Source organism: Citreicoccus inhibens (genome assembly GCF_019039035.1).
GTDB lineage: Bacteria > Myxococcota > Myxococcia > Myxococcales > Myxococcaceae > Citreicoccus > Citreicoccus inhibens.
Genome location: NZ_JAHNZT010000026.1, coordinates 1 through 56368, shown reverse-complemented (window position 1 = coordinate 56368; position 56368 = coordinate 1). Strand labels below are relative to the sequence as shown.

General features: G+C 69.6%; 48 protein-coding genes and 1 pseudogene (1 of these 49 cut by a window edge). 29 read left to right on the top strand and 20 right to left on the bottom strand.

Going from position 1 to position 56368, the window contains the following annotated elements; all coding sequences use genetic code 11:
• The 12 genes from modC to KRR26_RS25335 all read left to right on the top strand — a co-directional run.
• A protein-coding gene (modC, locus tag KRR26_RS25390) for a molybdenum ABC transporter ATP-binding protein (RefSeq protein ID WP_120209166.1) crosses the window boundary here: on the top strand, positions 1–582 show its 3' portion. The gene continues 486 nt to the left of window position 1, outside the view; the window shows 582 of its 1068 coding nt (coding positions 487–1068); its start codon lies off the left edge, out of view; the stop codon is at positions 580–582.
• Positions 583–641: 59 nt separating this feature from the next.
• Positions 642–1262: a hypothetical protein gene (locus KRR26_RS25385; RefSeq protein WP_217081086.1), complete on the top strand. Its 621-nt coding sequence runs from the start codon at positions 642–644 to the stop codon at positions 1260–1262.
• 96 nt (positions 1263–1358) lie between these two features.
• The gene (gene glgC, locus KRR26_RS25380; RefSeq protein ID WP_321202792.1) at positions 1359–2600 is read left to right on the top strand and encodes a glucose-1-phosphate adenylyltransferase; all 1242 of its coding nucleotides are present in this window, start codon (positions 1359–1361) and stop codon (positions 2598–2600) included.
• Positions 2601–2747: 147 nt separating this feature from the next.
• On the top strand, positions 2748–4223 hold the full coding sequence (locus tag KRR26_RS25375) for an ELWxxDGT repeat protein (RefSeq protein WP_120209169.1): 1476 nt from the start codon (positions 2748–2750) through the stop codon (positions 4221–4223).
• A 183-nt stretch (positions 4224–4406) separates the two neighbouring features.
• A complete protein-coding gene (locus KRR26_RS25370; protein WP_120209170.1) occupies positions 4407–5486 on the top strand; it encodes a type III polyketide synthase in 1080 nt (359 codons plus the stop codon).
• The gene (locus KRR26_RS25365; RefSeq protein WP_120209171.1) at positions 5480–6055 is read left to right on the top strand and encodes an isoprenylcysteine carboxyl methyltransferase family protein; all 576 of its coding nucleotides are present in this window, start codon (positions 5480–5482) and stop codon (positions 6053–6055) included. Before KRR26_RS25370 ends, KRR26_RS25365 begins: the two co-directional genes overlap by 7 nt.
• Positions 6048–6317, top strand: coding sequence for a phosphopantetheine-binding protein (locus tag KRR26_RS25360; protein ID WP_233577358.1), 270 nt, complete (start codon positions 6048–6050; stop codon positions 6315–6317). Before KRR26_RS25365 ends, KRR26_RS25360 begins: the two co-directional genes overlap by 8 nt.
• Complete coding sequence (locus KRR26_RS25355) at positions 6314–8068, top strand: fatty acyl-AMP ligase (RefSeq protein ID WP_120209173.1); 1755 nt, start codon at positions 6314–6316, stop codon at positions 8066–8068. Before KRR26_RS25360 ends, KRR26_RS25355 begins: the two co-directional genes overlap by 4 nt.
• On the top strand, positions 8065–9162 hold the full coding sequence (locus KRR26_RS25350) for an NAD(P)/FAD-dependent oxidoreductase (protein WP_217081085.1): 1098 nt from the start codon (positions 8065–8067) through the stop codon (positions 9160–9162). The genes KRR26_RS25355 and KRR26_RS25350 overlap by 4 nt, the downstream gene beginning before the upstream one ends.
• 819 nt (positions 9163–9981) lie before the next feature.
• The gene (locus KRR26_RS25345) at positions 9982–10431 is read left to right on the top strand and encodes an SMI1/KNR4 family protein (protein ID WP_217081084.1); all 450 of its coding nucleotides are present in this window, start codon (positions 9982–9984) and stop codon (positions 10429–10431) included.
• A 94-nt stretch (positions 10432–10525) separates the two neighbouring features.
• Entirely contained in the window at positions 10526–11119 is a 594-nt protein-coding gene (locus KRR26_RS25340; protein WP_120209175.1) for a hypothetical protein, read from the top strand.
• On the top strand, positions 11092–12153 hold the full coding sequence (locus KRR26_RS25335) for an MBL fold metallo-hydrolase (protein WP_120209176.1): 1062 nt from the start codon (positions 11092–11094) through the stop codon (positions 12151–12153). Before KRR26_RS25340 ends, KRR26_RS25335 begins: the two co-directional genes overlap by 28 nt.
• A 7-nt stretch (positions 12154–12160) precedes the next feature.
• On the opposite strand, the gene KRR26_RS25330 is transcribed toward KRR26_RS25335, so the two are convergent.
• The 5 genes from KRR26_RS25330 to KRR26_RS25310 all read right to left on the bottom strand — a co-directional run bounded on the left by KRR26_RS25330 (position 12161) and on the right by KRR26_RS25310 (position 17268).
• The gene (locus KRR26_RS25330; protein ID WP_120209177.1) at positions 12161–12898 is read right to left on the bottom strand and encodes an SDR family oxidoreductase; all 738 of its coding nucleotides are present in this window, start codon (positions 12896–12898) and stop codon (positions 12161–12163) included.
• A gap of 22 nt (positions 12899–12920) precedes the next feature.
• The gene (locus KRR26_RS25325; protein WP_120209178.1) at positions 12921–14312 is read right to left on the bottom strand and encodes an FAD-binding oxidoreductase; all 1392 of its coding nucleotides are present in this window, start codon (positions 14310–14312) and stop codon (positions 12921–12923) included.
• Positions 14313–14325: 13 nt separating this feature from the next.
• On the bottom strand, positions 14326–15771 hold the full coding sequence (locus KRR26_RS25320) for a UbiA family prenyltransferase (protein WP_217081083.1): 1446 nt from the start codon (positions 15769–15771) through the stop codon (positions 14326–14328).
• Positions 15772–15858: 87 nt separating this feature from the next.
• Positions 15859–16899 (bottom strand): methyltransferase, encoded by a 1041-nt coding sequence (locus tag KRR26_RS25315; protein WP_120209180.1) that lies wholly within the window; start codon positions 16897–16899, stop codon positions 15859–15861.
• Between the two features lie 12 nt (positions 16900–16911).
• Positions 16912–17268, bottom strand: a complete 357-nt coding sequence (locus KRR26_RS25310; protein WP_120209181.1) for an MXAN_6627.5 family MYXO-CTERM protein — start codon at positions 17266–17268, stop codon at positions 16912–16914.
• A gap of 109 nt (positions 17269–17377) precedes the next feature.
• Between KRR26_RS25310 and KRR26_RS25305 the strand changes: the two genes are divergently transcribed.
• The 4 genes from KRR26_RS25305 to KRR26_RS25290 all read left to right on the top strand — a co-directional run bounded on the left by KRR26_RS25305 (position 17378) and on the right by KRR26_RS25290 (position 20650).
• Entirely contained in the window at positions 17378–18703 is a 1326-nt protein-coding gene (locus tag KRR26_RS25305) for a response regulator (RefSeq protein ID WP_120209182.1), read from the top strand.
• A gap of 79 nt (positions 18704–18782) precedes the next feature.
• Positions 18783–19268, top strand: a complete 486-nt coding sequence (locus KRR26_RS25300) for a hypothetical protein (protein ID WP_199723884.1) — start codon at positions 18783–18785, stop codon at positions 19266–19268.
• A 44-nt stretch (positions 19269–19312) separates the two neighbouring features.
• Positions 19313–19915, top strand: coding sequence for a thioredoxin-dependent thiol peroxidase (gene bcp, locus KRR26_RS25295; protein ID WP_217081082.1), 603 nt, complete (start codon positions 19313–19315; stop codon positions 19913–19915).
• A 204-nt stretch (positions 19916–20119) separates the two neighbouring features.
• Positions 20120–20650 (top strand): hypothetical protein, encoded by a 531-nt coding sequence (locus KRR26_RS25290; RefSeq protein ID WP_120209184.1) that lies wholly within the window; start codon positions 20120–20122, stop codon positions 20648–20650.
• Positions 20651–20696: 46 nt separating this feature from the next.
• On the opposite strand, the gene nagZ is transcribed toward KRR26_RS25290, so the two are convergent.
• The 6 genes from nagZ to KRR26_RS25260 all read right to left on the bottom strand — a co-directional run bounded on the left by nagZ (position 20697) and on the right by KRR26_RS25260 (position 28526).
• Entirely contained in the window at positions 20697–21761 is a 1065-nt protein-coding gene (gene nagZ / locus KRR26_RS25285) for a beta-N-acetylhexosaminidase (protein ID WP_120209226.1), read from the bottom strand.
• Between the two features lie 139 nt (positions 21762–21900).
• Positions 21901–24000 carry a BatA domain-containing protein gene (locus tag KRR26_RS25280; protein ID WP_217081081.1) on the bottom strand — a complete coding sequence of 700 codons (2100 nt, stop codon included), beginning with the start codon at positions 23998–24000 and terminating at the stop codon, positions 21901–21903.
• Complete coding sequence (locus tag KRR26_RS25275) at positions 23997–24878, bottom strand: DUF58 domain-containing protein (RefSeq protein ID WP_120209186.1); 882 nt, start codon at positions 24876–24878, stop codon at positions 23997–23999. Before KRR26_RS25275 ends, KRR26_RS25280 begins: the two co-directional genes overlap by 4 nt.
• A 12-nt stretch (positions 24879–24890) precedes the next feature.
• Entirely contained in the window at positions 24891–25919 is a 1029-nt protein-coding gene (locus KRR26_RS25270) for an AAA family ATPase (protein ID WP_120209187.1), read from the bottom strand.
• A 236-nt stretch (positions 25920–26155) separates the two neighbouring features.
• The gene (locus tag KRR26_RS25265) at positions 26156–27304 is read right to left on the bottom strand and encodes a tetratricopeptide repeat protein (RefSeq protein WP_217081080.1); all 1149 of its coding nucleotides are present in this window, start codon (positions 27302–27304) and stop codon (positions 26156–26158) included.
• Between the two features lie 82 nt (positions 27305–27386).
• Positions 27387–28526, bottom strand: coding sequence for a hypothetical protein (locus KRR26_RS25260; protein ID WP_217081079.1), 1140 nt, complete (start codon positions 28524–28526; stop codon positions 27387–27389).
• Positions 28527–28679: 153 nt separating this feature from the next.
• On the opposite strand from KRR26_RS25260, the gene KRR26_RS25255 reads away from it, so the two are divergent.
• Together KRR26_RS25255 and fliB are read left to right on the top strand one after the other, a co-directional pair.
• Positions 28680–32051: a TIGR02266 family protein gene (locus KRR26_RS25255; RefSeq protein ID WP_217081078.1), complete on the top strand. Its 3372-nt coding sequence runs from the start codon at positions 28680–28682 to the stop codon at positions 32049–32051.
• Positions 32052–32081: 30 nt separating this feature from the next.
• Entirely contained in the window at positions 32082–33326 is a 1245-nt protein-coding gene (fliB, locus tag KRR26_RS25250) for a flagellin lysine-N-methylase (protein ID WP_217081077.1), read from the top strand.
• 1 nt (position 33327) lies between these two features.
• On the opposite strand, the gene KRR26_RS25245 is transcribed toward fliB, so the two are convergent.
• Positions 33328–33951, bottom strand: a complete 624-nt coding sequence (locus tag KRR26_RS25245; protein ID WP_120209192.1) for a DsbA family oxidoreductase — start codon at positions 33949–33951, stop codon at positions 33328–33330.
• A gap of 183 nt (positions 33952–34134) precedes the next feature.
• Between KRR26_RS25245 and KRR26_RS25240 the strand changes: the two genes are divergently transcribed.
• On the top strand, positions 34135–36165 hold the full coding sequence (locus KRR26_RS25240) for a S9 family peptidase (protein ID WP_120209193.1): 2031 nt from the start codon (positions 34135–34137) through the stop codon (positions 36163–36165).
• Positions 36166–36216: 51 nt separating this feature from the next.
• Here KRR26_RS25240 and KRR26_RS25235 read toward each other — a convergent pair whose 3' ends face one another.
• From KRR26_RS25235 to KRR26_RS25215, 5 genes are all read right to left on the bottom strand, one after another.
• Positions 36217–36486: a hypothetical protein gene (locus KRR26_RS25235; RefSeq protein WP_120209194.1), complete on the bottom strand. Its 270-nt coding sequence runs from the start codon at positions 36484–36486 to the stop codon at positions 36217–36219.
• Between the two features lie 42 nt (positions 36487–36528).
• Entirely contained in the window at positions 36529–37254 is a 726-nt protein-coding gene (locus tag KRR26_RS25230) for a DUF4142 domain-containing protein (protein WP_217081076.1), read from the bottom strand.
• Between the two features lie 142 nt (positions 37255–37396).
• The gene (locus tag KRR26_RS25225) at positions 37397–39133 is read right to left on the bottom strand and encodes a peptidase MA family metallohydrolase (RefSeq protein ID WP_217081075.1); all 1737 of its coding nucleotides are present in this window, start codon (positions 39131–39133) and stop codon (positions 37397–37399) included.
• A gap of 8 nt (positions 39134–39141) precedes the next feature.
• Positions 39142–42279, bottom strand: coding sequence for a DUF4175 family protein (locus KRR26_RS25220; RefSeq protein WP_120209197.1), 3138 nt, complete (start codon positions 42277–42279; stop codon positions 39142–39144).
• A 228-nt stretch (positions 42280–42507) separates the two neighbouring features.
• Positions 42508–43050 (bottom strand): MarR family winged helix-turn-helix transcriptional regulator, encoded by a 543-nt coding sequence (locus KRR26_RS25215; RefSeq protein WP_120209227.1) that lies wholly within the window; start codon positions 43048–43050, stop codon positions 42508–42510.
• A 347-nt stretch (positions 43051–43397) separates the two neighbouring features.
• On the opposite strand from KRR26_RS25215, the gene KRR26_RS25210 reads away from it, so the two are divergent.
• Together KRR26_RS25210 and KRR26_RS25205 are read left to right on the top strand one after the other, a co-directional pair.
• On the top strand, positions 43398–44330 hold the full coding sequence (locus tag KRR26_RS25210; RefSeq protein WP_217081074.1) for a hypothetical protein: 933 nt from the start codon (positions 43398–43400) through the stop codon (positions 44328–44330).
• A gap of 128 nt (positions 44331–44458) precedes the next feature.
• Entirely contained in the window at positions 44459–45451 is a 993-nt protein-coding gene (locus KRR26_RS25205; RefSeq protein WP_217081073.1) for a tetratricopeptide repeat protein, read from the top strand.
• Between the two features lie 236 nt (positions 45452–45687).
• On the opposite strand, the gene KRR26_RS25200 is transcribed toward KRR26_RS25205, so the two are convergent.
• Positions 45688–46143: an IS5 family transposase gene (locus tag KRR26_RS25200; RefSeq protein WP_217081072.1), complete on the bottom strand. Its 456-nt coding sequence runs from the start codon at positions 46141–46143 to the stop codon at positions 45688–45690.
• A gap of 430 nt (positions 46144–46573) precedes the next feature.
• Between KRR26_RS25200 and KRR26_RS25195 the strand changes: the two genes are divergently transcribed.
• From KRR26_RS25195 to KRR26_RS25160, 8 genes and pseudogenes are all read left to right on the top strand, one after another.
• Positions 46574–47860, top strand: a complete 1287-nt coding sequence (locus tag KRR26_RS25195; RefSeq protein WP_217081071.1) for a TIGR02270 family protein — start codon at positions 46574–46576, stop codon at positions 47858–47860.
• Between the two features lie 6 nt (positions 47861–47866).
• Positions 47867–48889, top strand: a complete 1023-nt coding sequence (locus KRR26_RS25190) for a DUF2169 family type VI secretion system accessory protein (RefSeq protein ID WP_217081070.1) — start codon at positions 47867–47869, stop codon at positions 48887–48889.
• Positions 48886–49935: a 3-oxoacyl-ACP synthase gene (locus KRR26_RS25185; RefSeq protein ID WP_217081069.1), complete on the top strand. Its 1050-nt coding sequence runs from the start codon at positions 48886–48888 to the stop codon at positions 49933–49935. Before KRR26_RS25190 ends, KRR26_RS25185 begins: the two co-directional genes overlap by 4 nt.
• On the top strand, positions 49932–51293 hold the full coding sequence (locus KRR26_RS25180; RefSeq protein ID WP_120211236.1) for a DUF4150 domain-containing protein: 1362 nt from the start codon (positions 49932–49934) through the stop codon (positions 51291–51293). The genes KRR26_RS25185 and KRR26_RS25180 overlap by 4 nt, the downstream gene beginning before the upstream one ends.
• Complete coding sequence (locus tag KRR26_RS25175; RefSeq protein ID WP_199724000.1) at positions 51290–52090, top strand: hypothetical protein; 801 nt, start codon at positions 51290–51292, stop codon at positions 52088–52090. Before KRR26_RS25180 ends, KRR26_RS25175 begins: the two co-directional genes overlap by 4 nt.
• Before the next feature lie 444 nt (positions 52091–52534).
• A pseudogene (locus tag KRR26_RS25170) lies at positions 52535–53318 on the top strand (IS5 family transposase).
• 89 nt (positions 53319–53407) lie between these two features.
• The gene (locus tag KRR26_RS25165; RefSeq protein WP_217081068.1) at positions 53408–54487 is read left to right on the top strand and encodes a DNA topoisomerase subunit B; all 1080 of its coding nucleotides are present in this window, start codon (positions 53408–53410) and stop codon (positions 54485–54487) included.
• Positions 54488–54571: 84 nt separating this feature from the next.
• A complete protein-coding gene (locus tag KRR26_RS25160) occupies positions 54572–55330 on the top strand; it encodes a hypothetical protein (protein ID WP_217081067.1) in 759 nt (252 codons plus the stop codon).
• A gap of 43 nt (positions 55331–55373) precedes the next feature.
• Here the strand turns inward: KRR26_RS25160 and KRR26_RS25155 are convergent, their stop codons facing one another.
• Together KRR26_RS25155 and KRR26_RS25150 are read right to left on the bottom strand one after the other, a co-directional pair.
• The gene (locus KRR26_RS25155) at positions 55374–55778 is read right to left on the bottom strand and encodes a nuclear transport factor 2 family protein (RefSeq protein ID WP_217081066.1); all 405 of its coding nucleotides are present in this window, start codon (positions 55776–55778) and stop codon (positions 55374–55376) included.
• The gene (locus tag KRR26_RS25150) at positions 55775–56200 is read right to left on the bottom strand and encodes a MerR family transcriptional regulator (RefSeq protein ID WP_217081065.1); all 426 of its coding nucleotides are present in this window, start codon (positions 56198–56200) and stop codon (positions 55775–55777) included. The genes KRR26_RS25155 and KRR26_RS25150 overlap by 4 nt, the downstream gene beginning before the upstream one ends.
• Between the last annotated feature and the right edge of the window lie 168 nt (positions 56201–56368).

The following is a 56368-nucleotide window of genomic DNA, read 5'->3' as shown; positions in this document are numbered from 1 at the left end:
AAGGAGCGCGTGCTGCCGTACCTGCTGCGCGTGCGCGACGAGGCGCGGGTGCCGATGCTCTACGTCACGCACCAGCTCGGCGAGGCGCGCGCGCTGGCGCGGGAGGCGCTGCTGCTGGACGGCGGCCGGGTGCTCGCGGCGGGCGCGGCGGACGCGGTGTTGGGCTCGGCTGCGCGCGGCGTGCTCGCGGCGGAGGGCAATGAGGAGGAGAACATCCTGGAGGGGGTGCTGGAGCGCCCCGAGGGCCACGGTCCTCGGCTGCGCGTGACGGCGGAGCTGGCGCTGTGGGTGCCGGACGGGCCCGGGGTGGTGACGGGCGCGCGCGCGGCCTACGCGGTGCCCGCCGAGGACATCCTCCTGTCCACGGGGCCGCTGTCGGGCGTGTCCGCGCGCAACGTGATGGCGGGCGCGGTAACGGCGCTGGAGCCCGCGGGGCCCGGCGGGTGCGCGGCCTTGGTGGACGTGGCGGGACACCGGTGGGTGGTGCGGCTTACCCAGGTCTCCGTGGACGAGCTGGGGCTCGCGAAGGGGATGCGGGTGCACCTGGCGGTGAAGTCGGCCGCGTGCCGCCGGTTGCGCTGAGTCCCCGTCGCCCTGCGTCGCGCTGGCGCGCGGCGGCGTTCGGGCGCAATCATGGCGGGATGGGTTCTCCCTTTGCTTCGGTGTGCACTCGGTCGCCGCGCGCCGCGTGGGCATGGCTGGTGGTGGGACTTCTCTTGGGCCTCGCGCCTCGGGAGGCCCAGGCGTCTGGACGCGGGCGCGGCGATGGCCCCGGGCTGCTGCTCGCGACGCAGCCCTATGACGGCCGCTACCTGTCCCTGGGGGTGAACCTGGCCTACGAGGGGTTGCCCACCCGCGATGGGGAGGACGGCTTCCTGCGCGGCGACCTGTACCCGGTGGTGGGGCTGGAGGCGAGCGTGGTGCAGCTCGAGTCGCGCAACCTCTTCTGGGTGGGCGGCTACGTGGACCTGACCCACACGTTCCCGCACGAGGCCACGCGGATGAGCATCGGGCCGGAGATTGGGTGGGGGCCGGTAGGCGTTGACCTGGGGCTCACCGGCGAGCTGCGCGACGGACGGGTGGGGGGCGGCTTCCAGGTCCGGGGCATGCTGACGGTGGGCTACGTGGCGGCCTACGTCAGCTACATCTCCACCTACAACGCGACCACGCGCGACTTCCAACCGAACGCGCAGGTGGGCCTGCTCCTGAAGCTGCCTTTCATCCTCGCCATCACCGGCGAGCCGTGGCGGCCGGGCGCCTGACGCACACGGCCAGGGGCGCGCGTTCGCGGCGGGAAACGAGCGCCCTGGGGCGAGGGCCCTATACTGGTCCCAGGTGAGGGAGACATCGGAATGGGGATGCGCATCCTTGGGATGGTTCTGGCGGGTGGGCAGGGAACACGACTGGCGCCTCTGACGCAGAAGCGCTCGAAGCCGGCGGTTCCCTTCGGGTCGAAGTTCCGCATCATCGACTTCGCCCTCAACAACTTCATCAACTCGGGCATCTTCTCCATCTACGTGCTGACGCAGTTCCGTGCGCAGTCGCTCACGGAGCACATCCAGCGCGGATGGCGCTTCGGCTCCGTGCTGCTGTCGGACTACTTCATCACGCTGGTGCCGGCGCAGATGTACCGCTTCGAGGAGCTGGGGCCCGTCTGGTACCGAGGCACGGCCGACGCCATCTACCAGAACATGCACCTCTTGGAGAATCACCGGCCGGAGCACGTGGCCATCTTCTCCGGGGACCACATCTACAAGATGAATGTGGCCCACATGCTGGAGCTGCATGAGGCCCAGCGCGCGGACATCACCATCGCGGCGTACCCCACGCCGCTGGTGGACGCGCACCGCTTCGGCGTCATGCAGGTGGACGAGCGAGGCCGCGTCACCGAGTTCCACGAGAAGCCCAAGGACCCGCGCCCCATGCCCGGCCGCCCGGACATGGCGCTGGCCAGCATGGGCAACTACATCTTCCGCGCGAAGGTGCTGGCGGAGCTGTTGGAGTTGGACGCGCGCTCGGAGGGCTCGGCGCACGACTTCGGCAAGGACGTGCTGCCGCGCGCGCTGCGCGACGGCTATCACATCCAGACCTACGACTTTCACCGCAACCCCATCCCCGGCCAGAGCCGGCCCAACACCTACTGGCGCGACGTGGGGACGCTGGAGGCCTACCACGAGGCCTCCATGGACCTGGTGTCGGTCAACCCCGAGTTCGACATCTTCAACGCGGACTGGCCGCTGCGCAGCGCGAGCGAGTACAGCCCGCCCGCCAAGTTCGTGCACGAGTCCGGAGACCGGGTGGGCCGCGCGCTCAACTCCATGGTGGCCGGCGGCTGCATCATCTCTGGCGGCGTGGTGCGCAACAGCATCCTGTTCCGCCGCGCCCGGGTGAACAGCTACGCGAGCGTGGAGCGCTCGGTCATCTTCGACGAGGTGGACATCGGCCGGCACGCGCAGGTGAAGAACGCCATCATCGACAAGGGCGTGCGTGTGCCGCCCGACACGAAGGTGGGCTTTGACGTGGCGCAGGACCGGGCGCGCGGCTTCACCGTCACGGACAACGGCATCGTCGTGGTGCCCAAGAACTATCGCTTCGATTGACGCTCGCCTCCTCCGCCGCGGGGGACGGTTGCGGCTGGACGCTCGTGTCCGACCCGCGCGCGGCTTGGAGGAGTCCGGAGCGCTGAGCACCTTGCCCTGTCCAGGTGCGGTCCCGGCGTGCCGGCCCGCGCGGGAGGAGCGAAGGGCATGGGTGCAAGGAGCCGAAGGGCGGCGTGCCTCCTGGTGTCGATGCTGTGGCTCGGAGCCTGTGGGGGCGCGAACGACGACGACAGCCCGCTTGCCGGGCCCGCGCAATCCTCGAGCGAGGAGGGGGCGACCGCGGCGCCGCCGTCCTGCGGCATCGTCGCGAAGCGGACGAAGGACATCCGCCCCGGTCGCGCCAGCTCGGATCCACGGGGGCTGCTGCACGGCGCCGCGGGGCTCGTGTTCTCCTCGGACGACGGCCGGCACGGGCGCGAGCCCTGGTCCAGCACGGGCCGGGACACGCGCCTCTTGCGCGACATCCGCGGCGGGCAGTCCGGCTCGGACCCCACGTCCTTCACGCGCCTGGGGGACACGGTCTTCTTCGCCGCGGATGACGGCGTTCACGGCCGCGAGCTGTGGAAGACCGATGGCTCCTCGGCGGGCACCCAGTGGGTGGTGGACCTGCGCCCGGGGGCGTTGGGCTCGGAGCCGGATTCGCTGACCGTGTTCCAGGGGCGGCTGTACTTCACCGCCGACTCCTCCGGGCATGGCCGCGAGCTGTGGCGCACGGATGGCTCCAGCGATGGGACCGTCCGGGTGATGGGGCTCATCCCCGACGGCAGCGAGTGCTATGGGCTTCAGCTCGCGGCGACGAGCGGCTTTCTCTATGTGCGGTATGGCTACTCGGGCCACAACGGGGACACCCTGCGGCTGGCGCGGCTGGACGGGACGCCGAGCGAGCCCGTCGTGGTGCTGGAGGTCGTCGGGGACAACTCCATCGAGGCGATGACGCCGGTGGGGGACCTGCTCTACTTCCTGCACAACAACGACGAGTCGGAGTGGAGCCTCTTCGTCACGAACGGCTCGCCCGCGGGGACGCGGGGCCTGCGGCTGTTCCCCGACAAGCCGCATGACCTGACTGCCTTCGCGGGGAAGCTCTACTTCGCCTCGGGCGTGGGCCCCTATGAGGCGGGCTACGCCGGGGACGAGCTGTGGCGGAGCGATGGCACCTCGCGCGGCACGGCGCTCGTCAAGGACATCCTGCCGGGCAAGGAGGACGCCTCGCCGCGAGGGCTGGCCACGTTGGATGGGAAGCTCTACTTCAGCGCGGACGACGGCGTGCATGGGCGTGAGCTGTGGCGGAGCGATGGCACGCCCAGCGGCACGGTGCTCGCGCAGGACATCCAGCCCGGGCCCTTGGGCTCGGCGCCGGACAGCCTGTCGGGTCATGCGGGGCGGTTGTTCTTCAGCGCGGACACGACGGGGCGGGGGCGCGAGGCGTGGATGTACGAGGCCCGCTCGGGGTTGGCCACCGCGTTGGATGACGTGGCGCCCGGGCCCGCGTCGTCATCGCCCAGTAGCTTCGTGCGCTCGGGCTGGGCGCTGTACTTCTCCGCGGATGACGGCGTGTCGGGGCGCGAGTTGTGGGCGCTGTCCTTTCGCTCGCCGGGGCCGTGCACCATCGGTCCCGCCCGGTAGACAGGGACCCGGGCCCCGCGTCCGAGCGCACGACACTTCCGCGCGAGACGACGCGTCTTCCGTGCGACACTGAAGCGCATCGGGCGTCAGAGGCCGAGCAATCGGCACTGAACGACAAGCGCGCCATCGTGGCCGGCGGGTAAGCGTCGGCGCTCCATTGCCGTAGGGGATCGAGAAAATCTCATGCACAGCGCATCCGAGCAGGACACCGCGCCCTTCGTCCACGCGATGGGACGAGCGCTTCCACCACACTACGCCTCGCAGGAGCAGCTCATCGCGATGCTCCGCGAGCTGTGGGCCACGCGCCACTTCAACCTGGAGCGCTTGGAGGAGCTGCATCGCGCCGTGCAGGTGGGCGGACGTCACCTGGCGCTTCCGCTGGAGGAGTACCCGGCGCTCGTCACGTTCCAGCAGCGCAACGACGCGTGGATCCGCGTGGCCACCGCGCTGAGCGAGGACGTGGTGCGCCGCGCGTTGGCGCCCGCGGGACTGCGCCCCACCGACGTGGACCACGTCTTCTTCGTCACGGTGACGGGCATCGCCACGCCGAGCATCGATGCGCGGCTGGTCAACCGGTTGGGGCTGCGCGACGACGTGAAGCGCACGCCCATCTTCGGCCTGGGCTGCGTGGCCGGCGCGGCGGGGCTGGCGCGCGCGGCGGACTACCTTCGCGCGTTCCCGGAGCACACCGCGCTCGTCATCGCCACGGAGCTGTGCTCGCTGACGTTGCAGCGCGAGGACCTGTCCATTCCCAACATCATCGCGTCCGGGCTGTTCGGGGACGGCTCCGCGTGCGTGGTGCTGCGGGGCGCGCGCGCGGGGCAGGCGGGGCCGCGCGTGGTGGCCTCGCGCTCGGTCTTCTATCCGGACACCGAGCGCATCATGGGCTGGGACGTGGTGGACTCGGGCTTCAAGGTGGTGCTGTCCGCCAAGGTGCCGCAGCTCGTGAAGGACCACATCCGGGGCAACGTGGATGGCTTCCTCGCGCAGCACGGCCTGAAGCGCGAGGACGTGCGGCACTGGGTGGCGCACACCGGAGGGCCCAAGGTGCTGGAGGCGTTCGAGTCGGCCCTGGAGCTGCCCACCGGCGCGCTGGGGCGCTCCTGGGCGTCGCTGCGCGAGGTGGGCAACCTGTCCAGCGCGTCGGTGCTCTTCGTGCTGGATGAGACGCTGCGCACGGCGGGAGCGCGGCCCGGCGACTGGGGCGTGGTGATGGCGATGGGTCCGGGCTTCTGCGCGGAGATGGTGTTGCTGCGATGGTGACGACCACGACCTGGCTTTACCTGGGGTTCTTGTTGCTGGTGGTGGCCGAGCGCGTCGTGGAGCTGGTGCTCTCGAAGCGCAACGCGGCGCGGGCGTTCGCGCGCGGTGGCGTGGAGGCGGGCCAGGGGCACTACCCGGTCATGGTGGCCTTCCACACCAGCTTCCTGGTGGCGTGCGCGGCCGAGGCGGTGCTCTGGGCGCGGCCCACCCTGGGGTGGGTGAGCGGCGTGGCGCTCGCGGGCGCGGTGGCGGGGCAGGCGCTGCGCTACTGGGCCATCTCGACGCTGGGCGACCGGTGGAACTCCCGCATCATCGTGGTGCCGGACCTTCCTCCGGTGACGGGCGGGCCGTACCGCTATCTGCGCCATCCCAACTACGTCGCGGTGGTGATGGAGTTCTGGTGCCTGCCGATGATTCACGGGGCCTGGGTCACGGCCCTGGTGTTCTCCATGGGCAATCTGTTGCTGCTCTTCGTGCGCATCCGCGCGGAGGAGCAGGCTCTGGGCGCCGTGTATGCGCGGGAATTCTCCCAGCGCCCTCGCTTCATTCCGGAGGTTCGTCGTGGTTGAGCCCGTGTCGCAGCAGGTGCTGGCCGAGATACGCCGTATCGCCATCGAGGAGTTGGAGTGGAAGGGCGCGATCGAACCGCAGCATGACCTGTTGCTCGACCTCCAGTTGGACAGCCTGGGCCTGACGGTGTTGGCGGTGGGGCTGGAGAACCGCTTCCGCGTGAAGTTGTCGGAGGAAGACGCGGTGGACCTGAAGACGGTGGGGGACTTGATTCGGTTGGTGGAGGCGCGCGCCGCCCAGAGCGCGGAGGCGCGGCCGTGAAGGGGCCCGCGCTGCCCCCGCCGCGCTGCCCCACGGTGAGCGCGCTCTTGGCCGATGTGGCCAAGACGCCCTATGGGCTCATCTTCGCGGACTCGGCCGAGCGCGAGACCGTGGTGCCCTGGGCCGAGGTGTACCGGCGCGCGCGCCGAGCGGCCGCGGGACTGGCTCGGCTGGGCGTGCGGGAAGGAGACCGCGTGGCGCTCTTGCTGCCCACGTCGCCGGCCTTCATGGATGGCTTCTTCGGCGCGCTGCTCGCGGGCGCGGTGCCCGTGCCGCTCTATCCTCCGGTGCGGCTGGGCCGGCTGGAGGAGTACCACCGCGCCACCGCGCGCATGCTCCAGGTGACGGGGGCGAGCGCGGTGCTGACGGACTCGAAGGTGCGGCTGCTGCTGGGGCCGAGCGTGGAGAAGGCGCGGCCACGCTGTGGCTGCCTCACGGTGGACGAGCTGATGCGGAGCGAGGACATGCACGAGGTGTCCGTGCGGCCCGACGCCCTGGGGTTCATCCAGTTCTCGTCGGGCTCGACGGTGGACCCCAAGCCGGTGGCGCTGACGCATCACGCGCTGATGACGCAGGTGACGGCGTTGGACCACGCCATGCCGGTGCCGGAGGGAACGCCGCGGGTGGGCGTGAGCTGGCTGCCGCTGTACCACGACATGGGGCTCATCGGCTCGGTGCTGTCGACGATGTACTTCCCGGGCAGCATGGTGCTCTTGCCGCCCGAGGCGTTCCTCGCGCGCCCCGCGTTGTGGCTGCGCGCGCTGTCGCGTCACCGGGCCTATATCTCCCCGGCGCCCAACTTCGCCTATGGCCTGTGCCTCAAGCGGGTGAAGGACGCGGAGATGGAGGGCGTGGACCTGTCCAAGTGGCACCACGCGCTCAACGGCGCGGAGCCCGTGTCCGCGGACACGCTGCGTCGCTTCGCCGAGCGCTTCGAGCGCTGGGGCTTCTCGGCCCGCGCCATGCGGCCGGTGTATGGGCTGTCCGAGGCGTCGCTCGCCGTCACGTTCCCTCCCGAGGGGCGCGGCCCGCGCGTGCTGCACGTGGACCCGAGCACGCTGGCGCGTGAGGGCCGAGTGGAGCCGGGCGCACGGGGGCTCGTCAGCGTGGGGAGTCCGGTCGCGGGCTTCGAGGTGGAGATCCGCGAGCGGGACGGTGGTGCGCTGCCGGACGGGCGCGTGGGCCGCGTCTTCGCGCGGGGCCCGTCGCTGATGTCGGGCTACTTCGAGGATGTCGCGGCGACGGCGCGCACGCTCACCGCGGATGGCTGGCTGGACACGGGCGACCTGGGCTTCGTGCTGGATGGCGAGCTGTACCTGACGGGCCGGGCCAAGGACGTGGTCATCATCCGAGGCGCGAACCACGCGCCCCAGGCCTTCGAGGATCCGCTGGGCGCGGTGGACGGCGTGCGCACGGGCTGCGCGGTGGCGCTGGGCTTCACGCCCGAAGGCAGCGAGGACGAGGCGCTGCTCATCCTGGCCGAGCGCGCGGGGACGGAGCCGAGCGCGGCGGTGGAGGAGCAGATCCGCGCGGCCGTGGTGGCGGCCACGGGGGTGCGGCCGCACACGGTGCGGATGCTGGAGCCCGGCACGTTGCCGCGCACGTCGAGCGGGAAGCTGCGGCGCGCCGAGTCCTTGCGGCGCTTCCTCGCGGGTGAGCTGTCCGCGCCCAAGCGGATGGGGACGGTGGGGATGATGGTGGAGATGGCGAAGAGCGCGCTGGCGATGGTGCGGGCGGAGCAGGATCCGTGAAGCCCTACGACGTGGCCGTGGTGGGCGGTGGGCCCGCGGGGCTCGCCGTGGCCATCACCGCCGCGCGGCGTGGGCTGAACACGGTGGTGTTGGAGCGGGGGACGGTGCCCGCGGACAAGGCCTGTGGTGAGGGATTGATGCCCTCGGGGTTGGGGGCGCTGGAGCGGCTGGGCGCGCTGACGCACCTGGACCTGCGCGAGAGCGCGCCGTTCATGGGCATCCGCTACGTGCAGGAGGACGGCAGCTCGGCGGAGGGGTTGTTGCCCGCGCCGGGAGGGCTGGGGGTGCGGCGCGTGGCGCTGGCGTCCGCGCTGGTGACGCGGGCGCGCGAGGTGGGCGTGGAGCTGCGCGAGCGCGCGCAGGTGCTGGGGTATCGGCGCACGGTGCCGGGGGTGTCGTTGGAGACAGCCTCGGGGCCGGTGGACGCGCGGGTGTTGGTGGCGGCGGATGGGTTGGGCTCGCCGCTGCGCAAGGCCGAGGGGCTGGAGCTGAATGCGGAGGGCTCGCGGCGGTTCGGGTTGCGGCGGCACTTCCGCATCCGACCGTGGACGGCCTACGTGGAGGTGCACTTCGCCTCGGGGGTGGAGGCGTACGTGACGCCGGCGGGCACGGAGCGCGTGGGGCTGGCGTTCCTGTGGGAAGACGGTGCGGTGGATGGGAAGGTGGGCTTCGACGCGTTGCTCGCGCGCTTCCCGACCTTGAGTGAGCGGCTGGCGGGCGTGGCGCCGGACTCGAAGGTGCGAGGGGCGGGGCCGCTGGCGCGGGTGGCGCGCACGCCGGTGGCGGACCGGTTCGCGCTGGTGGGCGACGCGGCGGGCTACGTGGACGCGCTGACGGGAGAAGGGTTGTCCCTCGCGTTCGCGTGCGCGGAGTCGCTGGGCAACGTGTTGCCGGACGCGCTGGTGCACGGGGCGACGCGTGGCGCGCTCCAACCGTACGCGCGCTCCTTCCAGCAGGTGTTCCGCAAGTACGCCTGGACGACGCGCGCGCTGTTGCTCCTCTCGAGGAGACCGTGGCTCCGACGCCCGGTGGTGCGGGCCCTGGGCCGAGCCCCCTGGTTGTTCGAGCGCATCCTCGCCACCGTGGTGGGCTGAGCGAGCGCAGGACCTCTCAACCGCGCTGCCGAGATGCGCCAGCTGACCCCACGGAAGGCTCGATGCCTGTCGATGTCGAGTCGGCCCGCGGGTTCAATGCGGATGGCGCTCTTTCCGCGCGCTCGTCCGCGTCCTGGACTGGGTTGAACTGCAGCTTGCTCTTGAATTGAATGGTTGTAATGGACGCACTGGAACGGCGCATGTCCGCCATGGTCTTCACGGTGCTCATGGGGTGCGGTTCGGCCACGGTAGGAACCGCCGCGGCGAGGAAGTGGGTGGGTGAGCCCATGCCCACTCCCGATGGAGGTCAGGTCCGGACGACCATCTATTACGGGCCTTGGCAATGCAGCGCTTCCTTCATGGCGCGCTGCGAGAGTCGGTGTGCGGCGCAGGGCCATGCCCTCATGGGCTGTATCTGGCTGGCGGACATCAAGGGCGATTGGCAAGGCCGCTTCCTGGCGCTACCGGCCGCTGGTGGTGGACGATTGGCAATCACTCACTGCTGCTGTGCCTATCCCAAGGCAGCCGACCTCAAGTGGCGGCGAGACATCTGGGAAGAGGGCAGGAAAGCCTTTCGGCAGACTTGGAGCTCGGAGTTTGGCTCCTGGCCCACCTCGGGTGGCACGAACTGGCCGGGGCATCATGTGTTCGACCTCGCGCATGGAGGTCCCCCTCTGGCTCCTGACAATGTGTTGCCTGTGCCGCCAGACGTGCACACGGTCTTCAACAGCGCGTACCCTGCTTGCTACGCACCGGGTGGAAGTTGGCTCAAGCCGGGGCCTGAGCATCCTTACGTGGACTGAGGAGCGCACCTTGCCGATGGACACACTGCTCGCCGAAGTCTCGCGGCATCACTTTCCTCGGCCGCCCGCGACGTCGGCGCAGCTTGCCCGCTTCGAGGCGCGTGTGGGCTGGGAACTCGATCCGGAGCTCCGCGCGTTCTACCTGCATTGCGATGGGGCTCGCCTCTTCGAGTCAGGGCCGGATGCGAACTATCGCTTCCTCTCCCTGGATGAGATTCGCCGCGCACGCATCGCGATCGTCGGCAGTGATGATGACTCAGCAGGCGCTGCGTCCTGGTTCAGCATCGTCGACATGCAGGACTCGAACTTCGTCGTCGTGGATGTGGCTCGACGAGAGGGCAGTTCCTATCCTCTCTTTGACGCCTTTCACGAGACGTTCCCGGAGATGGAGCGCATCGCGTCCTCGTTCGAGGAGTTCCTGGCGCGGGCGCTCGCGAGCGACGGGTATTCATATTGGCTGCGGTAGCTGGCGACGCGCACCAGTTGTCGGCTGTCCACTCGCGGGGTGCTGAGCGCGACGGGGTGCGTTCGTGATGCGACGACCGGCTACGATGCGTGCCATGCACTGGGGCCTGTCTTCGCGTTCGTGGCTGTTCGTGGTGTGTCTGTGCCTGGGGCTGGGCTGCGCGGCCCGGCGGAGCAATCCGGCCCGGGTCACGGTGGATGCGATGCGGCCGGCCCCGCTCGGCGCGTTCGCCTCGGGCATCGAGCCGGTGCAGACCGAGGACTGCACCGTCGCCCAGGCTCGCGCTTGCTTCGACCGCGCGCTCACGCTCTGGGTGGCCAGCCCCTCCGAGGACGCTCGACTGCGCGCGCTGTCGCTCATGTCCAAGGCGTGTGATGGACAGGTGAAGGACGCCTGCGCCTTCCTCGCGCAGCATGTCCGCGAGCCCCAGCGCATCCGCGGCGGTCCTCCCGAGGACCCCGTCTTCCAAGACGCGTTCCGGCGCTGGCGCGAGGGTCGCAAGCACCACGTCCGCGTCGCCTGTCGGCTCGTGCGCGGCGGCACGCCTCGGCAATGCGTGGTGGAAGAGGCGACGCTGCCTCCGGACCTGCTGGCCCAAGCGCTCGCGAGCGTCGAGGGCTCTCGCTACGAGTTGCCCACCATGGATGGAGCGCCCTTCGAATGCACCTGGACCATCATCATCAAGTGATGCGCTGGACGCTCCCGCTGGGCCTCGCGCTGCTGTCGGGATGCTTCGCTGGGACCGTGCACCATGGACCCGTGACGGACCATTTTGATGGCTCGCGCTTCCACAACCTCGGTGATGCCCCGAGCCCCAATCCCGTGGCCCTGGCGCTGGCGGCGCTGAAGGAGAGGCGCGGCCCGTGGCAGCCCTACACGGAGTTCTCTCCGGGCCTCAAGCCCCCGACGCGCGTGGGCCCGGGAGCGCTGCGCGTGACGTTCATCAACCACGCGACCGTGCTGCTCCAGGCGGACGGACTCAACGTGCTGACGGACCCCATCTACTCGGAGCGACCGAGCCCCGTGTCGTGGCTCGGCCCCAAGCGCCGTCGCCCTCCGGGCATCCGCTTCGAGGACCTGCCGCCCATCGACGTGGTCGTGGTGAGCCACAACCACTATGACCACCTGGACCTGCCCACGCTGCGGAGGCTGGAGGCCGCGCACCATCCCCGCTTCATCGTGGGCCTGGGCAACAAGGCGCTGCTGGAGGCCGAGGGCTTCGCGCACGTGGAGGAACTCGACTGGTGGCAGACGAGCGCGGTGGGCTCCGGCTTCACGGTGACGTGCGTGCCCGCGCGGCACCGCTCGAACCGTGGGCTCACGGATGGACGTGGCACGCTGTGGGCCGGCTACGTGTTGAGCACGTCGGGAGGCCCCGTGCTCTTCGCGGGCGACACCGGATTCGGTCCCCACTTCGAGGACATCTCCGCGCGCTTCGGCCCCATGCGCCTGGCGGTGCTCCCCATCGGGGCGTTCCGGCCGCGCATGCTGCACTCGGTGCACATGGGCCCCGAGGACGCGCTGCGGGCCCACCATGCGCTGCACGCCCAGGTGTCCGTCGCGATGCACTACGGCACGTTCGCGCTCGCGCTCGACGGGCAGGACGAGGCCCGGCATTTGCTCTGGCGACTCGCGGCCCGCGACCCGGAGCGCCCCGAGTTCTGGACGCTCGGCTTCGGGGAGGGGCGCGACGTGCCCCCGCTGGAGACCGCGTCGCGCTGACGGCGGACTACAGCTTCAGCCGCTTGAAGATGGGCTCGGGGATGGAGCGGATGATGAGCATGATGAGCGCCCAGAAGCCGGGGACGTAGACCTCGTTCTTGCGCCCATCCGCCGCGCGCAGCAGCCCGCGCGCCACCTGCTCCGGTGAGGCGAACAGCTTGTTCTTCGGGACGTGCGCCGTCATCGGCGTGTCCACGAAGCCCGGCTTCACCGTCACCACGGCCACGTTGGACTTCGCCAGTCGGTTGCGCAGGCCCTGGAGGAACACGGTCAGCGCGCCCTTCGACGCGCCGTACACGTAGTTGCTCTGCCGGCCGCGGTCTCCCGCCACCGACGAGATGACCACCAGCGTGCCGGTCTTCTGCGCCTCGAAGCGGTTGGCCAGCGAGGTCAGCAGCGACGCGGCGCTCAGGAAGTTCGTGCGCATGACGGCCTCGGCCGTCGCCCACGCGCGCTGACTCGCGTCCTGGTCTCCGAGCACGCCGTGAGCAATCACCGCGCCGTCGAGCCCACCCAGCGCCTGCGCGGCCTGCTCGACCAGCGCCTCATGCGCGCCGCAGTCGTCGAGGTCCATCGCCCGTGACTCGACCTTCGCCGCGCCACGCGTGGCCGCATCCTTCGCCACGGCCTCCAGGTTCTGGGCGTTGCGGCCCACCAGGTACAGCGAGGCTCCGCGCGCGGCGAGCAGCCGCACGGTGGCCTGGGCGATGGCGCTCGTGGCGCCGAGGATGAGGACTTTCTTCATAGGTGTCGTTGTGCCCGGGGGCTCAGCGGATGGCCAGCAGCGACACGGGCGGCGTGGCGCCGTCCGCGCTGCCTTCCAACGCGGGCAGGGAGGGGGTGGCGGGATTCACCCGCCGCCAGAAGGAGGACGAGAACGCCGGGTCGAGGTACGGCAGGAACTGCTCGCGCCGAGGGAAGTACGCCGCGAAGCTCTCCGGACTCATGCGCGCGTCCTTCGCGGGATACACCGCGCCGCCCGCCTCGCGCGTCAGTCGGTCCAGGTCCTCCACCAGCCGCCACGTCTTCTCGCCGCGGTTGGCGAAGTCCATGGCCAGCGTCACGCCCTGGCGCGGGAAGGACAGCCAGCCCGGCGACGGGATGTCCCCGAACGTCTTCAGCACGGACAGGAAGCTGGGCACGCCGCCGCGCGAGCTGCGCTCGAGAATCTCGCGCAAGGCGTCGCGCGCGGTGGAGTAGGGCACCACGCACTGGAACTGGAGGAAGCCCCGCGCGCCGTAGATGCGGTTCCAGCCGTAGATGGCGTCCAGCGGATAGAAGAACGGGTCGTAGTGCGTGAGCCGCTGCCGAGGACGCCCGCGCTGGCGGTGGTAGTAGAGCCAGTTGAACGCGGACACGGACAGCCGGTTGAGACAGAACGCCGGCATGTCCACCGGCACCGCGAGCCCCGAGCCGTGCGACAGGTGGCTCTTGGCCAGCGGCAGCCCGTCGAACTGCGGCGGCGCGAAGTTGCCTCGGAACAAGAGGCCCCGGCCCAGCTTGCGGCCTCGGGCCAGACAGTCCACCCACGCCATGGTGAACTCGTAGTCCGCCTCCGAGGCCCGGGCCACGTCGAGGAACGCGTCCAGGTTCTCGCAGGGCACCGTCTCCTGGAGGATGTACGGGTTGCGGATGGGCACGAGCTGCACCTCGGCCCAGGTGATGAGGCCCGTGAGCCCCAGCCCACCGATGGTGGCGCCGTACCAATCCGGATTCTCGTCCGGCGCGCAGACGCGGCGGGTGCCATCCGAGCGCAAGAGCTCGAACCTCCGCACATACCGCCCGAAGGTGCCGCCGCGGTGGTGGTTCTTGCCGTGCACGTCGTTGGCGATGGCTCCGCCCACCGTCACGTACTTGGTGCCCGGCGTCACCGGGAGGAACCAGCCGCGCGGCGCGACCAACCGCAGCACCGTGTCCAGCGTGACGCCCGACTCGCAGCGCAGCACGCCCGTGGCCGGGTCGAAGTCGATGAGTCGGTCCAGCGCGGAGGTGAGCAGCAGCGTGCCGTCCGCGTTGAGGCACGAGTCCCCGTAGCTGCGCCCCAACCCGTGCGGCAGCAGCGTCCCCGGCGCGGACGGCAGCGCGTCCGAGCGCCACGTGAGGGCGCGGGTTTCTTGCGCGACGCGGGGAAATCGTCCCCAGGACTGCGGTGACCTCATCGCTCCTGCATCCTCATGTGGCGGCCCACAGCACCAGCGCGGCGACGACCCCGACCGCGTAGCTCACCTTGTCGCGCAGCGCGAAGAGGAGCGGGTCCTCGTTCACCTGTCCACGATGCGCCAGCACCCACACCCGGCCCACCCAATACAGCATCACCGGGCAGAGCAACCACAGGCGCTCCGGATGCGTGTACAGCGCGGTGACTTCCTTGCTGGTGATGTAGAGCGCGAGCACCAGCACGGACACCTGTCCCGCCGCCGCGCCCAGGCTCGCGAGCTGCTCGTAGTCCTGCGCCAGATAGCCGCGCCCGTGCGCCGCCGATTCATTGGCCAGCCGCAGCCGCCGCACCTCGCTCAGCCGCTTCACCAGCGCCAGCGACAGGAAGAGGAAGGTGCTGAACATGAGCAGCCAGCTCGACGTGGGCACGCCCACCGCCAGCGAGCCGCCGAAGATGCGAACCGTGTAGAGCCCCGCGAGCACCAGCACGTCCAGCATCACCACCTGCTTGAGCCGCACCGAGTACGCGAGCGTCAGCCCGTAATACACGCCCAGGAGCGCCGCGAACGCGGGAGGCAGCAGCGCCAACGCCAGCGCCGCGCCCGCCGCGAGCAGCACCGGCGCCATCATCGCGCCCGCGCGCACGGACAACGTGCCCGCCGCGAACGGCCGCGCCTTCTTGGTCGGGTGTCGCCGGTCCGACTCCAGGTCCAGCAGGTCGTTGAGCACGTACACGCTGGAGGCGCACAGGCTGAAGGCCAGGAAGGCCAGCACCGACTCCAGGACCATGCGCGGGTGCTGGGCCTTGTGCGCGGCCAGGAGCGGGACGAACACGAGCGCGTTCTTCGCCCACTGGTGCACGCGCAGCGCCTTCACCCAGGTGCGCGCGCGGGTGGCGGGGCGCTCGAAGACGCGATGCATGGGCCGGCCCAACTCGCGCGCGCGCCTGAGCACGCTCGCGGAGGCGTTCGCCACCACCACCTGCCGGGACTCACGCCACAGCGGCAGGTCCACCGCGTCGTTGCCCGCGTAGTCGAACGTGCCCACCGCTTCCTTCAGCCTCGCCAGCTTGCGCGCGCCGGACAGGTTCACCTGCCCGTCGCTGGCGTGCACCGCGTCGAAGAGGCCCAGGTGCGCGGCCACCGCGTCGGCGATGCGGCGGTCCGCCGCCGTGGCCAGCACGAGCCGCCGGCCTTGCGCCCGCTCCTCCTGGAGGAAGGCCAGCAGGGGCCCGTGGTACGGCAGCACGGCGGCATCCAGCGAGGCCCGGCGAGCGACCTCGGCCTTGAAGAAGGCCTTGCCCCGGAGCATCCAGAGCGGCGCGAGCAGCAGCAGCCAGGGCGCCCGCTTGAACAGCACCAGCAGGCTCTCGTGGAGCGTGTCCGTGAGCACCAGCGTGCCGTCCAGGTCGACGGCGAGCGGCACGCGCTCGGATGGGGGAAGGGGGGCCTCGGGCAGCATGGGCGGAGAGGGCAGGGTAGCGCGAGAGGTGGGCCTGGAGCACGGCCTCCCCTCTCGGCGGGGTTCGCCCGCAGGGGGAGGGGCCGCTCAGGCCGGGCGGGCGATGAGGAGCGTCTGGAGGGGCAGGTGGCGGATGGGCCGGCTCTGGTGGATGTCGAAACCGGCGTCGTCGAGGAAGCCTTCCACCTCGGCGGGAGTGTAGGCCGCCGCGCCCGACGTCAGGCAGTAGTGCAGGCCGATGAGGGGCGCGGAGCCTTGAGGCGTCTCCGCGTCCTCGCGCAGGTACTCCAGCACCGCCAGCGTCCCCTTGGGTGACAGCGCGGTGCGGATCCGCCGCAGCAGCGCCACGTTCTGCTCGGGCGTCAGGTGGTGCACCACCTGGAACAGCAGCACGCCGTCATGCGGGCCGCCCAAATCATGGGTGAGCAGGTTGCCCTCGCGGTGCGTGACGAGGTGGGCCAGCCCCGCGTTGGCGATGATGTCCCGCCCCACGCGCGCGCTGCCCTCCAGGTCCACCACGGTGGCCTTCAGGCCCCGGTGCTTGCGGCACAGCTCGGCGGCGAACCAGCCGTGCGCGCCGCCCAGGTCCAGCACGTGGCGCGCGCCCCGCGGCAGCGGGATGGCCGAGACGACCTCCGGGGCCGCCAGCCGCGCGAGCTGGTACATCGCGTGGATGTAGTCGCGCCAGCGCGGGTCATCCGGCGCGAAGTCGTGGATGTTGACCGACTGGCCCCTCCGCACCACGTCCTCGAGCTGACCCCACCAGTCCCACTGGGCGTAGTTGAACTCGAGGAAGGCGGTGATGGACTGTGGCGAGCGCGGATCCAACCAGCGGCTCGCGCGCGCCGCCAGCTTGTAGCGACCGCGCACGCGCTCCACCACCTCGCACGCGACCAGCGCGTCGAGCAGGGCGCGGGTGCCCTCGCTGGAGAGTTTCAGTCGGGTGGCCAGCGCGTCCGGGGTGGCCGGGCCATCCGCCAGCGCCGCGTAGACGCCCAGCCGCGCACCCGCCATCAGGGTGCGCGACGCCATCATCCCGAAGAAGGCGTGGGCCAGCGGCTGGGGGGCGAGGTTGAGGAAGTCCGCCACGCGCTCCAACAGGTTGTCCGCCTTGATGCCCAACCGCATGTCCGCCCCCGCTTAGTGGCGACGTCGCCGGGGCACGGCCACCGCGGCCAGCCCCACCAGCACCAGCGCGGCCTCGGGCCCCAACAGGCACCCCGAGGTCTCCGCCTGCCGGACGCCGGTGTACTTGCACGTCCCGGCCTGGCAGGTGAACCGCATGTTGCAGTCGCTGCTGCTGCGGCACTTGGTGTTCACCCGCCCGGTTCCATCGTCTTCCTCGCCCGGGTCATCCTTGCCCGGTCCGCCCGTGGAGGCATCCGGCGCGCCTCCATCCGGAGGAGAACCCGGTTGTGCATGCGCGAGCGAGGTGGACAGCAGGGCAAGGCAGGTCAGCAGGCCGAAAATGAACGAACGCGGGCGGAGGCTGGACATCACGAGGGGGGCACCCTACCCCCCTGGCGGGGCGGATGCATCCTTCCCCGCATCCGTCCCGAAACACTTGTCTGACAGGTTGCCCGCATCTGGTACGGTATTGCCCGCGATGGCCCCCCGAATCCTTGTCGTGGACGACAACCCGGAGCTCCTCTCCCTCCTCACGCAGTTGTTCGAGGACGCGGGGTACGAGGTGGTGGGGGCCAGCCGGGGCAAGCAGGGCATCGAGGCCGCCCGGGCCCAGCCTCCCGGCTGCGCGGTGCTGGATATCCTGCTGCCCGACATGATGGGGTACCACCTCGCGGACGCGCTCCGGAAGGACAACCCCCAGCTCCCGCTGCTCTTCATCACCGGCGTCTTCAAGGGCGGCAAGCACGCCCTGGAGGCGCGCCAGAAGTACGCGGCGGCCGGCTACTTCGAGAAGCCCTTCGAGGCGCAGAAGCTCCTGGAGGCCGTGGCGCGGGTGCTCCCCGCGGAGAAGAAGGCCCCCGCGGGCAACTCGCTCCAGGACGCCTTCGAGGTCGAGCTGGACATCGACGTGGAGGAGGAGGGCCCACAGGACGTCATGGAGCTGACGGGCCGCATCAAGGTGACGGGCGGCGGCAACATCACCGCGGAGATTCGCGGCGCCAACCTCACCGCCAGCCCCATGCAGAAGGTCTCGGCCACCCAGGTGCGTCCGCCCACGCCGGGGCGGCCGCCGGATCCGCTGCCCGTGGGCTCCGGCTCTCCGGGCAGCCGCCGGGGCGAGCTGCGCGACAACCTGCCCTCGCTGCTCACCGCCTTCTACCTGTCCCGCGAGACGGGCGAGCTGGGCATCCAGCGCGGCAAGGTGAAGAAGGTCGTCTATTTCGAGAAGGGCACGCCGGTGTTCGCCCTGTCGAACCTGCTGGCGGACCGCTTCGGCCAGTTCCTGGTGCGCGTGGGGAAGATCAAACCCGAGCAGCTCCAGGACGCGTCCGCCGTGGCGGCGCAGAGCAACCGGCGCACCGGCGACGTGCTCGTGGAGCGCGGCCTGCTCAAGGACACCGAGCGGCTCTACTACGTGGGCCAGCAGGTGAAGGCCATCATCTACTCGCTGTTCTCCTGGGAGGACGGCACCTACGTGATGAGCTTCAAGGAGAAGGCCTCCTCGGAGTCCATCAAGCTGGACGTGCACCCGGGCAACCTCATCGTTCGCGGCATCAAGAAGCTCTACAAGCCCGAGCGCCTGCGCCGCCTGCTCCAGCCCGAGGACCGGCTCATCCCCGCCGTCGCCCCCGCGTACCAGTTCAACGAAGTGGAGCTGGAGCGGTGGGAGGCGGAGCTGCTGCCCAAGATTGACGGCAACCGCACCGTGGCGGAGCTGCTCGCGTACGCCAACCGGCCGGACCATGTCGTCTACGGCTTCCTCGTGGCGATGATGTCGCTGGGCATCCTGGACAAGCGGGGCTGAGCGAGCAGGCGACGCGGGCCACGACGGAGCCCGTGGGTCGTGGTTTAAGGCGGAGGCCAGCAGGAGGAGCCTCTTCTCGATGATGATTTCCCGCCCCCGACTCTCCACCGCGCTGCTGCTGATGGGACTGCTCGCCCTCCCGGGCTGTGACTCCGACAAGGGGCCCGAGCAGTTGCAGAAGGCGGAAGCGAAGTACCAGGAACTGACCACCCGCGGCCTCTCCGCGCGCGACGCCCGCTGGGACGAGGTCGTCGCCGAGTTCGAGGCGGTGCCCCAGGAGTCCAAGGCCCGCGCCGAGGCGGACAAGCGGCTCAAGGCGCTGCGCGCGGCCCGTGGCGAGCTGCCCCCTCAGCCCCTGGCCACGCCCGGTTCGACGGGGCCGGGCGCCAGCGGCGTGGACGCCAAGCGCGCCGCGTGCGAGGCGCTGGCCAAGAAGCTGGGCGAGTCGCGCACGGACGCCTCGCGCGAGCTGGTGCGCCGCGCCCTGGCGCAGTGCCACGCGGACCTCACGCAGTTGGAGGCGAACAGCCACCCGCCCGGCGAGGACGGGCAGGACTCGCACTGACGGGAACTGTGGGCGGGCGGAGTTTGGAGTAGAAACGCCGCCCCATGCCCATGCCCCAAGCAGGTGAGCAAGCCCCCGGCTTCGAGCTGTCCGACCAGAGCGGCAACGCCGTGTCGCTGGCCCGGCTCCGAGGCAAGCACGTCGTCCTCTACTTCTATCCGAAGGACAACACGCCCGGCTGTACGACGGAGGCGTGTGACTTCCAGAGCGAGCACGCCGCGCTCCAGAAGGCGGGCGCGGTGGTGCTCGGCGTGTCGCCGGACGACGCGAAGAGCCACCTGAAGTTCGCCGCCAAGTTCCACCTCGCCTTCCCGCTGCTGGTGGATCCCGGCCACGCGCTGGCCGAGGCGTACGGCGTGTGGGGCGAGAAGTCCCTCTATGGCCGCAAGTTCCTGGGCATCACCCGCGCCACCTTCCTCATCGGACCGGACGGCAAGGTCCAGCACGTGTGGCCCAAGGTGAAGGTGACCGGCCACGTGGCGGAGGTGCTGGCCACGCTCCAGGGCGGCGCGTCCGCCGAGGCGAAGCCCGCCGCGAAGAAGGCCCCGGCCGCGAAGGCTCCAGCGGCCAGGAAGGCCCCGGCCGTGAAGAAGGCGCCCGCCGCCAAGAAGGCTCCGGCGGCGAAGAAGAAGCCCGCGGGCCGCTGATGGGTGGCCTCGTCCCGCCCTGATGGCGCCGCACTCCTGGCGGGACAGGAATTCGAAGACCGTGTATGCCTGGGGCGCGGTCGAACCCTCGCTCTCCCCGAACGAGGGTTGGCCTTCCCGGACGAGCCAGCGATGGGTCGCTCGGTGGCGGAAGCGGTCGGGCGTGACCATTTCCTCGGGGACTGCGCAAGACGTGGAGAAGAGATGACGATGCACGAGCGAGGCATTCGGCGGTGGAGTGGTGCGGCGGTCCTGGTGGCGGGCATGCTGCTGGGCACGGCCTGCGGTGACCTGCCGGAGACCGGCGGACGGCAGCCGGACGAGTCGCGGGGCAATGCCTTCGCGCAGCGCGGCACGCAGCCCGAGGCCCTGTACAACGTCGCCGAGCAGCAGGGCCATGAGTCTCCTGCCGCCGCGCACGAGGGGCACCCGGCCGCGACGCTGCCGCCGCACGTGCTGACCGTGGACCGCGGCTACAACCAGACCATCAAGGAGATTGGTTCGAGCATCGATCCGCGCACGCCGCAGAACGAGGGCAAGTCGAACAACTCCAAGTTCGATGACGCGGGCGGGATGATGCGCACGCGCTACGCGGAGTTCGGTGGCGCCGAGTACTCGCCCACCGCCACGGGCGTGGGCGGGCAGTACGTCACGGACCTGCGGCCCCACGTGCGCGGCTACGAGGAGAACTTCGTGCACGAGGCCGTGACGCCCATCTACATGCGCAACCGCTGAACCCCTCGCCCGCCCGCGGAACGCTCCGCGGGCGAGCGGTCCGACCTCACCGCGCCGCCAGCATCACCTCGGTGGGGTCCCGTCCCGTGACGACGCTGGCGAGCCCCTCGGCGAGCGCGCGGTGCTCCGCACTGCCCAGCTGAGCGAGCCGGTCCTCCGGAGGTCGCACGAAGCGCGCGACGAGCGCGTCGAGCCGACGATGGGCCTCGGCGAGGCGCGAGCGCGGCACGCGGCCCGACTCCACCGCCTTCACGAGCGCCTCGATGGCCCGCCGCTGCACGTCGGCCTTGTGGCACACGAGGAACAGGTCCACGCCCGCGAGCGTGCCCTGCACCGTGGCCTCCTCCACCGAGTAGTGGTCCGCGATGGCCTTCATCTCCAGGTCATCGCTGACGAGCACGCCGTCGAAGCCCAGCTCGCGGCGCAGCAGCCCCTCCAGCACGCGCGTGCTCATGGTGGCGGGCACGCCGGGCTCCAGCGCGTCGAAGAGCACATGCGCCGTCATCAGCGACGCGAGCCCCGCCCGAGCGAAGGCCTGGAAGGGCACCAGCTCCACGCGTCGCAGCCGTTCCAGGTCATGTGCGAGGCGGGGCAGGGTGAGGTGGCTGTCCGTGGTGGTGTCGCCATGTCCGGGGAAGTGCTTGCCGCACGACGCGACGCCGCCCGCCTCCAGCCCGCGCGCGAGCGCCACGCCCAGGCGCGCCACGACCTCCGGCTCGCGCCCGAAGCTGCGGTCTCCGATGACGGGGTTGGCCGGGTTGGTGTCCACGTCGAGCACGGGCGCGAAGTCCCAGTCGAAGCCCAGCGCGCGCAGCTCGTGCGCGAGCAGCCGGCCCACGCGCTCGGCCAGGGCCTCGTCGCCGCGCTGTCCCAGCTCGCGCATGGGGGGCAGCGCGGTGAAGGGCGCGCCGCGCAGCCGGGCCACGCGGCCCCCTTCTTGATCCACGGAGAGGATGAAGGGACGGCCCGCGCGCGTCTTCAGCGCCTGGCACAGCGCGGCGGTCTCGCTCGCGGAGCCCACGTTGCGCTTGAAGAGGATGGCGCCGGAGATGCCGTCGTCCATCAGCGCCGCCAAGTCGGCGTCGACGTGGGTGCCAGGGAAGCCCACCATGAAGAGGCGGGCGCAGTCGCGGTAGAGGGCGGAGGGGCTCACGGCGCCGCAGTCTGGCAGACCGCGCCCTCGGTGGGGGACTCCACGCGCGGGGCGAGGACGCGGACGTCGGCTGCTTGTCAGGGCCCCGGGCACGCGCCTACTTGCGCAGCAGGGTGCCCTCCAGGAAGAACGCGAGGCACGCGGTGAGGATAAGCCACGTCCACAGCGGCACGGCGGGCTTGTTGGTGTCTCCGGTGGAGGCCTTCACGGTGTCCTCACCGAAGTACGCGGTGAGCGTCTCGGGGGGCACGCGCGTGAGGTCGCTCTCGGCGGGGTCCAGCGTGGCCGCGAAGTCCAGCGCGGGCACCGGCTTGCTGTCCGCGCCGAGCACCCGATACACGCCCGGCTCGCGCACTGGCCCCACGACGAACGAGCTGTCCGGCTGGGCCTTCAGGGGCAGCTCGCTCCCATCCGGTGCGCGTACCGCGGTCACCTTCTGCGCGCCGTCGGGGCGCAGCGTCACCGCCTCACCCACGCGCGCGTGCACGGCCTCGTGCTCGTCCAGCGAGCCCGTGAGGTACGCGGCGAAGCGCTGCATCAGCGGCAGGAAGCTGGTGCGGATGGAGAAGTCGCTCCAGTCGCGATCCACCGTGCTGGTGAACAGCGCCACGCGCCCCTTGCCCTTGCGCGCCACCGCCACGGCTGGGGCGCCGTCCTCGTAGGTGGCCAACACCTGGCTGCCGCCCGCCGCCGCCGGGTTGTCCGCCTCCAGCAGCATGTACCGGTAGAAGCGCGCGCCCACGAGCCCCTCCTCCGCCGAGCCCGTGAAGGGCGCGAACAGCGGATGCTCCTGCTTCACCTGCGCCAGCCGCGTCGCCTTGGTGTCCGCGTCGGGGGACTCGCGCTCGGCGCTGGTGCGCACGAGCCGCAGCGCGCGGGGCAGCAGCGCGCCCAGCCGCTGGTTGTACGCCTCCGGGTCCACTCGGTCGCCCATGCTGATGAAGAGACCGCCGCCCGCCTGGACGAACGCGGTCAGCTTCTGCGCCTCGTCCTCCGTGGGCGCCGCCACGTTGAGCAGCAGCACCAGGTCATAGGCGGAGAAGTCCTCGCGCAGCCCCACCTCCGCGTCGCGCACCACCGCCTCCACGGGCGAGCCCGGCGAGGTGAGGGCCGCGTCCACGAAGAAGGCCTCGTCGCGATAGCGCGTGGCGTGGGGCGCGCCGTTGACGACCAGGGCCTTGAGCGCGCGCGGCACGGGCAGGACGAAGGCGCGCCGGTCATCCTCGCCGAGCGCGTCCGGCGCCAGCGTCACCGCGCCCGCCACCGTGCCGCCCTGGGGGAAGCGCACCGTGAGCGCCTTCTGCGTGGTGCCGCCCGCGGGCACGTCCACGAAGCCCTTGGCCAGCGTCGCCTCGCCCACGCGCACGAGCGCCTCCAGGTCCTTCACCGGCTTCATGCCGAAGTTGCGCACCGTGAAGGTGAACTGGAACGCGCGAGGGCCGGCCTGAAGGGCGGGCTCCACCTTCAGGTCCACCAGCGCGTGGTTGTCGAGCGCCTCGCGCGAGCGGGCCACGTCGCGCAGCACCACCTCGGGCTTCACGGGCGTGCCCGTGGGGCCCTTCACCGTGGGCGGTGGAGACTCCAGGCGGAAGGCGCTCGCGGTCATGTCCGAGACGACCACGAGCCGCTTGCCCGCCAGCGGGCTCTCTTCCAGCGTCCGCGCCGCCAGCTCCAAGCACCGCGACAGGTCCGCGCCGGCGTAGGTGGGCCGAGCCTCGTCCACCAGCGCGCGCAGCCGAGCCCGGTCGAACCCCGGCGTCGGCGGAGGCGCCGGCGTGTCCGTGCACACGAGCACCGTGGCGGGCTCCTCGGGCAGCAGATCCTTCAGCGCGTCGCGGGCCTCGTCGCGGCCCTGCTCGAACAGTGGAGTGCCGTCGGACCAGCGCATGGACAGCGAGGCGTCCAGGATGATGGCGGTGGCCGCCGGGCCGTGCGTCACCGTGGCGGCCTGCGCGTCGTTGCGCCACTCCGGCTTCGCCAGCGCGAAGGGGATCGCCAACAGGATGAGCGTGCGCAGCGCGTACAGCAGCAGGCGCTTGAGCTTCAGGCGGCTGGCGGTGCGCTTCTGGCTGCGCAGCACGAAGGCCATCGGTCCGAAGGGATGCGGCCGGGGACGGCGCCGGTCGAACAGGTGCACCAAGAGCGGGATGAACGCCCCCAGCGCGCCGAGCAGGAACCACGGGTTGCCGAACGTCACCGGCGCCTCCCGCGTCGCGAGAGGAAGCGCAGCAGCACGTCATCCAGGCGCTCGTCGGTGCGCACCAGCTCGTAGTCCACGTCGGCCTCGGCGCAGCGGGCCTTCACGTCCGCGAGGAACGCGCCGAACTCCTCCAGGTAGCTCTGCTTGATTTCGCGCGGGTTCACCTCGATGCGCCCCTCGCCTTCCATGTCCAGGAAGAGGGTGGGGTCATCGAAGGGGAACGTCAGCTCGGCGGGATCCACGAGGTGGAACACCGCCACGTCGTTCTTGCGCTGGCGCAGCGCGAGCACGCGCTTCAGCGCCTCCTGCCGCTCATCCAGCAGGTCCGACAGCACGATGACGGTGGAGCGGCGCGGGAGCACTTCCGCCAGGTGATCCGCCGCGCTGCCCAGGTCCGTGGGGCCCTCGGCGCTCGCGTGCTCCAGCGCGTCCAGCAGCACGTTGAGGTGTCCCGCGGACGCGCGCGGGGGGACGTCTCGGAACGCGCCGCCCACCATCAGCGAGAGCCCGGCCGCGTCCTGCTGCCGCACGAGCAGGTAGCTCAGCGCGCCGGCCAGCGTGGTGGCCACCTCCAACTTGGACAGCGCTCCGCTGCGGTAGCCCATGGACGCGGACGCATCCACGACCATCACCGCGCGCAGGTTCGTCTCGTGCTCGAAGCGCTTGACGTAGTACTTGTCGAACTTGCCGTACGCCTTCCAGTCGAGGTGGCGCAGCTCGTCGCCCGGCGCGTATTCCTTGTGCTCGGCGAACTCCACGCTCTGCCCCTGGTGCGGGCTCTTGTGGAGGCCGGACAGCACGCCCTCCATCACCGCGCGGGCGCGCAGCTTCACCCCCTGCAACCGGGACAGCGTCTGGGCGTCGAGCAGCGACATGGGGTGGGCGCGCTAGCCCTTCACCACCGTGAGGAGCTGGTCGATGAGCTTCACGGAGGTGATGCCCTCGCTCTCGGCCGTGAAGTTGGGCAGCACGCGGTGCCGCAGCACCGGCCGCGCCAGGGCCCGCACGTCCTCGACCGTGGCCACGAAGCGCCCGGACAGGATGGCGCGCGCCTTGGCCGCCAGCACCAGATACTGGCTGGCGCGAGGGCCCGCGCCCCACGACACGTTCTTCGCCACGAAGTCCGGCACGCCGGGCTCCTTGGGCCGCGTGTGCCGCACCAGCTCCACCGCGTAGCGCACCACGTGGTCCGGCACGGGCACGCGCCGCACCAGCTCCTGCAGGGCGAGGATGCGCTCGGGGGAGAGAATCTTCTCCAGTTTGGGCTGCGCGGTGCCGGTGGTGCTCTTGACGATCTGCACCTCCTCCTCGGCCGTGGGGTAGCCCACGTCCACCAGGAACATGAAGCGGTCGAGCTGGGCCTCGGGCAGCGGATACGTGCCCTCCTGCTCGATGGGGTTCTGGGTGGCGAAGACGAGGAAGGGCAGGTCGAGCGGGTACGTGCGGCCACCGGCGGTGACGCGGTACTCCTGCATGGCCTGGAGCAGGGCGGCCTGCGTCTTGGGCGGGGTGCGGTTGACCTCGTCCGCCAGGATGATGTTGGCGAACAGCGGCCCCTGCATGAAGCGGAAGGCGCGGCGGCCGGTGGCCTTGTCCTCTTCCAGGATGTCCGTGCCGGTGATGTCCGAGGGCATCAGGTCCGGCGTGAACTGGATGCGGTTGAAGGACAGGTTGAGGACGTCCGCCAGCGTGGAGATGAGCAGCGTCTTGGCGAGTCCCGGCACGCCCACGAAGAGGCAGTGGCCGCGGCTGAAGAGTGAGATCAGCAGGTGCTCCACCACGTCCCGCTGACCCACGACGCGCTTTTCAATCTGCGCGACAATCTGGTTCCGGGCCTGGGCGAGCTCCTCGACGGCGCGCAGGTCGTCGCTGGATGCGTCGGGCGGCGGGTGGGGGGCGGAGGCGGCGCTTTCCATGGAGGGGTTCTCTTATCCGGCGTACGCCACGGGGACCAAGGGTTTCCACCGCCGGAGGCCCCCGGGCGTGTGCTGGCAACCGTTGGGGCCCACCCCTATTCCGGTGGCGCACACCCAGGGGCGGGGGGAGGGCCGTGCCGGTCGGCAGGCCCCCCGGCGAGCCGCGCGCGTCATCCGCGCCGGGGGCGCTCTCCGGGGCGAAGCCAATGCGGCCTGGCGGACACGCGGGCCCGCCGTCACAGGCCGCGCACGAGCGCGCGGAACTCCTCGTCCTCGGGGACGGAGTGGATGGTGGAGTCCTTGAGCCCTGTCTCGCGCGTCTTCTCGCCGCCGCTGCGCAGCGCTTCCAGGAGGAGCGTGCGGGCCTCCTCGCGCCGGCCCTGGAGGAAGGCGATGTAGCCCGCGTTCCCCAGGGCCATGGGGTAGCCCGGCCGCCGTTCGAGCGCGGTGGCGATCCGCGTGCGCGCCTTCTCCAAGAGCGCCAGGGCCCGCTCGCGATCCTCCGGCCACAGGCGCTTGGCCTCGCACAGGAGCTTGAAGCCCACCGTGTTGAGGGCGTTCGTCACCCGCTCGCGCAAGGGCATGTCCGAGGCGTCACCGAAGCGCGCCACGACGTCGTCGAAGCCCGCCAGCCCTTCGTCCACGCGCTGCAACTGCAACAGGATTTCAGCGCGGCAGATGAGCGCCCGGGCCGCCTCCATGCGCAGCGAGGGCTCTGGCGCGGAGCCGAACCGCTGACCCACCTCGTGGAACGTGGCCAGCTCCTCCTCGCGCCGGTCCAGCTTGCCCAGGAAGGACGCCTTGAAGACGAGCGCGCGGGCCACCAGCTCGCGCAGCTCCTCCTCCTCGGCGTCCCCGAAGCGCTGCACCAGCTCGTCGTGCGCGGCCAGCGCCTCCTCGGCCTTCTCCAACTGGCGCAGGAGGATGGCCCGGCGCAGCAGGGCCTCGGCCACCAGCACGCGCAGCTCCGGCTCCACCGTGCCATCCAGCCGGCGCGCCACGTCCTCGTAGAGCGCCGCCGCTTCCTCGTGGCGGTCCAACTGCACCAGCGCCACGGCCTTGTAGAGCAGGGTCTGCGCCACCCACGACTGGAGCGGCCCGCCGTCGCCGCCGAACCACTGGATGGTGGCGTCACACGCGTCCACCGCCTCGTGCGAGCGGTTGAGCTGCACCAGCGTCATGGACTTGCTCAGGTGCGCGCGCGCCACGTGGAAGCGCACGACGGGGCCGCCCGCGCGACTGAACCACTGCAGCACCTCGTCATAGAAGGGCAGTGCCTCTTCGAACCGCTCCTGCTCGCCCAGCTCGTTGGCGCGATCGACGAGGGCCTGGGCCACTTCCTCCGGTCGCGCCGTATCCCCCCGAACGCCCTTCAAGTCTTCCACACCCATGGACTCCCCTTGCACATCGCCCGAGCGGACTCCCGCGACGCCCGAGCATACCGAGCCCTCGCCCTCGCGCGCCGCCTCACGCTGTTTCAGTGCCCAGTTTCAAATCGCGGCTCAGCCCCTCATCGCGGCGCACCCGCCAGATGTGCTGGTCCAGGTAGTAGTGATGCAGCGCCACACCCCAGATGGCGCCCTCCATGAAGTCACGCAGGGTCAGCCCTGCCACCAACGGAAGGTGTGCATCGAATTCCCCGCAGCCTGGGTGTACGCCGAGCCCACAGCCGAGTCCGCGATACACCAGCGTGAACGCCACGCCACAGGCCGCGTAGAGGACGAATCGCTGACTCACGCGCGGCGCCAACCCATACGTCGCGGGCTCCACGCCGGGCGCGTGATAGCGATTGCGGTGATAGAACCAGACAATGCCGTGATACTGCACGTTGTGGAATGCCGTGACGGCGACCGCGAACATCACGAAATCCATTCGCGCGGAAATCGGCGGCCAGAACACCACGGCCGTGAGCCCGAGCGCCGCCGCCAGCATCAACACCTTGGGGCCATGGACGCCGCGCCCCGTCCGCCAACGCCAGCCCTGCCAGCCCCCCTGCGCGAGCACCACGGCGAGCACCGCCCCCAAACACCCCCACGCCACCCCGACCTCCCAGGTGGGCGGGCCCGCGAGGCCCAGCCTTCGCCGGGCCCCGGCATGCGTCAGCAGGAACGCCACGAAGGGCGCGAGCAACCCGACATAGAGCGTGACGCTGTCCAGCCGCCGCTCGCGCGCGTCCGTCTCGCCGCCCTTGCGCTGGTACAGCGCGAGGATGCCGGAGTGCTGCCGCACCACGTGCCAGTACGCCCACAGCGCGGCCAGTGAGAGGAACACCACGAAGGGCCCCCGATTGCCCACCACGCCCGACAGCACGAACGCCAGCGGCCCCGCCAGGAACCACCCCAGGCTGCTCCACAGCAGCCGTCCGCGCGTGCGCCACTCGCGCGCATCCAGGTAGGTGCGGGACAGCGTGGCGAACACATGCGGGCCATCGAGCGCCAGCACCCACAGCCACCACAAGAGCACGCTGCTCACGCCGGCCCCGACATGCAACGCGACGAGCGCGAGGCTCGCCGCCACGCCTCCCAGCGTGCAGCCCAGGTCATGTCCGGGACTCACCAGCCAACCCACGCGTCGTCGGGCGGACATGCCGAGCGCAACCGAATCCATGGAGGCCTCCTGCCCCAAGGCAAGCGGCCGGACATGGTACAGGAAGGTGGAGGTGGGTTGCGTGCGCACCTGCTGCCTGGGTGTGACCTGACAGCCGACCCAGGGCTCACATCCCACTTGAGCCGGACGCCGCGTGCCGCGACAGTGGGCCCCATGGAACAAGGTCGGCGCACCACGGACCGCAAGGCGGTTGGCCTGCTGGTGAGGCTCAAGCACGAGTCCGTGGGGAGCTTCGCCGAGGAGTTCGCCACCAATCTGAGCCCGGGGGGCATGTTCATCCGGTCTCGAACGCCGCAGCCGGTGAACACGCCGGTGCGCTTCGAGGTGCAGATCGCCGGCGGCGTGCGCGTGCTCCAGGGCACCGCCACCGTGCGGTGGGTGCGCGAGGTGAACGACCCCGCGGGCCCGCCGGGCATGGGCCTCCAGTTCGAGGAGCTGGACACCGCGAGCCGCGCGCTCGTGGACCTGATGCTCCAGAGCCGCCCGGCCGCGCCCGCGCCCGCCGCGAGCGTGTTGCCGTCCATCGCGCCCGTGGTGGCGCCGGTGGCCCCCGTGATGGCGCGTGCCGCGGCGTCGCGCGTGTCGCCGGTCCCCGTGCCGCCGACTCCCGTGCCCGTCACGCCGGGGAGCGCGGGCCTCGACTCCCTGTTCGATGACCTGGAGTCCGCGGATGGCCCCGCGGCGCCCGTGGAGGATCCGTTCGCGTTGCCTCCGCCGGTCGCGGACAGCGACGTGGACATCCCGCTCGACGAGCTCATCTCTGGTTCGCCGCCTCCCACCGTGACGGGCGTCCTCACCGAGGACGAGCCGTTGCCCGGGCTGGAGTTCGAGGTGGAGTCCGCCGGCGCGCCCGGCGACGAGCCGCCCATCGAAGTGGGGGTCACGCTGGAGGTGGAGTCCTCGGACGACGGTTCCCCGTCGTCGCGCGGCTCGGGGGGCATGGAGTTCGAGCTGGATCTCTCCGAGGCGGTCGATGCCTCCGCGCCTGCCGGGGCGGGGCGTCCCTCGCCGGCGCCCGCCGAGTTCGACATGGACCTGTCGGACGCGATGGAGGAGGCACCACCGCCTCCCCCTCGCGTCGCCGCGACCGCGGTTCCGGCGGCTCCGCCGAAGCCCGCGGGCGGCGGGCTCGACTTCGACCTCGACTTCTCCGATGTGGTCGAGGAGGCGCCGCCGCCCCCTCGTGTCGCCGCGGCCGCTGCTCCGCCGAAGCCCGCGAGCGGTGCGATGGAGTTCGACCTCGACTTCTCGGATGCCGTGGAGGAAGCGCCGCCTCGCGCCGCGGCCGCTCCTCCTCCTCCAGTGGTTCCGCCGAAGCCCGCCGCGAGCAGCCTCGACTTCGACCTCGACTTCTCCGAGGCCATGGAGGAAGCGCCGCCTCCTCCCGTCGCTGCGCCGCGCACGCCGCCGAAGCCCGCCGCGAGCAGCCTCGACTTCGATCTCGACTTCTCCGAGGCCATGGAGGCCGCGCCGCCTCCTCCTGTCGCTGCGCCGCGCACGCCGCCTCCTCCTCCCGTTGCTGCACCGCGCGCGCCGCCTCCGCCTCCTGCCGCGGCGATGCGTCCGCCTCCCGCCCCCGCGGCGGGTGGTGGCATCGAGTTCGACTTCGAGGTGGCCGAGGACACGCCGCTGGAGCTCTTCCGCGCGTCGCCTTCGGGCGCGTCGGCGGCCCGGCCCACTCCCGCGGTGCCTCCTCCCGCGCCGCCCACGCCGGTGCTTCCGCCCACCGTGCGTCAGGCCCCGGCCGCGCCTCCTCCGCCCGCGACGCCCACGGTGCTTCGGCCCGCGCCTCCCCCTCCCGCCCCCGCGCCGCCGCCCGCGGCCTTCAATGAGCAGGGGCAGCCGCGCAGCGTCTTCCTGCCTCCTCCGCCCGCGCTCTCCGGGACGGGGCCGGTCATCGGCATCGACCTGGGCACGACGAACTCCTGCGTGGCGCTGCTCTCCAACGGGCGCCCCGTCGTCCTGCGCTCGCGCGAGGGCTACAACACCATCCCCTCGGTCATCTCGCTCAACGCGCAGAACAAGCTGCTGGTGAGCCACCGGGCCAAGAACCAGCTCGTGCTGCGCCCCACGCAGACCATCTACGGCGCGAAGCGCTTGGTGGGCCGTCCGTACGAGAGCGCCGTGGTGAAGCAGGTCCGCGAGCGCTTCCACTACGAAATCGTCCCCGACGCCGCTGGCCGCGCCGCAGTGCGCATGGGCGACAACGTGCTGTCCCTGGAGGAAGTGCAGGCCATCATCCTGAAGGAGTGCAAGGAGATGGCCGAGGCGCACCTCAACCAGAAGGTCGAGCGCGCGGTCGTGACGGTCCCCGCGTACTACTCGGAGCCGCAGCGTGAAGCGGTGCGCAAGTCCGGCGCGATGTGCGGCCTCAAGGTGGAGCGCATCCTCAACGAGCCCACCTCGGCGGCGCTCGCCTACGGCCTCAACCGCGAGCTGAACAAGAAGGTCCTCGTCTACGACCTGGGCGGCGGCACCTTCGACGCCACGATTCTTCGCATCGAGAAGAACGTCTTCGAGGTGCTCGGCACCGGCGGCGACATCTTCCTGGGCGGCATCGACTTCGACAACCTCATCGTCGACTTCCTCCTGGAGCGCTTCCAGGAGAAGGAAGGCATCGCCTTCAGCGGCGACGGCATCGCCCTGTCGCGCGTGAGCGACGCGGCCGAGCGCGCGAAGATGGCGCTGTCCGAGCGCTCCACGTTCGAGGTCCACATCCCCATGCTGATGATGGACGACGCGGGCCGCCCTCGCGACCTGCGCGTCATCCTCACGCGGCAGGAGCTGGAGAAGATTTGCGATCCGCTGCTCAACCGCACCGTGGACGTGGTGCGGGACGTGCTGCTGGACGCGAAGCTCAAGGCCGCGGACGTGGACGACATCATCCTGGTGGGCGGCATGAGCCGCATGCCGCTCGTCCGCGACAAGCTCAAGGGGCTGTTCTCCAAGAACGCGCAGGCCAGCGTCAACGCGGACGAGGCAGTGGCTCTGGGCGCGGCGCTGTACTCGGGCTCGGTGGACAAGGTGAGCAGCGTGGTGCTCATCGACGTGCTGCCCATGACCATCGGCCTGGCGATGCCGGGCGGTGCGTTCAAGCGCGTCATCGAGCGCAACAGCCCGTTGCCCGCGCAGCGCTCCTTCGCCATCACCACGAACAAGGACAACGAGGAGTTCCTCGAGCTGTCCGTGTTTCAAGGGGAGGACAATCACATCTCCGCCAACGAGTACCTGGGCACCGTGCGCATCGAGGGATTGCCTCGGGGGCCGAAGGGCTCCGTGCGCGTGGCGGTGACGCTCAAGCTCGACTCGGAATGCGTGCTGCACGTCGAGGCGCGCGAGTACTCCACGCGCAAGGAAGTGAAGGCGACGCTCGCCACGCGCTACTCGCCCGAGGAGCTTCAGAAGCAGCTCCAGGTCAGCAAGGAGGCGGTCTCCGCCGCCGAGGCGCGCCGGGGCGCCGACCTCAAGGAACGCGCCGGCAACTTCTGGGGCAAGCTCAAGAAGGTGCTGGGGCGCGGCAAGTAGCCCCCACGCAGTCCCGAGGAGAGGTCGAGCATGGAGGCTGCCGCGAGGGCGCCGCGCTACATGTCGCGCTTCCGCTGCATCGCGGAGGCGTGCGAGGACACCTGCTGCTCGGGCCTGACGGTGCCCATCAGCGAGTCTCGCTGGCGGCTCCTGCGCGACCGCGTCGAGGGGACACCGGATGCCGCGCGCGTCCAGGCGCTCATCACGCCCAACCCCGAGGGCAGCGCGGGTCCGCTCGCGGGGCTGCTCGGCAAGCGCGAGGACGGCCACTGCGGCTTCCTCGATGCGGACAAGCTCTGCTCGCTCCAGCGTCGCCACGGCGAGCCGGTGTTGCCGGATGGCTGCTCCGTCTTCCCGCGCGTCATCACCCGCTGGGGAGAACAGTTGGAGATGGCGGGCTCGCTCGCGTGTCCCGAGACCGCGCGCCTGTGCCTGCTCGCGGAGGACGCGCTGGAGCCCGAGTCCGTGTCCGAGGCGCACGTGCCACGCGCGGAGACCGCGCGACAGGTGCTGCCCGACGACAAGGCCCGCGCGTGGGTCCACCCTGCGGACGCGGTGCGCGCCGCGATGCTGCGCCTCCTCTCGGTGCGCGAGCTGCCGCTGGCGTCGCGGCTCCATGTCCTCGGGCGGCTGGCGAGCGTGTTGGATGGACTCGCTCCGGAGTCCGAGCCCGCGCGCGTGGAGTCGGTGCTGGAGGCGTTCGAGTCCCCCGATACGCTGGCCGCGCTGCACGCGGAGCTGAGCGGCCTGGAGCTGCCTGGAGGCCCGTGGGCGGGCATCTGCGCCGCGGTGCTCAAGGCCCGCGCGAGCGCGACGACGAACGCGCGCTTCCGCACGTTCGCGCAGCAGGTGATGGCCCACTATGGCGGCGAGGCGTTCTCGCCAGACGAAGCCTGGGGGCTGCATCGCGAGCGGCGTGAGCGCCTGGAGGCGACGCACGGCGAGCGCCTGCGCCAGTACTTCATGAACCACGCGCGCAACCACGTGCTGCGCCACCCGCTCACCGAGTCCCCGAGCCTGCTGGACGCGGTGTTCCGGCTCGCGCTGCGCGCCTCGGTGGTGCGCTGGACGCTCCTGGGGCACCCCTCGGTGGTGGCGAGCAATGGGGCCGCGCCCGACGTGGCGTGGCTGGACGCCGCCGCGGTGGAGTGCTTCCAACTCGTGGCCAAGCACGTGGAGCAGGCGCCGCAGTTCCTCGCTTTCGCGCAAGGGCTCGCGGGGAACGGCGGCGCCGAGACCCGCGCGCGCCTGCTCGTGCTGGTGAAGGGGCTGTGAGTCAGGGCTGCTTGGCGCGCGGGGTCGCGCCCAGCCGCTGCATCGCCTGACGGAAGATGTCGTACTCCTGGGCGCCTTGCAGCGCGAAGCGCTCGCCCAGGACGAAGGTGGGCACCGCGTTGACGCCCAGCCCCTGGGCCTCGCGCACGGACTCCTCCACGCGCTTTGTGTAGCGGCCTTCCTCGAGGGCGCGTTGCAGTGCGTCCGGATCCACCCCGGCATCCTGGGCCGCGCCGCGGAGCGTCTCGAACTCCCAGAGGTTCTGTCCTTCGGTCCAGTACCGGCGGAGCACCGCGGCATGGAACGGGTCCAGCTTGCCCGCGTCGCGCGCGAACTCGGTGGCCTCGTGGGCACGGCGCGTCGAGGGGATGATGTCGCGGTGCACCATCGTCAGCCCGGCCTGGGCGGCGCGGACCTTGAGCGGGTTGTTCGGGTCCTTCATCCGCTCCCGCACGTACTCGGGGAGGGGGAGTCCCTCGGGCGGGGTCTCCGGGCGGAGGAAGAAGGGGCGCCAGTCCACCTGGACGTCGTACTCCTTGCGCAGCTTCTCCACCTCGGAAAGGCCGACGTAGCACCAGGGGCACACGAAGTCGGACCAGACGCGAATCGTCACGGGCGTGCTCATGGCGCGTCCTGTAACACCGCGTCGTGGCGCTCACCACTCATGCTCGGGCATGTCGGGCGCGCTCGGGTGTTGTGCGGTCCGTGGGTGGACAGGGCCCGGAGGAGCGGGCACCGTCCACCCCCCAGCCGCGCCCCCGTCTCCCTCCACGGAGGAGGGGACCGGGCGCACCTTCGGGAGGACCCCTTGCCCCTGTCGCTTCTCGCGGCCCTGGCACTCAACGCCACCCCTTCGGCGAGTGCTCGGCCGTTCACCATCCAGGACCAGGTCATGATGCGCAGGCTGAGCGGCCCGCGCGTGTCTCCGGACGGCAAGCAGGTGGCCTTCGTGCTCCGCACCACGGACATGGAAGCCAACCGCGGCCGTACGGACCTGTGGCTCGTCAACCTCGACGGGAGCGGCCTGCGCCAGCTCACCTCGCACCCGGACAGCGATGACCAGCCTGTCTGGTCGCCGGACGGCAAGAGCCTCTTCTTCCTGTCCTCGCGCGGCGGCTCCTCGCAGGTGTGGCGCCTGCCGGTGGACGGCGGCGAGCCCCTGCCGGTGACGAAGCTCCCGCTGGACGTGGGCGCCTTCGCCCTGTCTCGCGATGGCCAGTCGCTCGCCGTGGCCATGGAGGTGTTCCCGGACTGCGCCACGCTGGACTGCAACGCGCAGCGCGCCACCGAGCGCTCGAAGCAGAAGGCCACCGGTCGCAGCTACGACAAGCTCTTCGCGCGTCACTGGGACACGTGGAAGGACGGCACGCGCTCGCACCTGTTCGTGGTTCCCGTGGCTGGCGGCACGCCCGTGGACATCATGAAGGGCATGGACGCGGACGCGCCCTCCAAGCCCTTTGGTGGCCCGGAGGAGTTCACCTTCGCGCCGGACGGCAAGAGCGTGGTGTTCACCGCGCGCGACGTGGGCCACACCGAGGCGTGGTCAACCGACCTGGACCTCTTCCAGTCCCCCATCGACGGCAAGGTCAAGCCGCGCAAGCTCACCGAGAAGAACCGCGCCACGGACACCAGCCCCGTCTTCAGCCCCGATGGCAAGACGCTGGCGTACCTGGCCATGGCGCGCCCGGGCTACGAGGCGGACCGGCTGCGCATCGTCCTGCGCAGTTGGCCGGGTGGACAGGAGCGCGTGCTCACGGAGGCGTGGGACCGCTCCGCCAGCGGACTGGCGTGGAGCAACGACGGCGCCACGCTCTACACGACCGCGGATGACGTGGGGCAGCACCTCGTGTTCGCCATCGACGTGGCGAGCGGCAAGGTGCGCGGGCTCCAGAAGGAAGGCAACGCGGGCGAGGCGCAGCCCGCGGCGGGCGGGCAGGTCGTGTACACGTATGACGACCTGGACTCGCCCGGGGACCTGTTCGCCATGAAGGCGGACGGCTCCGGCGTGCGCCAGCTCACGACCGTCAACGCGGACGCGATGTCGCGCATCCAGTTCGGCGCCTTCGAGCAGTTCGACTTCCCGGGCTGGAATGGCGAGAAGGTGCACGGCTACATCGTGAAGCCGGCGAACTTCGACCCCAAGCGCCAGTACCCGCTGGCCTTCCTCATCCACGGCGGTCCGCAGGGCAGCTTCGGCAACCACTTCCACTATCGATGGAACCCGCAGGTGTACGCGGGCCATGGCTATGTGGCGGTGATGGTCGACTTCCATGGCTCCACCGGCTACGGCCAGGGCTTCACGGACGCCATCCGCGGGGACTGGGGCGGCAAGCCGCTGGAGGACTTGCAGAAGGGCCTGGCCGCGGCGCTGCAGCGCTACCCGTTCATCGCGAAGGACCGCATGTGCGCGCTGGGCGCGAGCTACGGCGGGTTCATGATCAACTGGATCGCCGGCAACTGGCCGGACGGGTTCAAGTGCCTGGTGAACCACGACGGCAACCTGGACGAGCGGCTGGCCTACTTCGACACCGAGGAGCTGTGGTTCCCCGAGTGGGAGCACCAGGGCACGCCGTGGGAGAACCCGGAGTCCTACGCGAAGCACAACCCCATCGACCACGTGGCCAAGTGGAAGACGCCGATGATGGTGGTGCACGGCGGCCGGGACTACCGCGTGGTGGACACGCAGGGCCTGTCCACCTTCACGGCGCTCCAGCGCAAGGGCATCCCGTCCAAGCTGCTCTACTTCCCGGACGAGAACCACTGGGTGGTGAAGCCCGCCAACAGCGTGCAGTGGCACGACGAGGTGCTGGGCTGGCTGGACCAGTGGACCGGCAAGTAGTGGCGTGAAGTCCTCCGGGGGCCGCGCACGGTGTCGCGCGGCCCTCGGTGTCTATGGAATGCCCAGGCAGTCGTCGATGCAGTGCGAGAAGATCTCCGCGCAGGAGCGGCTGCTCACGCAGTCCGCGCACTCGGCGGCGCGCGCCTCGCGGTCCTTGTTGTCCTTCTGCCACGCGCTGATGTCGTTCGCGCACGCGCCCGTGTTGGTCCTGTCGTTGACGCATTCCTTGCGGCGGTCGCAGATGGTGTCGGCGTTGTTGGAGCAGCCGCCGAGGAGGCTCGCGAGGCTGATGAGGACGGTGACAGTCACGGGACGGAACATGCGGCGCGTCTCGCACGGAACGGCGGGCGAGGGAAGGGGCGTCTAGGGCTGCGGCGAAGGCGAGCCGCCTGTCGTCCCGCCGGACGGCATGTCGCCGTGCTGCATGTCGCCGTGCTGCATGTCCCCGTGCTTCATGCCCTTGGACTCGCCGGAGCCGCCTACGCCCATGGCACCGCCCAGCTTGCCGAGCACCTGATAGGCCATGTCGCGGTGCTGCGGCAGCTTCTGGGACAGGTCGGTGAGCATCGTGGCCAACTCGCCCGAGCCGCTCATGCCATGACGGGCGGCGAGCACCTGCCCAATGGCCAGGTCATGGGCGCCCACCTGGTTGGACATGTACACGGAGTCGAACGGCGCGCCCTTGAGCGCCTGGAGTTGCTCCGTGGTGGCCTTGTCCGCGGCCATGGAGCGCTTCTCCGCGTCGTCCAGCGCCTTGGGAGCTTCATCCAACTTCAGGCCCTTGCCCTGCGCCAGCGTGGTGACCTTCTGGTCCATGGCGGTGTGGTCCCGCACCATCTGCTCCGCGTAGCTCTTCACGTCCGGGCTCTGGCTGTTCTGCAGGGCCAGCTTCCCCGCCTTGATCTCCCCTTGATTGACCGCGTGCAACCGGTCGAGGAGCGCCTTCTCATCGGTGGGGGCCGAGAACCCGCGGTACTCCGTCATCCCTCCGGCGCTCTTGCCCTTGGATGAGGCTCCGCTCTGCGCCAGTGAGATACCGCCTGCCAGCAGCGTGACGGCGAGGACGACTCCCTGCGTGGTGCGCTTCATCGTGCTTCCCCTTTCGGAAAAACGGACGGGGCGCACATTGGACGGCGCGTCGAGGGCACGCAGCGCGGGACTCGCGCATCTGTGCACCAGCACACGAACGGCGCGCTCCCGAGGTGCGGAAGTGGACGAAGCCGCGTGGGGGCTACGGCTTCGGGGCGGGGGCCGGCGCGGGCGCCGCGGGGCTGGGCGTGCCGGGGACGTTCATCTCGGACAGCTCGCCCTCTTCGCGCAGGAAGAGCTGGGCCGCGCGGTCCACCTCCTCGGGCTTGAGGCCGGTGAGCAGCACGCTCGCGGTGCGCGTGCGCGAGGCCAGCGCTGTCTCTCCCAGCGCGCCGTGGATGCGCATGAGCGCCAGGTGGATCTCCGGGTCGAATGGATCCGACGCGAGCGCCTCCAGGTACGCCGTCTTCGCCTTGGGGTAGTCCTTGCGGTACAGCAGGATGCGGCCCAGGTGCACGTTGGTCAGCGGCGAGCCTGGGTGCATGCGCAGCGAGCCGCGCAGCACGTCCTCCGCCTCGTCGAGCTGCTTGAGCTCCAGCAGCGCCAGCGCGTACTTGTTGGACACCGACTCGTACTTGTCGCCCACGACCTTGTGCGCCTTGGCGTACTCCTCCGCGGCGGCCTTCACGTGGTTGCGCTCGCGCAAGAGCTCGCCCAGGTGCGCGGACTGGCGCGCGAGCACCTCCGTCACTTCCTGGAAGTCTCCGAAGGAGATTTCACGGCCCTTCTTGGCCGAGTCCTTCCCCTTGCCCTTGGCGTCATCCTTGAGCACCACGCGGTCGTCGCGCGGCACCAGCTCCGAGGGGAACGGCTGCTTCTTGATGTGCGCCAGCCAGGCCTTCTCGAAGGCGGGGAAGGGCATCCCCATGGCGGCTTCCACGGCCTTGCGGTCCGTCTGCCCGGACTTCAGCTCCTGGAGGATGGAGCGCAGCCCCGCGGTGCCGCGCGTGCCGTGGATGTAGTCGATGGCGTAGAAGACCTCGGCGAACGCCGTGGCCGCGTCCTCGGCGGTGGGCAGCATGGCGATGGACGGGTGCATCTTCTCGAAGGGGATGAGCGTGTCCGCCTTCACGCGCTTGCCCAGGAGCGCCTGCGTGGACGGCGTCATCGCCAGCCCGCCCTTGCCGCGCCAGCGCGACTCGAGGAACTTGGCCAGTCCCTCGTGCAGCCAGATGGGCACGGTGTTGTGGCTGAGCTGGCTGACCACCAGGTGCACGTACTCGTGCGCGAGCGTGTCCTGCCAGTCGTAGCCCCGCGCCACCGCCTTGGGGCTCGTCACCATGAGCTTGTTGAACTTGCAGATGGCGATGGTGCCCGTGGTGCTGATCTGCTTCTCGGTCAGCGTGCTGACCCGCGACAGCTCGCGCGCGTTGTTCACCACTTCCACGCGCACCTTGCCCGGCGGCGTCCAGCCCAGGTCCTCGGCCAGCGCGCGGTGGATGGCCTCCAGCGTCTCCATCGCGTAGGGCACCAGCACCTCCTCCTTCCCCTTCGGGTAGAAGAAGATGAAGTGCTCGCTCTCGGCGCGCTGGTGGTCCTTCACGATGGCGCGCGTGTCCTTGGCCAGGCGCAGATAGCTGCCCGGCTTGTCCTCGATGCTGGCCGCCTGGAGCTGCGTCACCGCGTCGTCGTAGCGCCCGGCCTCGAAGGCCACGCGGCCCTGGAAGTACTTGAGCGGCTCGATCTCCGGCGGGACGATCTGTTCCACCTCGGCCAGCTCGCGCTCGGCGCCGCCCAGGTCCCAGTCCTCCAGGGACTTCTCCACCTTGCCCAGCCGCGTCTTCACCTCTTCCTTCAAGGCGGCGTCCGGCGGCGCGGCGAAGGTGGCGGGGCCCGCGAGCACCAGGGCCAACAGCCCCAGCAGGGCGCGGGAGTTCATGCGGCGGCTCACTTCACCAGCTCCTCGTAGTAGCGCTTCACCTGCTCCCGATACTTCTCCGGAGCGCCCTGCTTCATCGCGTCCAGCAGGTCCTTGCGGAACTCCTTGGGCGCCTGGAAGGAGTCCTCGTCGGGCAGCTCGACCTTCTCCTTCGGGTCGCGGCCGTTGCCCTCCTGACGGCGGCCCATGCCCATGGGGAGCGGCAGCCCACGTCCGCCCTTCTTGCCCTGCTGGCTCTGCTGCATCTGCTGCTGGAAGCGCTTGAGGCCCTCCATCGCGGCCTGCTGCTCCCCGTAGCCACGGCCCGGGTCCTTGCCAGCCATCCGCTCGGAGGCCTCGCCCATGCGCCGGCCCACGTCCTCCATCTGCTTGCCGGCCTCCTCGCCGAACAGCGGCGCCGTCTGCTCCATGTCCTCCATCTGCTGACGCAGGCCCTGCGCGCGCTGCTCCAACTGCTGCTGGCGCTGGCTGAGCTGCTGGAGCTGCTGGCGCTCTTGTTGGGAGAGCTGCGAGCCCGGCGGCGGGAAGAGGGACTGGAGCTTGCGGCTGACGTCCTCCACGCCCCGCGCATCCTTCTCCAACTGCTCCGCGAGCTGCGACGACTGCTGCCGCACCTCGGGGGGATTGCCGAACATCTCATCGAGCTGACGCTGCTGCTCGCCCATGGCGGAGAGCTGGCGGGCCGCGTCCTCGGCGCGCGCGGCGGACTCGGCCGCGAGGTCGAAGTCGTTCACCTTCAGCGCGTTCTCCACGTTGCGCAGTTCGGACTGGGCCTCCTCGAGCGGGCGGGCGGCGCGGCCGTTGAGGCGCTCCGCCGGGAGCTTCTGGTAGCTCTCCTGCGCTTGCTGCACCTTGCGCAGCAGCTCATCCTTCAGCGCCTGGCCCTTCTCGGCGAGCCGGTCGCGGTTCTGCGAGCGGGCCTGGTCGCGCAGGGCCTTGGTCTGCTCGGCGACCTTCTGCTGCTCCTCGGCGGTGCCCTTCAGGTCCTCCATGAACTTGCTGAACTTCTCGGCCAGCTCCGGGTACTGCTCCGAGCCGAAGTCGTTCTGCGCGTCGTCGAGGTTGTTGAGCATCTCGTCCATCTTCATGCCCAACTCCTGCAGCTTCGCGAGCGCCTCGTCCGCCTTGCCCTCGCGCATGAGGCGCTCCACGTTGTCGAGCGCCCCCTGCATGTCCTCGTCCTTCATCATCTCGGAGAGCGCCTCGGAGTTGAGGTGCTCGTCGCGGATGCCCTTGCGCAGCTCGGCCATGCGCTGCATCAGCTCCTGGATGCGGCCCTTGAGCTGCTGAATCTGCTGCATCACCTGCTGGCGCGCGGCCTCGTCCGGGTTGCTCTTGAACTGCTCGATGAGCCGCGACAGCTCGCGCCGCTCGCCGGCCATCTGCTTGGCCAGCTCCTGCAAGGCCTCCAGCTTCTGACGGTCCAGCAGCGACTCCAGGTAGAGGATGTCGCGCTCCAGCGCGTCGATCTCCTCGTTCACCATGCCGGTGAGCCGAGCGCCGGTGCCCCAGTCCTCGCCGCGCGCGCGCTGCGTGCGCAGGTACAGGCGGCGGAAGTCCATGGTGCCCGCCACGTGGCGCTGCAACTCAGCGGAGATGTTGGACAGCGCGGAGAGCAGCTCCTTGGGAGCGTCCTTCTCCCGGGCGAGGTCGCGCGAGAGCATGCGCATGTCCGTGGCGAGCTGCTGTCCGCGGGCGTCCACCGCCTGAGCGGCGGCCACGGCCTGCACGTCCTTTTGCTTCGCGCGGTCAGGGCCCTCCAGGCGGTCCGCGAGGTGGTCCACCATGCGGCCCCACAAGGCCTCGGTCTTCTCCAGCGCGGCGCGCAGGTGCTCGGCGGCGCTGTAGATGCGCAGGGCCTGCGTGCGGCTGACGCCCTTCTTCGGGCCCTCCACCGCGTCGTTGTCCTGCGCCTCGACGTAGTAGGTGACGCGGTCGCCCGGGTTGACCTTCAGCGAGCCCAGGTCCCACGCGTACGTGCCCCGGCTGCGGCGCCCATCCTCGCGCGGCAGCGGGATGCGCGTGTCCTGCGCGGCGCCGGGCGTGCGGAACACCAGCGCGAGCGAGGACAGGCCATAGTCATCCGTGGCCTCGAACTTGAGCGTCACCTTCTGGCCAGGGTCGACCTCCACCTCGGAGGCGGGGGTGAGCAGCGTGACCTGGGGCGCCTTGTCCGCCTCCACGTTGAGCGCGATGTCGGGGCCCACGGCCTCGGGACGCGCGCCCTTCCGGTAGAAGACGAAGTGGTAGTGGCCGGACTGCTTGGCGACGAACGACCCTTCCAGCTCGCGCTCGCCCGTGACGCGCAGCGGGAGCGTCTGGTCATTGACCACGATTTCCGCGCGCTCCACGGGACGGTCCGAGCGCGTCTTCAGCACGACCTCGGTGCCCGCCGGCGCGCTCACTTCGCCGTTGGTGCCGGGCACGGTGCGCGGCGACAGGCCGGTATAGGCGGGGTAGCGGTACGTCAGCTCGATGTCGCCGGTGATGGGCTCGGCGCGCGCGGCGGTGGCGGGCTGGCGCGAGACCGCGCGGATGCGGGCGAGCCCCGCGACCCATGCGCTCCCGAAGAAGCCCAGCACCAGGGCCAGCACGAGCACGCCCGCCGCCGCGGCCATCGCGGTGCGGCGCACGGGGCGCGTGTCCACGATGGCGCGCGCGTCCACGGTGCGCGCGCGCAGGTCCATCTGACGAAGGAAGGCCTCCGTGAGGTCCGAGGAGCCCGCCGTGCCGCGCCCATGCGCTAGCTCCACGGCCGCCAGCACGTCCAGGGACAGCTCAGGGCGGCGCTGTCCCACCAGGCGGGCGATGCGCGCATCGTCGCCGACCTGACGTCGAGCGCGGACGATGCCCAGGGCGCACGCGATGGCGGCGCCCGCGGGGAGCGCGAGCCAGAGGACCCCCTGCGCCAGCCGAGGGGCGACCTGCCCGAGGAGCCCGCCGGCGGTGATGAGCGCGAGCGTGGCGAGGCCGCCGAGCAGCCCGCCTTGGGCCCAGAGGGCGCGGTGCTGGCGGGCGCGCACGGCGGCCAGCAGGGCCGAGACCCCATCCGTGCGCGGCGCGGCGCGAGCCACGGGCGGCGCGGCCGGTGGCGGCGGTGGGGGCGGCAGCTCGGGGCCTGGGCTCTGCGGGGTGTCGAGGTTCACGCGGTCTCGTCCGCTCCGTCGCGAGGCAACCCCTGCCGGGGCGACCTATTTCCAGACTGTCTAGCAGTCCCGCTGTCGAGGTGGGGTGGGGACCGCGGAAGGGGGATCGCGGGGTCGGGCGCTCTGTCGGGCGTCGGAAGGAGACGCTGGGGAGAGGGTCCGAGATGCAACGGGCCCCGCGAGGTCCGCTCCCCTCGCGGGTCGTCGCGAGAGGAAGGGCCGGAGCGCTCAGGGCTCGGCGAGCTGAGAGCTGCCAGCGGGTGGGGTGCTCTCCTCGGGGGGAGGAACGCCGCCCAGCTCTTGAGCGAGCGTGGTGAGGACCTCCTGGGTGAACACGATGTGGCCGCGCGGCATGCGAGCGAGCACGCGCTGTGCGGCGGCCTCCACGGTCCCCTCGGAGGGGATGTCGTGCTGGCGACCCTCCTCGGTGAGGGAGAAGAGCGCCTTGCGGCCGTCGAGCGGATCCGACTTGCGCTCCAGCAGCCCCCGGCGCTCCAGGCGCTTGAGGACGCCGGTGAGCGTGCTCGGGTGAACGTGAAGAATGTGTGCGAGCGAGCCCGCGGTGATGCCCGGGAACCGACCGACCAGGCGGATGACGAGTCGCTGCGGGCCGGTGAGGCCCAGCTTGGACTCCATGCGCTTGGAGGTGGATTGGAGGCCGTGATCGACGGCCCACAGCAACCGCATGAACTCGAGCACTTCCCCCAGAGGCGGTCCGTGGGGCTTGCCGCCCTCTGACGGGCCCGGCTCGGTGCCCTGTGTGTCCTTCATGCGCTCATCATCCTTCACCTGCCGCCTCCATGCATCTCCCTTGCGCGCGGAGGTCTAGCGCGACCGGGCGACCCCTGCTGGGAAAATCCGTTGCGCGCTGTTGGGCGGCAAGCTAGGGCGCCGTCCCCGCTCCCCCAGGTAGACCAGTGAGGGGACTCCCGCCCGGACCCTGTCCCAAGTCCTGCCTCTGTTGACCAGTTGTCACTGTGCGTCAGGCCATGGAATCCTCGCCGGCCGCCGAGGGGGAATCCATGCCGTTGCGAGGGGTTGCTTTCGAGGAGTGGGCCCTGGGCCCGGTGTCCCCGAAGCCCGGTTGGGGCGTGGTCGGGACGTGGGTGTCCGAGGCCATGGCAGCACAGCAGGTCGTGGCGATAGCGATCGCCGACTTCGTCCGGAAGGAGCGACTGTTCCGCCAGACAGGGCTGCTGCGCAGTGCCGAGTTGGACGCATCTGGCGTTGCGGCGGAGTGTGGGGCCATGCGCGGAGACGCGTTCGCGGTGGTTCTGCCGCGTGAGCCGCCGAGCATGGCGAGGAGCTTCGCGAGCTACGTTCTGGCCGCGAAGGGCCACGTCGACCCCGAGCAGAAATCAGAGGTGTTCTTCGGTTCGCCCGTCGAAGGCGGTCACGCGACGTTGGCGCTCGCGAAGCACGCCTGTGCCGTGAACCACGATGGGGACCCCGTGGTGCTCCTCGCGATGGAGTCGCGGGCATGGCGCGCGGGCGCGAGCGTGGTGCTGGGGTTCATCTGTTCTGGCGAAGTAGGGTGCGGCCGCATGATGAGACGTGCTGCGATTGGATTGCTACTGGTGTGTGTGGCGGTCGGGTGTGGGCATTCGCGATTGCCGAGCCTGCCGGCGACCCATGGCCAGCTGTCCATGGCCTTGGGGAAGTATGCCAATCATTGGCACGAGGACGTTCAGAACAGTGCGGTAGGCGAGCCTCCCGTTGAGGTGGAACAGGCGCAGGCCGAATCGCTGTTCGTGGAGGCGAAACGCACACTGGAGGGAAGCCCCTCGGACGAACAGGTTCAAGGGGCTTGGGCTGACCTGCGGGCCGCATGCTTTGCTCAGTTTGAGGCGGCATGTGAATACATCGCTGACAATTTCCATCGGCCACGTTCAATCGAGGGAGAGAAGTGGGCGCCCAAACTGGACTCGGTTCAACCGGGGGTTCTGTATTGGGCCGTCGTGGCATGTCGCGCGGGCATTGATGGTCATCTCAGGAAGTGCAGTGCACCCGCCGCATCTCCTCAGCCAGGAACGGCTGCACCGAAGCAATGAGAGAGGGGCATGGGGCTTCATCCATGAGGGCGGGACCGGAGGACAGAAACATGAAGTTGGGGCGATGGGTCGCTGTGGGGATGCTCTTGGGTGGGCTGGTCGGGTGTGGGCATTCGAGGTTACCGACCTTGCCGGCGACCCATGGCCATCTGTCCGGAGTCATGGATGAGTATATGGAAGAGGGGACCAACTACCTGGGGGCCGATATTGGGGCCGCACCGGCAGCAGAAGTTGCGCCGGGCCGCGCTCCGTCCCTGTTCTCCGATGCGAGGCGCACGCTGGAGGGAACTCCGAGTGAAGCGGAGGTGCGTGTCGCCTGGATGGACCTGCGTTCGGCCTGTTCTGCGCGCCTCAAGGCTGCCTGCGACTACCTGCATGCCAACTTCAAGAGGCCGAAGCCTGTCGACTCCATCCAAGTGGAGCGCGGCGCCTACTCGCGGCGGCCGGACACCCTGGCCCAGGTCATCGTCAAGTGTGAGCTGGGCGTCGATGGTCGATTGAGGCCGTGCGAGGTGCTGGAGAAGGGCCCCCTGGACTCCACCGAGGTCATTCTCCGAGGCATCGCGGAGTCGAAGTATTCCCCGTCCTTGTTGGCAGGGCATCCCATTTCAATGCCTCACGTGGTTCGCTTCATCTTGGATCCCACCGATGGGAAGCTGCAGGCAGCGCAAGAGCTCCTGTGGAGGCGGGCTCGGGCGGTCCGGTTCCCTCAAAGTCCTGTGGCGTGGTCGGACCTGGCGGAAGCGCTCGCCAAGAAGTATCCCAGTGTGCCCGAGTATCTGTACGTCGTCCGACACATGAATGAGCTTTATCCCGAGTACTGGTGGTCCGCGAACGAGTTGGCCTGGTCCTATGTGTCAGAGGGCCGCTACGCGGAAGCGCTGCCGTTGGCGCGACGTGCCCAGGCTCGCGTGGCATTCAATCCGTATGTAGATGAGACCGTCGCTGCGGCGCTGCTCGGGCTGGGCCATTGCAGTGAGGGGCTGATTGAGCAGCGTCATGCTGTCGAGTCTCTGCCTGTGGACTGGCCGCTTCCAGAGCGCGAGCGCTTCCAGAAGACGCTTCGCACCTACGAAGAGAAGTGTGGGGCTGCGGTGGCCCCTGCTCTTCACCCACCCTGAGAGCGTGTTGAGAGGGACCGCTATGCAAGGCGGCGCAGCATGAGGCCGGTTTTGTCTTCCTCGGAGCGTCGGACAATCTCCAAATCCAATCCAGCCTCCCTCGCGGCTTCGGCCACCACAGGCCCCTGGTAGCCCGCATCTGCCCAGACCTTGCTCAACGAGGGAGAGTCCTCCGCGGCACGTGGCAATACCGCTCCCGCCGCGGCATCCCAGTCCTGCACGTCAGCGCTCGCCACTCACGCCACCAGAACCATTCCCAGCACATCCACCAGCAGGTGGCGCTTGCGGCCCTTCACCTGCTTGCCCGCGTCGTACCCTCGGCTGTCGGCTTCCTCCGACGCCTTCACCGACTGGCTGTCCATGATTCCCGCCGTCGGCGCGTGCTCTCGCCCTTCCGCCTGGCGCACCTTGCCTCGCAACGCATCGTGCACCCGCTTCCAGGTGCCATCCTTCTTCCACAGCCGGAAGTAGTGGTAGACGCTTTGCCAGTCCGGCAGGTCATGCGGCAGGTAGCGCCACTGCACGCCCGTCCGCGACACGTAGAGGATGGCATTCACCACTTCTCTGCGCGGATGCACCTGCTCCTTCGGGCCTCCTCCCACCGCCCTGACGAAGCGCTCGATGTGGGCCCACTGCTCGTCTGTCAGGTCGCTCGGATACGGCGTGCGCTCGGGCATTGCGAGGTCGGGCATCTTGTTCCGTCAATGCGCCGACCCCGTCGCTCCATTTCAACACGCTCTGAGCGTCGGCGTGGTGCCCGCGTCCGCCAGCCTGTACTCCCCAGTCCGGGCCGGAAGACGCCAGCCACCGCCGCCCATGAGCTGGAGCCCCTGGCGACATTGGCCCGTGAATTGAATCGCCCCGAAGGACGACGCCCCTTGAAAGGCATGACTCCAATCAAGCCAGGTAACCGTCGAGTTCTGTCCAAAAGCTGACGGTGACTTGCCATGCGGGGACCCGGCACTCGTTGCCCCGGCCGCGGACTCGTCCTCAGTGCTCGCCATTGCCACCGCATTGGAAGCAATGGCTCTCACGCACCAGCGCCATGTGGGACAGGAAGGAATTCCCTCCATGTCAGCCCTTGCGGCTACGTTTCCTAGAATAGAGGGGGAAGCAGGGGACATGCTTTTGGTAGACGTGCTGGAGGAGTACCTAGACGAGGCCGAATTTCGGTGGCTGCAGTGGGAGAGGGCCCTGGAGGCACCCGACTTCACGCCGGTGGAGACGGCGGAGCGCGAGGAGCGGCTGCTGGCGTACCTGGAAGGGCTGACGGACACGGACGCCCTGGACACGGTGGTGCGCCCAGCCTTCGACTCGGAGAACGCGCCACGCATTTCGGCCGCGGCCCATGCGCTGCTGGGGCTGGGCGAGGTGGACGAGGTGCTGGTGCGGCTGAGAGGGGCAGAAGCGCCAGCCCGTGCCGCCATCCTCCGGGCGTTGGAGGTGAGCGAGGCTCCAAGACTGGGCGCGCGCCTCCTGGAGTTGCTGAAGCTGGAGGACACGGTCCTGCAGGCCGGGGTGCTGGAGGCACTGGCCTTCCGCCAAGAAGCGCCCGCCGGGGTGCTGGCGCGCTTCTTCACCCATGACGAGGCGCGGGCTCGAGTCGCCGCCCTGCGTGGGGCGCCCTCGCTGCTTGAGGAGGCGGTGCGCAGGCACTTGCCCGCGCTGCTCGACTCAGCCCACCCCGGCACTCGTGCGGCTGCCATGGAGGCGGGCCTCACCTCGGGAGTGCGCATGGCCTGGGAAGCATGCCGCAAGGAAGTGCGCGCGGCGCCCGGCGCTCATGCCCGGGAAGCCATGGTGTTGCTGGCACTGGGCGGTGACGAGGCGGAAACCTCCCTCCTCGTGGACTTGCTGGAGTCCGCCGAACTGCGTGCTCACGCCCTCTGGGCCCTGGGCTTCAGCGGACGGGTGGCGGCCATGGAGTCCTGCGTGAAGCACCTCGCCGTGCCCGAGGTGGCACGCTTGGCGGGGGAGGCCCTCTCGGCCATGACGGGCCTGCGTCTGGAGGGCTCCTTCGCCCTGCCTCCGGGAGAGACGCCCGAAGGCGCTCCGGTACCGCCGGAAGAACAGGAGAGCCTCGACGCCGACTTGACACCCCATCCAGCGGACAACTTGCCCTGGCCGGACGTGGCCGCCGTGAAGGACTGGTGGGCGCAAAACCATGCACGCTTCGTGACGGGCACGCGCTACCTGCAGGGCCAGCCCTTCAGTGGCCCGGTGCTGGTAGAGGCCCTGGAGTCCAGCCCCATGCGTCGCCGCCACGTCCTGGCGCGAGAGTTGGCCATTCGCACCCGAGGGCAGCACCGCATTCCCACCCGCGCCTTCACCCACCGCCAACGCGAAGCCCTCGCCAGGGCCCAGGCCACCCACCTGCGCGCCGCGCCCCTGGCTTCCACCTTGCGCTGACGCCCCATGCCCGCCCTGGAGAATTTCACGCCCTTCGCGGCCACCGACTTCCTCTCGCTGACGAAGCAGGGCGAAGAGTGCCTCGTCCTCGTCGTCGCCGGTAGCTTCGTCCTGCCTCCGGCCGGGCGCGCCACGGACGCACCGCTGGCGGTATGCGAGGAGCAACCGCAGCCCGTCACCACGGACACGTATTGGGGCGAGCCGGAGAAGTCGAGCCTGCGCCACGAGTCGCAGTCGGCCTACACACGGCCGGGAACAGACGTGCTGCTGCACGGCCAGGCCTGGGCGCCCCGAGGCCGCAAGGTGACGCGGACGCAGGTGGCGGTGCGGGTGGGCACGCTGGAGAAACGGGCCACCGTCTTCGGCACTCGCATGTGGTACCGCGGCCTCATGGGGCTGAGTGCCTCGGACGCCCTACCCTTTGAGTCCCTGCCGCTGCGCTACGAGTACGCCTTCGGCGGTACCGCGGCTTCGGGACATGAGGCGCGAAACCCCGTGGGCCGGGGCTTCTACACCAACGCGAAGGAGGCGCTGGAAAAGCCTCTGCCCTCCATTGAGGCGCCCGAGGCCCCCGTGCGCGGCTGGGCGGACAGGCCCCCACCCTGCGGCTTCGGCCCGGTGGCGCGGCACTGGCAACCGCGCCTGGGCTGGACTGGGACATACGACGCGGCCTGGGTGGAGAAGCGCGCTCCCCTCTGGCCCCGGGACTTCGACGAGCGCTTCTTCCATGCCGCCCCTGACGGCCTGCGAGCTTCGACTCACCTCCAGGGCGGGGAGCCGGTAGTGCTGGAGGGCGTCTCGCCCGACGCCCCACTGGCCTTCCACCTCCCCACTCACCGGCTCCTGGCCCGCTGCACCTTCGCCGGGCGGCGGGAGAAGCGGCGCATGGCGCTGGACACGGTGCTGCTGGAGCCGGACGAGGGCCGCCTCGTCCTCACCTGGCGAGCAACGTTTCCTGCGCACCGGCAGTTGGCCCTGCATGAGGTGAGCACCGTGCGGCTGCTCTTGCCCGGGGAGGACACGCCATGAGGGCTGTGCAGGTGGTGGGCCTGGGCCTGTGCACGCCGGTGGGCACCTCGGCGCACATGACGTTGGCCTCGCTACGCGCGGGCCTCGTGCGCTTCGCGGAAACGGAGGTACTGGACGAGGTGGCCGAGCCCGTGCGGGCCTCGCGGCTGAGTCTCCTTGACGTCTCCCTCTCTCGTACTCAGCGCATGGTGGCGCTGGCTCGGCAGGCCCTCGTCGGAGTACGGCCGCTCCTGGACGCACTCCCTCCCGGGCGGGTGCCGCTGTACCTCGGACTGCCCGAGGCAGGACTGGGCGCCCGGGTGGAACAGGAGGCGCTGGTGGCGGCGCTGCGAGCCGAGACAGCGGGACGGCTGGAAGTGGTGAAGGCGCACGAGTCTGGGCGAGCTGCCTTCTTCGAGGCCCTGGCCTCCGCCCAGAAGGACTTGCACTCCGGCCTCGCGGGAGCGCTGGCCCTGGTGGGCGCGGTGGACTCGCTGGCCGACAGCGCTTCCTTGGAGGCGCACGTGGGGGCGCGGCTGCACCTGGGGCGCCGGAATCCGGATGGCCGGATTCCAGGTGAGGGGGCGGGCTTCGTTGTCCTGGCGCGCCCCGGAGCGTCCAAGTCCCTGAAGCTGGAGTCCTCGGGCGCCCTGCTGGGCACGTCGCTCGCCGTGGAGCCGAGGCCCTTCACGCAGAGCCGCCCCAGCCTGGCCGAGGGGCTGACGGAAGCTCTCCATGCCCTGCGGCAAAGCGTGGCAATGGGCGGGCGACGCGTGGACGCAGTCGTGGCCTGCCAGCCCGGAGACGGCTTCTGGGCAACTGAATTCTCCCGCGCCTACCTGCGCAACGCCGCACTCATGCCCGAGCCCTTGCGCGTCCTCGTCGCGGGCGAAGGACTGGGAGACGCGGGGGCCGGCGCGGGCCCCATCATGCTGGGCGTAGCCCTGCACCGCGCACGCTGGCGCCACGCTGCCGCACGCAGGACGCTCGTCTATGGCAGTGCCGACGGTGGACGCATTGGCGCCTGCATCGTGGAGATGATTCGAAACGCCAAGGAGGAAGCATGAGCAAGGTTTTCGCCAACGGCCGCTCCATCATTCACAAGGGGAGCGAGAACACGCACACCTCTGCCGCCCCCGACGTCTGCAAGGTGCCGACGCCGGGTGGGCCGGTGCCCACGCCCTTCGTCAACTCCGCCCAGGACGCCATGCTCACCAAGGGCAGCAAGAGCGTCACCATCAACGGCCAGCCGGTGGCGCTGACGGACTCCGAGCTGAGCGTCAGCTCCGGCGACGAGCCAGGGACGGCAGGCGGCCTCATCTCCTCGAAGTTCAAGGGGAAGATGGCTTGGGGCAGCGGTAGCGTGGACGTGAAGGTTGAGGGCAAGGGCGTCGTGCGCTTCCTCGACGTCACCCTCCACAACGGCAACTCCTTCAACACCACGTTCATGTCGAACGGGCATAACGGGACGGGATTCGCCTACGCGGACGACTTCAAGGGCGCGTGCATCATCTGCCAGAAGGACCCGGACCGCCACGCGGTGATTGAGCAGCAAGAAACAGAAGAAGGCCAAAGCCTCGACATCGCCAAGAAGATTCTCAAGGACCTCAAGGCGCGCGAGGCCGAGTGGGCCCAGGTCAATCAGGAAATCATCACGAAGGAAGCCCAACTCAAGCGCCTTCTCGACGGCACGAATCCGCCGCCCAAACAGGCGACCCGGGATGAGCGAAGGGCGAAAATTCAAGAACTTGAGGCGAAGCGAAAGGGACTTGAGGGCCATCGACGCGCGGACTCTACGGGATACATGTTTGGAGTCATGGTGTGCAGCAAGGGCAAGAGATTCGCCGCAGTGTCGGGTGGCGAAGTTCCTCCTGACTTCATGGCCATCGCCGATACTCACGGCTGCACCGTCATTGGGGAGGCCGCCACTCTGAAGGACTTCCTGGCCAGGAACCCAAGGTGTGCTGCGGGAGACACCGAGGCCATCAAAAAGATGAGAACGCGGTGGGAAGAGACGGAGAAGAAGGTCCGAGCCGAAAAGAAAGAATACAGTAACGAGCCTGGGACTTGTGCAGGAGCCAAACTCATCGGCAAGAGCGGACACGTCGCGAATTCGATGACCGAGATGTTCTTCGCCTTTCCCAGCGCAAGGAAACTGACCTACCCGGTATGCTATCGTGGTCCCCTCGAATACTCCCCACCCAAAGATAGAGCAGTGGGATCTGACGGCAAGGGGGCGGGGGTTTGGAAGCCTCCAAGTGTCGCGGAAGTCGTCGCTGCCATCAAGGAGGGTAGAGGTGGCGATCCCGATGGGGAACGCGTTGAGATGCGACGCAAGTCGGAGGAGACTGTGCCTTCCTGCCAGTCGTGTCAGGACACGCTTTTCATGGCCCGGTGTGACCTCGAGGTGCAGACGTGCGGATGACTTGGTCAAAGCTTCTCGAGGCTCCCCCTCCCTTGTCGATGCCGGGGTTGCTCGCGTTCATGGAACGATGGAGGCCAGGCAGCACCCAGGGCTTCGAGCCGGCCACGGCCGACCAGATTGCAGCCCTGGCCAAGCCGCATGGAGGGCTCAACGCACTGCCTCACGTGTATCGCGAGTTCCTGGAAACGATGGGCGCATCGACTGGCAGCCTACGGTTGACGTTCGGCACAACCTCTATTTCGGCGTTGCTGGCGGACCGCGAGGGACCTCAACGGGAATGGCCGGATGGTCGCAGGTATCTCAAGTTCACCATGGGCGAGGAGGGTAACGAGGGTCGCAACCCGGACATGTTCTTTGAACTCACCCATCGAACACCCAACGAACGGGACGCGGCAATTATCCGAATTCACGAAGAGGACCTAATCCGTGGGAAGATTGCGCCCAAGAAGCCCTTCCCGACCTTTTCCGACTGGCTACGAACAATCATCGTATCCAGACTTGTTTTTGAGGCCGACCCGGAGGAGCAGACGCGGTACTTTGACCTTGAGTCGAAACCCGAGGCTCCAGCCAAGGCATACGAGTTCCTCACGCGCTTGGGATTCTCGCTCACCGAACTCGGGGCCTCGCCAGCGGTAATCCCTCTGGAGCACGCAGAGTATGGCGCGATTGCCCTTGTCGATGCGGCTACAGCATCAATCCCAAGTACTAGTGTGCAGTTGCGCGCGCGTGACAAGGCACAGCAGAGGATTCTGGAGGAAGTCATCAGCGACCATGAGAAGGAGTTGAGCGGTGGTTGACGAGGCCACCATTCGCATGGCGTGCAAGACCTCCGTAACGCCGCGTCGCTGGTGGAGGAAATGCTGCGCACGAGCCTGACGACGAAGGGGAGGCCGGCTGGTATGGCCAGCTTGCCCTGTGCCTCGTTCATCCCCATGAGGCAGCAAGACACTTCTCCTACACGAGGGCAGCGCGGACCAGAAGACGTGCCATCCTCGCGCTCCTATACCAGCCACACAGTCTCTTGTTGCACTCGTCGTGAGAGGGTTGAGTAGGCCCATCCATGGACACCCGCAGCGAGATTGAGCGATTCCTTCGCACCGGCGACTACGACGCCCACGGCAGGGCATGGCCGGGCGATGTCCTCGAAAGAGAGAGGCGGGCGCATGACGAGTTCCGTGAGGGCGTGTTGAAATGGAGCGACGGGGTCGGCGCATTGACGGAACAAGATGCCCGACCTCGCAATGCCCGAGCGCACGCCGTATCCGAGCGACCTGACAGACGAGCAGTGGGCCCACATCGAGCGCTTCGTCAGGGCGGTGGGAGGAGGCCCGAAGGAGCAGGTGCATCCGCGCAGAGAGGTGATGAATGCCATCCTCTACGTGTCGCGGACGGGTGTGCAGTGGCGCTACCTGCCGCATGGCCTGCCGGATTGGCAAAGCGTCTACCACTACTTCCGGCTGTGGAAGAAGGATGGCACCTGGAAGCGGGTGCACGATGCGTTGCGAGGCAAGGTGCGCCAGGTGGAAGGGCGAGAGCACGCGCCGACGGCGGGAATCATGGACAGCCAGTCGGTGAAGGCGTCGGAGGAAGCCGACAGCCGAGGGTACGACGCGGGCAAGCAGGTGAAGGGCCGCAAGCGCCACCTGCTGGTGGATGTGCTGGGAATGGTTCTGGTGGCGTGAGTGGCGAGCGCTGACGTGCAGGACCGGGATGCCGCGGCGGGAGCGGTATTGCCACGTGCCGCGGAGGACTCTCCCTCGTTGAGCAAGGTCTGGGCAGATGCGGGCTACCAAGGGCCCGTGGTGGCCGAAGCCGCGAAGGAGGCCGGATTGGATTTGGAGATTGTCCGACGCTCCGAGGAAGACAAAGGTTGTGGTGCAGAAGCGCCGCTGGGTGATGGAGCGCACCAACGCGTGGCTGACTCGCCAGCGGCGACTGGCTCGGGACTACGAGCGTCACGCGCACTCGTCCCAAGCCTTCATCCACATCGCAATGACCGGCCTCATGCTGCGCCGCCTTGCATAGCGGTCCCTCTCAACACGCTCTCAGGGTGGGTGAAGAGCAGGGGGCTCGCGAGGTGCAGGCCCGTAGCCTAACCTGAAGGAGTGACATTCATGAATCCGAAGCCGGGTCTCACGTTCCTCGAGTCCGTGCGGCATCGCCCCGGGATGTACGTGGGGGACATCCGCGAATACGGGCTGCATCACCTCGTGTACTTCCTGATGAACGCACTCTTCGACGAGGCGCGCGGAGGTGCGCATCGCGACGTCGTGTTGGAGGTAGGGGAGGATGCCTCGTCAGTCTCCTTCTTCTGTACCGAAGCAGGTGTGTCGCCGGCCGGCCTGTCCGCGCGCATCGCGTCAGGCAGCCACTCCCCATCGTCCGCTGTGGGCTTCTGGAATCATGCGTTGCCCATCGTCTGTGCGCTCTCTTCCAGGTTCCAGGTAGACCTTTGGACGGAGGAGGCGCAATGGCGGCTCGGGAGCGTGAATGGCGAGGCGCCGTCGCCGGGTGTCCTCCTGGAGGCGCGGACCCCCGCGCCCGTGGAGCATTCGCGCGGAATGTGCGTGATGTTCACTCCGGACGCCTCCATATTTGAATCGACTGTCTTTGACGCGGAGCGATTGTTCCGGCGTTGCCATGAGCTGGCGGTACTCGTTCCCGGGACGCGCGTGCGGTTCATTCATCGTCCCTCGGGCCGAGACGAGTCGCTGTGTTATCCCGGCGGGCTCGGTCAATGGGCGAGCGAGCTGTCCGCGGGACTCCAGCCGATGCATCCCGAGCCGCTTGTCTTCGATGTCACCTGGGATGGGCTGCGCGTGCGGTGTGCGCTCCAGTGGTGTGAATCCGATGGACGCGTGGAGTCGTTCGCCAACACGGTGAAGACTCGTCGTCATGGTGTGCACGTGGCCGGCGTGTTCCGGGCGCTCAGGTCCGCGCTGATCCATCTGACGGGCTCCACTCGGGGATTCACGCCCACTCGACTGTCGAGAGGACTGATTGCCGTCATCTCGGTCGAGGGCGATGAGCAGCGGATGAAGTTCGCGGGGCCGACGAAGGAACTCCTGGCCATCAAGCGCCTGGACAAGGGCGTGAGGAATCTGCTGCGCCCACGGTTGATCGAGGCCCTTCGCGATCATCCCGTCCTGTCCCACCTGAAGATGCTCACGACACTGCCCGCCGACTCGATGTGAGTTCAGAAGAGGGCGTCCTCTTTCACTGAATGGCTCGAGCCAGCGGCTTGCGGGAAGAGCCGCAAGGCGTGTATCCAGGGGGACATGTCCATCGACCTTGAGGACCTCCTCCGTCGCTTGAACGAACTCGACGCGCTCGCGCGAGCAGGTTCAGCGATGGAGGGCTTCTCGTGGGAGGTCGTCGCGCCATTCGCCCATCTCTGGTCTCACTCCTGGCCTGGAGATGTGGCCGAGGCGATAGACGGCGCGGAAGACCTGGCCGCCGCCCTGGAAGAGGATTGTCCCTCGGGTGGGCCTCAGTGGATCGCGCTCGCGCTGCGCGACGGTTCGACCGAGTCTCGGACGGCGGAAGAGTGTGAGTCCGATGAAGTGGTCCTCTGGACGGGAGACGCCGTCGTCAGTGAGCCGCTGGATGCAGCGCCGCTCTTGATTGTCGGAGGCTCGCTGACCGTCGAGGGCTGGCTTCGGGTGAACGACGGGAGCACCGTTGTCGTGGCGGGAGATCTCAAGGCGGTTGGGATTCGATGTCTCGGGAATCTGGTCGTGCTCGGTGACATCGAAGTTGAGTTTGTGCGAGCCGAGGGCAATGGCGGCCTCGTCTTCGCGCGCCAGCTTTCTTGCCGCGTCTACGACAATCAGCAACTGGCCGTGCATTCGCGTGTCGTTGCCGAAAGTTCCATCTACGAATCGACGCAGTCTCCAGGCGTGCAGAAGGTTTCGCCGGAGTCGCTCTTGGTGGAGGGGCTCATTCGGACAGAGCCGGAGACCGGTCGCGCCATGCTCGACTACGACGAACTCACGCGGCGACAGGAGGCGAACCAGCCGGTGTTCCGCGACGAATGAAAGTTGCCCCAGCGCATGCTGTTGGAGCGCCCTGGCGGGTGCGTCAGGGCGCTCCAAGCGCTCGCATGGCCAGCTCCGTGTCCATGTACTCAATCAACTCCGCGAGCTTGCCGTTCTCGAACCGGCACACGTAGCAGTAGTGGTTGTCGTAGCGGTGGCCGCTCTTCGTCAGCACCTTCCCGCGGCATTCGATGACGACGTGGTCGTCCTCGGCGATGAATCGCAGCGCCTCGTTGGTGTAGACTTCCGCGAAGCGCGCGAACAGCGGTCGAATCAAGCTATTCATCACCTCGTGTTTGCCGCGCCAGCTTCGCGACCACTGCGAATGGCCGGCGATGGTCCAGACGACGTCTTCGGACAGGGTCTCGACGAAGGGTTGGCCGTTGCCCTTGGCCAGTTCAACGAAGGCAGCCTGCATCAGCCGTTTATTTTCGGTGCGGTTCGTCACGCGTGTTTCCTCTTTTGGGCAGGCGTCGTCATGAAGTCCCGTGACGGCCGCTTGCCCGTTTTCTGCCACTGGTCATAGAAGTCGATCTTGCTGTCGAGGAGTTCGAGTGCCTCGGTCCACTCCTCGACGGCCCGTCGCACGCGGTCTCGGTGGGCATTCAGGATTTCCTGCCGGCGCGTCAGGGTGGCGTGCCCCTGTGCGACGAGCGCGGTGTACTCACGCATCTGTTTGATCGACATGCCGGTGTGGCGCAGGCGTTCCATGAACTGCAACCAAGCGACATGCTGCTCGGAGTATCGCCGCCGGCCGCCCGCGTCGCGGATGACGCCGGGGATGAGGCCCTGCGCCTCATACCAGCGGAGGGTGTGCACGCTGCGCCCAGTGCGCGATGCCAATTGGCCGATACGGATGGGGTCGGACATGTCGTCGTCTCGAGTCCCCATTCAACAATTTAGAGTGAACTCTAGGGGCTGTCCCTGATTAATGCAGCCACAGAGTCATGGCCGCGACGTGGAGGACGGCGAGGTAGCAGGTCGCCGTCTTGTCGTAGCGGGTGGCGACGGCGCGGCATCGCTTGAGGTCGTGGAAGC

What these genes read in the sequence shown, in the direction of transcription:
- KRR26_RS25190 (WP_217081070.1), top strand. Translation starts at nt 47,867, where the DNA reads ATGCCCGCCCTGGAGAATTTCACGCCCTTCGCGGCCACCGACTTCCTC.
- KRR26_RS25255 (WP_217081078.1), top strand. Translation starts at nt 28,680, where the DNA reads ATGGAACAAGGTCGGCGCACCACGGACCGCAAGGCGGTTGGCCTGCTG.
- KRR26_RS25340 (WP_120209175.1), top strand. Translation starts at nt 10,526, where the DNA reads ATGCACTGGGGCCTGTCTTCGCGTTCGTGGCTGTTCGTGGTGTGTCTG.
- KRR26_RS25260 (WP_217081079.1), bottom strand. Translation starts at nt 28,526, where the DNA reads ATGGATTCGGTTGCGCTCGGCATGTCCGCCCGACGACGCGTGGGTTGG.
- KRR26_RS25325 (WP_120209178.1), bottom strand. Translation starts at nt 14,312, where the DNA reads ATGAGGTCACCGCAGTCCTGGGGACGATTTCCCCGCGTCGCGCAAGAA.
- KRR26_RS25160 (WP_217081067.1), top strand. Translation starts at nt 54,572, where the DNA reads ATGTCCATCGACCTTGAGGACCTCCTCCGTCGCTTGAACGAACTCGAC.
- KRR26_RS25330 (WP_120209177.1), bottom strand. Translation starts at nt 12,898, where the DNA reads ATGAAGAAAGTCCTCATCCTCGGCGCCACGAGCGCCATCGCCCAGGCC.
- KRR26_RS25300 (WP_199723884.1), top strand. Translation starts at nt 18,783, where the DNA reads ATGATGATTTCCCGCCCCCGACTCTCCACCGCGCTGCTGCTGATGGGA.
- KRR26_RS25365 (WP_120209171.1), top strand. Translation starts at nt 5,480, where the DNA reads ATGGTGACGACCACGACCTGGCTTTACCTGGGGTTCTTGTTGCTGGTG.
- KRR26_RS25385 (WP_217081086.1), top strand. Translation starts at nt 642, where the DNA reads ATGGGTTCTCCCTTTGCTTCGGTGTGCACTCGGTCGCCGCGCGCCGCG.
- KRR26_RS25310 (WP_120209181.1), bottom strand. Translation starts at nt 17,268, where the DNA reads ATGTCCAGCCTCCGCCCGCGTTCGTTCATTTTCGGCCTGCTGACCTGC.
- KRR26_RS25270 (WP_120209187.1), bottom strand. Translation starts at nt 25,919, where the DNA reads ATGGAAAGCGCCGCCTCCGCCCCCCACCCGCCGCCCGACGCATCCAGC.
- KRR26_RS25185 (WP_217081069.1), top strand. Translation starts at nt 48,886, where the DNA reads ATGAGGGCTGTGCAGGTGGTGGGCCTGGGCCTGTGCACGCCGGTGGGC.
- KRR26_RS25165 (WP_217081068.1), top strand. Translation starts at nt 53,408, where the DNA reads ATGAATCCGAAGCCGGGTCTCACGTTCCTCGAGTCCGTGCGGCATCGC.
- KRR26_RS25345 (WP_217081084.1), top strand. Translation starts at nt 9,982, where the DNA reads ATGGACACACTGCTCGCCGAAGTCTCGCGGCATCACTTTCCTCGGCCG.
- fliB (WP_217081077.1), top strand. Translation starts at nt 32,082, where the DNA reads ATGGAGGCTGCCGCGAGGGCGCCGCGCTACATGTCGCGCTTCCGCTGC.
- nagZ (WP_120209226.1), bottom strand. Translation starts at nt 21,761, where the DNA reads ATGGTGGGCTTCCCTGGCACCCACGTCGACGCCGACTTGGCGGCGCTG.
- KRR26_RS25335 (WP_120209176.1), top strand. Translation starts at nt 11,092, where the DNA reads ATGCACCTGGACCATCATCATCAAGTGATGCGCTGGACGCTCCCGCTG.
- KRR26_RS25150 (WP_217081065.1), bottom strand. Translation starts at nt 56,200, where the DNA reads ATGTCCGACCCCATCCGTATCGGCCAATTGGCATCGCGCACTGGGCGC.
- glgC (WP_321202792.1), top strand. Translation starts at nt 1,359, where the DNA reads ATGCGCATCCTTGGGATGGTTCTGGCGGGTGGGCAGGGAACACGACTG.
- KRR26_RS25305 (WP_120209182.1), top strand. Translation starts at nt 17,378, where the DNA reads ATGGCCCCCCGAATCCTTGTCGTGGACGACAACCCGGAGCTCCTCTCC.
- KRR26_RS25375 (WP_120209169.1), top strand. Translation starts at nt 2,748, where the DNA reads ATGGGTGCAAGGAGCCGAAGGGCGGCGTGCCTCCTGGTGTCGATGCTG.
- KRR26_RS25200 (WP_217081072.1), bottom strand. Translation starts at nt 46,143, where the DNA reads ATGCCCGACCTCGCAATGCCCGAGCGCACGCCGTATCCGAGCGACCTG.
- KRR26_RS25275 (WP_120209186.1), bottom strand. Translation starts at nt 24,878, where the DNA reads ATGTCGCTGCTCGACGCCCAGACGCTGTCCCGGTTGCAGGGGGTGAAG.
- bcp (WP_217081082.1), top strand. Translation starts at nt 19,313, where the DNA reads ATGCCCATGCCCCAAGCAGGTGAGCAAGCCCCCGGCTTCGAGCTGTCC.
- KRR26_RS25225 (WP_217081075.1), bottom strand. Translation starts at nt 39,133, where the DNA reads ATGAACTCCCGCGCCCTGCTGGGGCTGTTGGCCCTGGTGCTCGCGGGC.
- KRR26_RS25195 (WP_217081071.1), top strand. Translation starts at nt 46,574, where the DNA reads ATGCTTTTGGTAGACGTGCTGGAGGAGTACCTAGACGAGGCCGAATTT.
- KRR26_RS25215 (WP_120209227.1), bottom strand. Translation starts at nt 43,050, where the DNA reads ATGAAGGACACACAGGGCACCGAGCCGGGCCCGTCAGAGGGCGGCAAG.
- KRR26_RS25290 (WP_120209184.1), top strand. Translation starts at nt 20,120, where the DNA reads ATGACGATGCACGAGCGAGGCATTCGGCGGTGGAGTGGTGCGGCGGTC.
- KRR26_RS25210 (WP_217081074.1), top strand. Translation starts at nt 43,398, where the DNA reads ATGGCAGCACAGCAGGTCGTGGCGATAGCGATCGCCGACTTCGTCCGG.
- KRR26_RS25315 (WP_120209180.1), bottom strand. Translation starts at nt 16,899, where the DNA reads ATGCGGTTGGGCATCAAGGCGGACAACCTGTTGGAGCGCGTGGCGGAC.
- KRR26_RS25235 (WP_120209194.1), bottom strand. Translation starts at nt 36,486, where the DNA reads ATGTTCCGTCCCGTGACTGTCACCGTCCTCATCAGCCTCGCGAGCCTC.
- KRR26_RS25370 (WP_120209170.1), top strand. Translation starts at nt 4,407, where the DNA reads ATGCACAGCGCATCCGAGCAGGACACCGCGCCCTTCGTCCACGCGATG.
- KRR26_RS25230 (WP_217081076.1), bottom strand. Translation starts at nt 37,254, where the DNA reads ATGAAGCGCACCACGCAGGGAGTCGTCCTCGCCGTCACGCTGCTGGCA.
- KRR26_RS25180 (WP_120211236.1), top strand. Translation starts at nt 49,932, where the DNA reads ATGAGCAAGGTTTTCGCCAACGGCCGCTCCATCATTCACAAGGGGAGC.
- KRR26_RS25175 (WP_199724000.1), top strand. Translation starts at nt 51,290, where the DNA reads ATGACTTGGTCAAAGCTTCTCGAGGCTCCCCCTCCCTTGTCGATGCCG.
- KRR26_RS25245 (WP_120209192.1), bottom strand. Translation starts at nt 33,951, where the DNA reads ATGAGCACGCCCGTGACGATTCGCGTCTGGTCCGACTTCGTGTGCCCC.
- KRR26_RS25320 (WP_217081083.1), bottom strand. Translation starts at nt 15,771, where the DNA reads ATGCTGCCCGAGGCCCCCCTTCCCCCATCCGAGCGCGTGCCGCTCGCC.